At 47.6% G+C, this 57,671-nt stretch carries 57 protein-coding genes, 1 other RNA gene and 2 other annotated features (2 of these 60 only partly in view); of the genes, 42 read left to right on the top strand and 16 right to left on the bottom strand.

Translation table 11 applies throughout. The annotated features are described in order from the left end of the window. The 6 genes from recJ to aspS form a co-directional block, all read left to right on the top strand. Positions 1-1,716, top strand: partial view of a single-stranded-DNA-specific exonuclease RecJ gene (gene recJ / locus ACTRXI_RS06900; protein ID WP_474261726.1) — the 3' portion only. Its footprint begins 648 nt before the window's first position; only the last 1,716 of its 2,364 coding nucleotides appear in the window; the start codon falls outside the window, past its left edge; its stop codon occupies positions 1,714-1,716. Continuing rightward, positions 1,706-2,227 carry an adenine phosphoribosyltransferase gene (locus tag ACTRXI_RS06905; protein WP_474261727.1) on the top strand — a complete coding sequence of 174 codons (522 nt, stop codon included), beginning with the start codon at positions 1,706-1,708 and terminating at the stop codon, positions 2,225-2,227. Before recJ ends, ACTRXI_RS06905 begins: the two co-directional genes overlap by 11 nt. A gap of 200 nt (positions 2,228-2,427) precedes the next feature. Next, positions 2,428-4,608, top strand: coding sequence for a RelA/SpoT family protein (locus ACTRXI_RS06910; RefSeq protein WP_322525709.1), 2,181 nt, complete (start codon positions 2,428-2,430; stop codon positions 4,606-4,608). A gap of 30 nt (positions 4,609-4,638) precedes the next feature. Further along, positions 4,639-5,097, top strand: a complete 459-nt coding sequence (dtd, locus tag ACTRXI_RS06915; protein ID WP_474261729.1) for a D-aminoacyl-tRNA deacylase — start codon at positions 4,639-4,641, stop codon at positions 5,095-5,097. Positions 5,098-5,140: 43 nt separating this feature from the next. Beyond that, positions 5,141-5,366: a binding site (T-box leader), on the top strand. Positions 5,367-5,426: 60 nt separating this feature from the next. Next, positions 5,427-6,710, top strand: coding sequence for a histidine--tRNA ligase (gene hisS / locus ACTRXI_RS06920; protein ID WP_474261730.1), 1,284 nt, complete (start codon positions 5,427-5,429; stop codon positions 6,708-6,710). Further along, a complete protein-coding gene (aspS, locus tag ACTRXI_RS06925; RefSeq protein WP_474261731.1) occupies positions 6,707-8,494 on the top strand; it encodes an aspartate--tRNA ligase in 1,788 nt (595 codons plus the stop codon). Before hisS ends, aspS begins: the two co-directional genes overlap by 4 nt. Before the next feature lie 4 nt (positions 8,495-8,498). Here the strand turns inward: aspS and ACTRXI_RS06930 are convergent, their stop codons facing one another. Next, positions 8,499-8,795, bottom strand: coding sequence for a hypothetical protein (locus ACTRXI_RS06930; RefSeq protein WP_474261732.1), 297 nt, complete (start codon positions 8,793-8,795; stop codon positions 8,499-8,501). A 97-nt stretch (positions 8,796-8,892) separates the two neighbouring features. On the opposite strand from ACTRXI_RS06930, the gene ssrS reads away from it, so the two are divergent. Further along, a non-coding RNA gene (ssrS, locus tag ACTRXI_RS06935) (6S RNA) lies at positions 8,893-9,075 on the top strand. 123 nt (positions 9,076-9,198) lie between these two features. Then, a complete protein-coding gene (locus tag ACTRXI_RS06940; RefSeq protein WP_474261733.1) occupies positions 9,199-11,382 on the top strand; it encodes an ATP-binding protein in 2,184 nt (727 codons plus the stop codon). A 66-nt stretch (positions 11,383-11,448) separates the two neighbouring features. Here ACTRXI_RS06940 and ACTRXI_RS06945 read toward each other — a convergent pair whose 3' ends face one another. Beyond that, positions 11,449-12,732 carry a replication-associated recombination protein A gene (locus ACTRXI_RS06945; protein WP_474261734.1) on the bottom strand — a complete coding sequence of 428 codons (1,284 nt, stop codon included), beginning with the start codon at positions 12,730-12,732 and terminating at the stop codon, positions 11,449-11,451. Positions 12,733-12,953: 221 nt separating this feature from the next. On the opposite strand from ACTRXI_RS06945, the gene cymR reads away from it, so the two are divergent. Next, complete coding sequence (gene cymR / locus ACTRXI_RS06950; protein WP_027847299.1) at positions 12,954-13,373, top strand: cysteine metabolism transcriptional regulator CymR; 420 nt, start codon at positions 12,954-12,956, stop codon at positions 13,371-13,373. Positions 13,374-13,465: 92 nt separating this feature from the next. Further along, complete coding sequence (locus ACTRXI_RS06955; RefSeq protein WP_474261735.1) at positions 13,466-14,188, top strand: hypothetical protein; 723 nt, start codon at positions 13,466-13,468, stop codon at positions 14,186-14,188. A 34-nt stretch (positions 14,189-14,222) separates the two neighbouring features. On the opposite strand, the gene ACTRXI_RS06960 is transcribed toward ACTRXI_RS06955, so the two are convergent. Then, positions 14,223-14,822: a hypothetical protein gene (locus ACTRXI_RS06960; protein ID WP_474261736.1), complete on the bottom strand. Its 600-nt coding sequence runs from the start codon at positions 14,820-14,822 to the stop codon at positions 14,223-14,225. Positions 14,823-14,984: 162 nt separating this feature from the next. Between ACTRXI_RS06960 and ACTRXI_RS06965 the strand changes: the two genes are divergently transcribed. The 12 genes from ACTRXI_RS06965 (at position 14,985) to ACTRXI_RS07020 (ending at position 27,830) form a co-directional block, all read left to right on the top strand. Continuing rightward, positions 14,985-16,139 carry a cysteine desulfurase family protein gene (locus ACTRXI_RS06965; protein ID WP_474261737.1) on the top strand — a complete coding sequence of 385 codons (1,155 nt, stop codon included), beginning with the start codon at positions 14,985-14,987 and terminating at the stop codon, positions 16,137-16,139. Beyond that, positions 16,136-17,233, top strand: coding sequence for a tRNA 2-thiouridine(34) synthase MnmA (mnmA, locus tag ACTRXI_RS06970; RefSeq protein WP_474261738.1), 1,098 nt, complete (start codon positions 16,136-16,138; stop codon positions 17,231-17,233). Before ACTRXI_RS06965 ends, mnmA begins: the two co-directional genes overlap by 4 nt. Positions 17,234-17,333: 100 nt before the next feature. Then, positions 17,334-17,996 carry a tetratricopeptide repeat protein gene (locus ACTRXI_RS06975; RefSeq protein ID WP_474261739.1) on the top strand — a complete coding sequence of 221 codons (663 nt, stop codon included), beginning with the start codon at positions 17,334-17,336 and terminating at the stop codon, positions 17,994-17,996. Positions 17,997-18,005: 9 nt separating this feature from the next. Beyond that, a complete protein-coding gene (gene recD2, locus ACTRXI_RS06980; RefSeq protein WP_474261740.1) occupies positions 18,006-20,300 on the top strand; it encodes an SF1B family DNA helicase RecD2 in 2,295 nt (764 codons plus the stop codon). Between the two features lie 37 nt (positions 20,301-20,337). Then, positions 20,338-20,542, top strand: a binding site (T-box leader). A gap of 64 nt (positions 20,543-20,606) precedes the next feature. Next, positions 20,607-23,249 (top strand): alanine--tRNA ligase, encoded by a 2,643-nt coding sequence (gene alaS, locus ACTRXI_RS06985; RefSeq protein WP_474261741.1) that lies wholly within the window; start codon positions 20,607-20,609, stop codon positions 23,247-23,249. 138 nt (positions 23,250-23,387) lie between these two features. Then, positions 23,388-23,657, top strand: a complete 270-nt coding sequence (locus ACTRXI_RS06990) for an IreB family regulatory phosphoprotein (RefSeq protein ID WP_322525937.1) — start codon at positions 23,388-23,390, stop codon at positions 23,655-23,657. Beyond that, positions 23,654-24,079, top strand: a complete 426-nt coding sequence (ruvX, locus tag ACTRXI_RS06995; RefSeq protein WP_474261743.1) for a Holliday junction resolvase RuvX — start codon at positions 23,654-23,656, stop codon at positions 24,077-24,079. Before ACTRXI_RS06990 ends, ruvX begins: the two co-directional genes overlap by 4 nt. 17 nt (positions 24,080-24,096) lie before the next feature. Beyond that, a complete protein-coding gene (locus tag ACTRXI_RS07000; RefSeq protein ID WP_091611995.1) occupies positions 24,097-24,387 on the top strand; it encodes a DUF1292 domain-containing protein in 291 nt (96 codons plus the stop codon). 110 nt (positions 24,388-24,497) lie between these two features. Beyond that, positions 24,498-25,598, top strand: coding sequence for an endolytic transglycosylase MltG (gene mltG, locus ACTRXI_RS07005; protein WP_474261744.1), 1,101 nt, complete (start codon positions 24,498-24,500; stop codon positions 25,596-25,598). Positions 25,599-25,618: 20 nt separating this feature from the next. After that, complete coding sequence (locus ACTRXI_RS07010) at positions 25,619-26,290, top strand: O-methyltransferase (RefSeq protein WP_474261745.1); 672 nt, start codon at positions 25,619-25,621, stop codon at positions 26,288-26,290. A gap of 60 nt (positions 26,291-26,350) precedes the next feature. Next, positions 26,351-26,827, top strand: a complete 477-nt coding sequence (gene greA / locus ACTRXI_RS07015) for a transcription elongation factor GreA (RefSeq protein ID WP_474261746.1) — start codon at positions 26,351-26,353, stop codon at positions 26,825-26,827. A gap of 184 nt (positions 26,828-27,011) precedes the next feature. Continuing rightward, positions 27,012-27,830 carry a YrrS family protein gene (locus ACTRXI_RS07020; protein ID WP_474261747.1) on the top strand — a complete coding sequence of 273 codons (819 nt, stop codon included), beginning with the start codon at positions 27,012-27,014 and terminating at the stop codon, positions 27,828-27,830. A 56-nt stretch (positions 27,831-27,886) separates the two neighbouring features. On the opposite strand, the gene ACTRXI_RS07025 is transcribed toward ACTRXI_RS07020, so the two are convergent. After that, positions 27,887-28,102 (bottom strand): DUF2536 family protein, encoded by a 216-nt coding sequence (locus tag ACTRXI_RS07025; RefSeq protein WP_322525725.1) that lies wholly within the window; start codon positions 28,100-28,102, stop codon positions 27,887-27,889. Between the two features lie 80 nt (positions 28,103-28,182). Here ACTRXI_RS07025 and mtnN point away from each other — a divergent pair, with 80 nt between their 5' ends. Further along, positions 28,183-28,872: a 5'-methylthioadenosine/S-adenosylhomocysteine nucleosidase gene (mtnN, locus tag ACTRXI_RS07030; RefSeq protein ID WP_474261748.1), complete on the top strand. Its 690-nt coding sequence runs from the start codon at positions 28,183-28,185 to the stop codon at positions 28,870-28,872. Between the two features lie 17 nt (positions 28,873-28,889). Here mtnN and ACTRXI_RS07035 read toward each other — a convergent pair whose 3' ends face one another. Continuing rightward, complete coding sequence (locus ACTRXI_RS07035; RefSeq protein WP_474261749.1) at positions 28,890-29,531, bottom strand: NUDIX hydrolase; 642 nt, start codon at positions 29,529-29,531, stop codon at positions 28,890-28,892. A gap of 64 nt (positions 29,532-29,595) precedes the next feature. On the opposite strand from ACTRXI_RS07035, the gene ACTRXI_RS07040 reads away from it, so the two are divergent. Further along, the gene (locus ACTRXI_RS07040; protein WP_462869288.1) at positions 29,596-29,793 is read left to right on the top strand and encodes a hypothetical protein; all 198 of its coding nucleotides are present in this window, start codon (positions 29,596-29,598) and stop codon (positions 29,791-29,793) included. Positions 29,794-29,873: 80 nt separating this feature from the next. Here the strand turns inward: ACTRXI_RS07040 and ACTRXI_RS07045 are convergent, their stop codons facing one another. The 10 genes from ACTRXI_RS07045 to ACTRXI_RS07090 form a co-directional block, all read right to left on the bottom strand. Beyond that, entirely contained in the window at positions 29,874-31,856 is a 1,983-nt protein-coding gene (locus ACTRXI_RS07045; RefSeq protein WP_474261873.1) for a S9 family peptidase, read from the bottom strand. 448 nt (positions 31,857-32,304) lie between these two features. Then, positions 32,305-32,610: a HesB/YadR/YfhF family protein gene (locus ACTRXI_RS07050; RefSeq protein WP_474261750.1), complete on the bottom strand. Its 306-nt coding sequence runs from the start codon at positions 32,608-32,610 to the stop codon at positions 32,305-32,307. Positions 32,611-32,731: 121 nt separating this feature from the next. After that, positions 32,732-33,004, bottom strand: a complete 273-nt coding sequence (locus tag ACTRXI_RS07055) for an HU family DNA-binding protein (RefSeq protein ID WP_022793829.1) — start codon at positions 33,002-33,004, stop codon at positions 32,732-32,734. 268 nt (positions 33,005-33,272) lie between these two features. Next, positions 33,273-33,656 carry a monovalent cation/H(+) antiporter subunit G gene (gene mnhG / locus ACTRXI_RS07060; RefSeq protein WP_474261751.1) on the bottom strand — a complete coding sequence of 128 codons (384 nt, stop codon included), beginning with the start codon at positions 33,654-33,656 and terminating at the stop codon, positions 33,273-33,275. Continuing rightward, positions 33,640-33,864 (bottom strand): Na(+)/H(+) antiporter subunit F1, encoded by a 225-nt coding sequence (locus tag ACTRXI_RS07065; RefSeq protein WP_474261874.1) that lies wholly within the window; start codon positions 33,862-33,864, stop codon positions 33,640-33,642. The genes mnhG and ACTRXI_RS07065 overlap by 17 nt, the downstream gene beginning before the upstream one ends. 62 nt (positions 33,865-33,926) lie before the next feature. Beyond that, on the bottom strand, positions 33,927-34,403 hold the full coding sequence (locus ACTRXI_RS07070) for a Na+/H+ antiporter subunit E (protein WP_474261752.1): 477 nt from the start codon (positions 34,401-34,403) through the stop codon (positions 33,927-33,929). After that, positions 34,403-35,890, bottom strand: coding sequence for a Na+/H+ antiporter subunit D (locus ACTRXI_RS07075; RefSeq protein ID WP_474261753.1), 1,488 nt, complete (start codon positions 35,888-35,890; stop codon positions 34,403-34,405). The genes ACTRXI_RS07070 and ACTRXI_RS07075 overlap by 1 nt, the downstream gene beginning before the upstream one ends. Beyond that, positions 35,883-36,224, bottom strand: a complete 342-nt coding sequence (locus ACTRXI_RS07080) for a Na(+)/H(+) antiporter subunit C (protein ID WP_022793834.1) — start codon at positions 36,222-36,224, stop codon at positions 35,883-35,885. Before ACTRXI_RS07080 ends, ACTRXI_RS07075 begins: the two co-directional genes overlap by 8 nt. Next, positions 36,224-36,646, bottom strand: coding sequence for a Na(+)/H(+) antiporter subunit B (locus ACTRXI_RS07085; protein WP_474261754.1), 423 nt, complete (start codon positions 36,644-36,646; stop codon positions 36,224-36,226). Before ACTRXI_RS07085 ends, ACTRXI_RS07080 begins: the two co-directional genes overlap by 1 nt. After that, complete coding sequence (locus tag ACTRXI_RS07090) at positions 36,643-39,048, bottom strand: Na+/H+ antiporter subunit A (protein ID WP_474261755.1); 2,406 nt, start codon at positions 39,046-39,048, stop codon at positions 36,643-36,645. The genes ACTRXI_RS07085 and ACTRXI_RS07090 overlap by 4 nt, the downstream gene beginning before the upstream one ends. A gap of 366 nt (positions 39,049-39,414) precedes the next feature. Between ACTRXI_RS07090 and ACTRXI_RS07095 the strand changes: the two genes are divergently transcribed. The 12 genes from ACTRXI_RS07095 to holA all read left to right on the top strand — a co-directional run bounded on the left by ACTRXI_RS07095 (position 39,415) and on the right by holA (position 50,134). Next, on the top strand, positions 39,415-39,933 hold the full coding sequence (locus tag ACTRXI_RS07095) for a YqeG family HAD IIIA-type phosphatase (RefSeq protein ID WP_474261875.1): 519 nt from the start codon (positions 39,415-39,417) through the stop codon (positions 39,931-39,933). Continuing rightward, entirely contained in the window at positions 39,930-41,033 is a 1,104-nt protein-coding gene (gene yqeH, locus ACTRXI_RS07100) for a ribosome biogenesis GTPase YqeH (protein WP_474261756.1), read from the top strand. Before ACTRXI_RS07095 ends, yqeH begins: the two co-directional genes overlap by 4 nt. Continuing rightward, a complete protein-coding gene (gene aroE, locus ACTRXI_RS07105; protein WP_474261757.1) occupies positions 41,034-41,885 on the top strand; it encodes a shikimate dehydrogenase in 852 nt (283 codons plus the stop codon). It begins immediately after the preceding gene. Continuing rightward, positions 41,878-42,171, top strand: coding sequence for a ribosome assembly RNA-binding protein YhbY (gene yhbY / locus ACTRXI_RS07110; protein ID WP_322525738.1), 294 nt, complete (start codon positions 41,878-41,880; stop codon positions 42,169-42,171). The genes aroE and yhbY overlap by 8 nt, the downstream gene beginning before the upstream one ends. A gap of 16 nt (positions 42,172-42,187) precedes the next feature. Then, entirely contained in the window at positions 42,188-42,763 is a 576-nt protein-coding gene (locus ACTRXI_RS07115) for a nicotinate-nucleotide adenylyltransferase (protein WP_474261758.1), read from the top strand. After that, entirely contained in the window at positions 42,750-43,313 is a 564-nt protein-coding gene (yqeK, locus tag ACTRXI_RS07120) for a bis(5'-nucleosyl)-tetraphosphatase (symmetrical) YqeK (RefSeq protein WP_474261759.1), read from the top strand. The genes ACTRXI_RS07115 and yqeK overlap by 14 nt, the downstream gene beginning before the upstream one ends. A 13-nt stretch (positions 43,314-43,326) precedes the next feature. Then, on the top strand, positions 43,327-43,683 hold the full coding sequence (gene rsfS, locus ACTRXI_RS07125; protein WP_474261760.1) for a ribosome silencing factor: 357 nt from the start codon (positions 43,327-43,329) through the stop codon (positions 43,681-43,683). 67 nt (positions 43,684-43,750) lie between these two features. Next, positions 43,751-44,500: a class I SAM-dependent DNA methyltransferase gene (locus tag ACTRXI_RS07130; protein ID WP_474261761.1), complete on the top strand. Its 750-nt coding sequence runs from the start codon at positions 43,751-43,753 to the stop codon at positions 44,498-44,500. A 126-nt stretch (positions 44,501-44,626) separates the two neighbouring features. Further along, complete coding sequence (locus tag ACTRXI_RS07135) at positions 44,627-45,250, top strand: helix-hairpin-helix domain-containing protein (RefSeq protein WP_474261762.1); 624 nt, start codon at positions 44,627-44,629, stop codon at positions 45,248-45,250. 72 nt (positions 45,251-45,322) lie between these two features. Next, positions 45,323-46,612 carry a homocysteine synthase gene (locus tag ACTRXI_RS07140; protein WP_474261763.1) on the top strand — a complete coding sequence of 430 codons (1,290 nt, stop codon included), beginning with the start codon at positions 45,323-45,325 and terminating at the stop codon, positions 46,610-46,612. Between the two features lie 114 nt (positions 46,613-46,726). Continuing rightward, positions 46,727-49,024 (top strand): DNA internalization-related competence protein ComEC/Rec2, encoded by a 2,298-nt coding sequence (locus ACTRXI_RS07145; protein ID WP_474261764.1) that lies wholly within the window; start codon positions 46,727-46,729, stop codon positions 49,022-49,024. A gap of 90 nt (positions 49,025-49,114) precedes the next feature. Next, positions 49,115-50,134 (top strand): DNA polymerase III subunit delta, encoded by a 1,020-nt coding sequence (gene holA, locus ACTRXI_RS07150; RefSeq protein WP_474261765.1) that lies wholly within the window; start codon positions 49,115-49,117, stop codon positions 50,132-50,134. Positions 50,135-50,165: 31 nt separating this feature from the next. Here holA and rpsT read toward each other — a convergent pair whose 3' ends face one another. Then, positions 50,166-50,432, bottom strand: a complete 267-nt coding sequence (gene rpsT / locus ACTRXI_RS07155) for a 30S ribosomal protein S20 (protein WP_091611924.1) — start codon at positions 50,430-50,432, stop codon at positions 50,166-50,168. A 233-nt stretch (positions 50,433-50,665) separates the two neighbouring features. On the opposite strand from rpsT, the gene lepA reads away from it, so the two are divergent. The 6 genes from lepA to dnaJ form a co-directional block, all read left to right on the top strand. Further along, positions 50,666-52,489, top strand: a complete 1,824-nt coding sequence (gene lepA / locus ACTRXI_RS07160) for a translation elongation factor 4 (RefSeq protein ID WP_474261766.1) — start codon at positions 50,666-50,668, stop codon at positions 52,487-52,489. 59 nt (positions 52,490-52,548) lie between these two features. After that, complete coding sequence (gene hemW, locus ACTRXI_RS07165) at positions 52,549-53,691, top strand: radical SAM family heme chaperone HemW (protein ID WP_474261767.1); 1,143 nt, start codon at positions 52,549-52,551, stop codon at positions 53,689-53,691. Between the two features lie 79 nt (positions 53,692-53,770). Next, positions 53,771-54,805: a heat-inducible transcriptional repressor HrcA gene (hrcA, locus tag ACTRXI_RS07170; RefSeq protein ID WP_474261768.1), complete on the top strand. Its 1,035-nt coding sequence runs from the start codon at positions 53,771-53,773 to the stop codon at positions 54,803-54,805. A 93-nt stretch (positions 54,806-54,898) separates the two neighbouring features. Then, a complete protein-coding gene (gene grpE / locus ACTRXI_RS07175) occupies positions 54,899-55,483 on the top strand; it encodes a nucleotide exchange factor GrpE (protein WP_474261769.1) in 585 nt (194 codons plus the stop codon). A gap of 37 nt (positions 55,484-55,520) precedes the next feature. Further along, positions 55,521-57,368, top strand: coding sequence for a molecular chaperone DnaK (gene dnaK, locus ACTRXI_RS07180; protein WP_474261770.1), 1,848 nt, complete (start codon positions 55,521-55,523; stop codon positions 57,366-57,368). A 171-nt stretch (positions 57,369-57,539) separates the two neighbouring features. Further along, on the top strand, positions 57,540-57,671 hold the start of the coding sequence (gene dnaJ / locus ACTRXI_RS07185) for a molecular chaperone DnaJ (protein ID WP_322525752.1). It continues 993 nt past the right edge of the window; 132 of the gene's 1,125 nt are visible here — the first part of the coding sequence; the start codon lies at positions 57,540-57,542; its stop codon lies off the right edge, out of view.

The following is a 57,671-nucleotide window of genomic DNA, read 5'->3' on the forward strand; positions in this document are numbered from 1 at the left end:
CACTGGCTCGATATTGTCACGCTTGGCACGATCAGTGATCTTGTACCGCTCGTGGAGGAAAACCGGCTGTTCGTGCAGTGGGGACTCGACCTGTTAACGAACAGCAAACTCCCCGGCATTCAGGCGTTAAAACGAATATGCAGCATTGAAGGGGAGCAGCTTGAAGAAGACCATGTCGGCTTTGCAATGGGTCCGCGCTTGAATGCAGCGGGCCGTATGGAAGAAGCAGATCCCGCTGTGCATCTTCTGACTGCAGCTACGCTTGACGAAGCAGAATCGTGGGCGGAAATGATCGATGACCTGAATAATGAACGCAAATCGCTTGTTGAAAGTATGACCAAAGAAGCGGTGGAAGAGGTGGAAACGAACTTTCCCGTGGAAGACAATCCATTCATTATTGTGGCAGGAGAAGGATGGAACGCCGGTGTAATTGGCATTGTGGCAAGTCGTCTGGTGGAGAGGTATTACCGCCCGGTAATCGTTATGAGTATTGACGCTGCAAGTGGGGAGGCCAAAGGCTCGGCAAGAAGCATTGAAGGCTTCGATATGTTCCAGGAGCTTTCGAAAAACCGCGACGTGCTCCAAAAGTTCGGAGGGCACCCAATGGCGGCGGGCATGTCTTTGGACCCTGCCGATATCGACACCCTGAGAACCCGCATGGTCAGCCAGGCAAAAGAAACGCTGAGCAGCGAACTGCTTGTTCCGGCGACGCACATTGACGTGCATGTTTCGGTAAGTGACATTACCATTGACGCGGTCGAAGACCTGCGGAACCTTGCGCCGTTTGGCGTTGGTAATCCAAAGCCGGTTTTCCGGATTGAAAAAACGGTTCTCGAATCAGTGAAAACGATAGGCGCATCGAAAAATCACTTGAAGATGGCGCTGGCTGCTGGCGGGAAAAAACTTGATTGTGTCGGATTTCATCTCGGGTATTTATCGGAAAGCCTGACAGAAAATGAAGAGGTCTCCGTGGTGGGGGAGCTGAGTATTAATGAATGGAACGGCTTCCGCAAGCCTCAGCTATTTTTAAAGGATGCGAAGGTGGAGCAGATACAAATATTTGACCGCAGAAAAGAAAAGCGGGTGACGTTTGCGGACAATACAGATACGGCAGTTCTGGCTTTCACAGAAGAACAGCGGAAAGAGCTGGCGGCATCTGCGGGACATGCTGCCGTTCTTAACGGTACCGATATGGAAGGAAGGACTCATCACGCTGCGAATGTAGTGATAGCGGATATGCCGGCCTCTCTTGAAACACTGAAGCAGGCACTTGCGGTGTTCCCGCAGGCGGCGAACATTTATGTATACTTTCAGGGAAGAGAAAAAGCGTATTTTCATTCGATGCCTTCAAGAGAGCAGTTTAAATGGTATTATGCTTTCCTGAAAAAGCGCGGTTCGTTTGATCTGAACAGTCAGGGCAGGAAACTGGCCGAACATAAACAGTGGAAGACGGAAGATTTGTTTTTTATGAGCCAAGTGTTTTTTGAATTAGGTTTTGTTAAAATGAAAGATGCGGTTGTCTCGGCAGAGGAAAAGCCTGCGAAAAAAGATTTAACTGACTCCTCCTCCTACCAGGAAAAAATGGAGGCGAGAAATGTCGAGCAGGAATTGATGTTTACTCCGTTTCCGCAATTAAAAAAACGGCTCCTTTCCTGGCTGCCGGAAAAGGAAGAAACTATATTAGATATTAGGAAGAAGGTAAACCATGGACTTTAAAGATTACATAACAGTGATCGAAGATTTTCCTGAACAGGGAATCCGGTTTAAAGATATTACAACTCTTATGCAGAACGGCCCGGTGTACCGGCAGGCGATCGACAACATGATCGAATTTGCCGGAAAGCACGATGTTGATGTAATTGTTGGACCGGAGGCAAGAGGGTTTGTAGTCGGGTGCCCGGTTGCTTATGCAATGGAAAAAGCATTTGTACCGATCCGCAAAGAAGGCAAGCTGCCACGGGAAACCATTACGGAAGATTACGGCCTGGAATACGGGGAAGCGAGCCTCTCGATTCATACAGACGCCATTAAGCCCGGCCAGCGTGTGCTTATCACCGATGACCTGCTTGCTACTGGAGGCACCGTAAGAGCTACTGTGCAGCTGGTGGAAAAGCTGGGGGGAGTTGTGGCCGGCCTCGCATTCTTTATTGAGCTTTCCTATCTGGATGCAAGAAACAACAAAGAATTGAATGACTACAATATCTATTCTCTAGTCACGTTTGATTAATAAGGATATTTGTCTTAAGCCCCCTGCCAACCAGTGGTTCGGGGGTTATTATTATACCTGGAAGAGTCTGCGGCGGAAAAAAGGCCTGAGGCTTGAAATTAGAGTCAATTAGCGTTATATTTCTTCATATTCAGATATTTATATCCGGTAGGTGTACCGTGTATCTATTATAAGGTGGAAAGGCGAATAAGGGTGATTCCATGACGATTGATGAAGTAATGGAAAAAGCGGGCGTTTATTTATCCGAAGCGAATGTCGCTTTTTTGGATAAAGCTTATCATTATGCAGAAAAAGCCCATCAGGAACAATACCGGAAGTCAGGCGAGCCTTATATCCTGCACCCTATTCAGGTAGCCGGTATTCTAATAGAACTGCAGTTGGATCCTGATACGATCGCAGCTGCTTTTATGCATGATGTGGTTGAAGACACAGAAGTGACCGTTGAAGATCTCGAACGGGAATTCAACAGCGAAGTTGCCATGCTTGTGGACGGCGTCACGAAGCTGAAAAAAATTAAATACAAATCGAAGGAACAGCAGCAGGCGGAAAACCACCGCAAGATGGTGGTCGCAATGGCCAAGGATATCCGGGTGATCCTGATTAAGCTTGCGGACCGCCTGCACAACATGCGGACCCTGAAGCATCTTCCACCGGAAAAACAGCGCCGCATTTCTAATGAAACATTGGAAATTTTTGCCCCGCTTGCTCATCGATTAGGTATTTCCACAATCAAATGGGAGCTTGAGGACACGGCGCTCCGTTACCTCGAGCCCCAGCAGTATTATCGCATTGTGAATTTGATGAAACAAAAGCGTGCCGAACGGGAAGAATACATTGACCAGGTGATTGATAACATTCAGGAAAACGTGAATGATTTAAAAATCAATGCCGAAATGTACGGGCGGCCTAAGCATATTTACAGCATTTACCGAAAAATGGTGAAGGATAAAAAGCAGTTTAATGAAATTTATGACCTGCTGGCTGTACGTATTATTGTTGACAGCATTAAAGACTGTTACGCCGTGCTTGGAATCATTCACACCTGTTGGAAGCCGATGCCGGGCCGGTTCAAGGACTATATCGCCATGCCGAAGGCTAATATGTACCAGTCTCTTCATACGACCGTCATCGGGCCGAACGGTGAGCCCCTTGAAGTACAGATACGCTCCAGGGAAATGCACCGTATCGCCGAATTTGGTGTAGCAGCCCACTGGGCGTATAAGGAAGGCAAAGACGCGCAGAACAAACAGTCCCTTGAAGACAAGCTCACCTGGTTCCGTGAAATTCTGGAATGGCAGGATGATACGCCGGACGCCCAGGAGTTTATGGAATCACTCAAGATCGACTTGTTTTCCGACATGGTATTTGTGTTCACGCCAAAGGGCGATGTCATTGAGCTTCCGAGAGGCTCAGTCCCGATTGATTTCGCCTACCGGATTCATACGGAGATCGGCAACCGGTCGATTGGGGCAAAGGTGAATGGCAAAATGGTGCCGCTCGATCATGAGCTGACTACCGGCGATATTGTGGAAATGCTTACGTCCAAGCATTCCTACGGCCCCAGCCAGGATTGGCTGAAGCTGACGAAGAGCTCTCATGCCAAAAACAAAATTAAGCAGTTTTTCAAAAAAGAACGGCGTGAAGAAAATATTCAAAAAGGCCGTGAAATGGTGGAGCGCGAGCTGCGGGCGCAAAACTACGAGCCAAAAGAGATATTAAACGAAGAGAACCGGCAGGAAACAGCTGACAAATTCAGCTTTTCCAACGATGAAGATATGTTTGCGGCAGTAGGATATAACGGGGTCAGTCCGAAGCAGATCGTTACAAGGCTGACTGACCGGGCCCGCCAGGAGCAGGAGCAGGCCGCTGAACAAAAGTCTGTAGCTGAAGCCGTTAAAGACGTACAGCCTGCAACGCCGACGAGAAAGACTGGTGCCGGAGTTAGAGTGAAAGGCGTCGATAATCTGCTCGTGCGCCTATCGCGGTGCTGTAACCCGGTTCCCGGCGATGAAATTGTAGGCTTTATTACAAAAGGCCGGGGTGTTTCCGTGCACCGTAGCGACTGTCCAAATATTAAAAACGAAGATTCAGAACCACGTCTGTTGTCTGTGGAATGGGAAGGCGCAGCTGAGAAATCGAAAAACTATAATGTAGATATTGAAGTGACTGGCTATGACCGGCGCGGGCTTTTAAACGCTGTACTGCAGGCGGTGACTGAAACGAAAACCAACATGAGTGCTGTCAGCGGCAAAGCAGATAAAAACAAAATGGCTATTATTCACGTAACAGTAAATATCAGCAATACCGATCATCTGCGCCGGGTCGTGGATAAAATTAAGGGACTTCCTGACATTTATTCCGTACGGCGGGTGATGCATTAACGATTTGCAGGAAAGAAAGGGTCGTTCAGCGTGAAAGTGGTACTGCAGAGAAGCAAAGAGGCGGCGTGCCGCGTCGGGGATGAAATAACAGGAGAAATATCTTCAGGACTGGTGCTTTTTGTAGGCATTCACGGAGAAGATACGGAAAAGGACCTGGCGTGGATGGCCGAGAAGGTGAGTAATCTCCGCGTATTTGAAGACGAAGCGGGGAAAATGAACCGGTCTGTGCTCGACGCGGGAGGCCGCGTGTTATCTATTCCTCAGTTTACGCTCTATGGTAATACGCAGAAAGGACGCCGGCCGAACTTTATGGAGGCGGCCCCGCCGGAGCAGGCCAAAGCGTACTACCTCCAGTTTAACGACCTTCTCGCAGAACAAAGTGTTCATGTGGAAACAGGAGTGTTCGGCGCGGATATGGATATATCTTTTACGAATGACGGCCCGGTGACACTCATACTGGATTCCCCGAAAAGCCAGGGAAATGGTTGACAATCCCCGGGAAGATTCGTAAGATTGTTTTACAGAAGAACAGCTAAAGCCGATGATAAAGAAAGTAAACAGCGCGGCAGACTGCCAGAGAGGAAGGACCTGAGGCTGGAAGTCCTTCTCTTTCTCCCCTGTTGAAAGACACTTTGTAGGTTTTATTTCGAACGCTGCCAAGCAGCCGGTAGGAATAAACGTACGCCTTCGTTACAGGCATAAAGTGGAAACGAGTGTCGTTTCAATTAGGGTGGCAACGCGGATCAACCGTCCCTCATGATTCATGAGGGACGGTTTTTTTATGTGGAAAGAGTGAACATATTAAGGGAGGAAAGAGCATGGCTTATCGAATTCCAAGAGGGACCCAGGATATACTGCCGGGCGAGTCGGAAAAATGGCAGTTTATTGAACAAAAAATAGACGATATCTGCAGCCGGTTCAACTACAGTGAAATAAGAACCCCTGTTTTTGAACAAACCGAGCTGTTTGCACGGGGAGTGGGGGACTCCACGGATATTGTACAAAAAGAAATGTACACGTTCGAAGACAAAGGCGGAAGACAGCTCACACTCCGCCCGGAAAATACGGCTTCTATCGTGCGTTCCTACGTAGAAAACAAAATGTACGGATGGGCCGGACAACCGGTGAAACTGTATTACACCGGGCCGATGTTTCGCTATGAGCGTCCACAGTCCGGACGCATGAGGCAGTTTGTGCAATTCGGCGTGGAAGCGATCGGAAGTGCGGATCCTGCGATTGATGCAGAAGTTATCGGACTTGCCATGCAGTTTTATGAAGAAATGAATCTCAAGGGCCTTAAGCTGGTTGTCAACAGCCTTGGGGACAAGGAGAGCCGCACGGCTCACCGTGAGGCGCTTGTTTCTCATTTTGAGCCCCGTATCGGAGAATTCTGCAGTGACTGCCAGGAGCGCCTGCATACCAATCCGCTCCGGATTCTGGACTGCAAAAAGGATAAAGACCACCCGCTGATGGCAGATGCGCCTTCTATTCTTGATCACTTAAATGAAGAGTCAAGCAGCTATTTCAACCAGGTGAAAACAATGCTTGATGAAATGGGCATTCCTTACGAGGTGGATGCGAACCTTGTACGCGGTCTTGATTATTACACCCACACGGCCTTCGAAATTATGATTGAAGGAGAAGGCTTTGGCGCGATTACAACGCTTATGGGCGGTGGCCGCTACAATGGGCTGATTGAGGATATTGGCGGACCGGACACGCCTGGTATCGGCTTTGCGCTTAGCATTGAGCGGCTGCTGATGGCACTCAATACCCAGAACGTTGAATTGCCGGCAGAAAAAAACCTGGACTGCTACATTGTAGCAATGGGAGAAGAAGCCAAAAAACGCTCCGTTTCCCTGGTGCATGAGCTCCGGAGAGCAGGCGTCAAAGCCGATAAGGATTACATGGACCGTAAAACAAAAGCCCAGTTTAAAGCCGCGGACCGTACAAACAGTACCTTTACCGTGGTCATTGGCGACGATGAGCTGGAAGCAGAAGCAGTTAACATTAAAAATATGGAAACAGGCACGCAGGAAGAAGTGGCGCTGTCGGCATTTATTACTACTATGCAGGAACGTACAGGGAGGAAAGCACAATGATAGGACGGACGCATCATTGCGGAGACATTCAGGAAGCGCTGATAGGCGAAAAGGTAAGATTGAAGGGCTGGGCCCAGACCCGCCGGGACCTGGGCCAGGTGGTATTTATTGATCTCAGGGACCGTTCGGGGATCGTGCAGATAGTAGCGACTCCGGAACAGTCCCAGGAGGCACTGAACGCAGCGGAAAGGGTCCGCAGTGAATATGTGCTCGACGTAGAAGGAATTGTCGTACAGCGCGATGAAGAAACGTACAATGAAAAAATCCCGACCGGAAAGGTGGAAGTCCGGGTTGATAAGCTTTCAATTATGAATGCCTCAAAACCACTTCCGTTTCAGATTGAAGCAGATACTAACGTTTCTGAAGATGTCCGGCTCCGCTATCGCTACCTTGATCTTCGGCGTCCGGACATGCAGGAGACGTTCAAACTCCGTCATCAGACAACCAGGTTTATCCGCCGTTTTCTCGATGACCGTGATTTTTTCGATATGGAAACACCGATGCTCACCAAAAGCACCCCTGAAGGCGCAAGAGACTATCTGGTGCCAAGCCGGGTCCACCCCGGGGAATTTTATGCTCTGCCACAGTCCCCGCAGCTGTTTAAACAGCTTTTAATGGTCTCGGGATTTGAGCGTTATTACCAGATTGTACGTTGTTTCCGGGATGAGGACCTGCGGGCTGACCGGCAGCCAGAATTTACCCAGGTGGACATTGAGACGGCCTTTCTGGACACAGAGGACCTGTTCTCCATGATGGAAACAATGATGGCCGGGCTGTTAAAGGAAACGCGCGGTGTCGACATTGAAACACCATTCCCCCGTATGACGTATTATGAAGCGATGAACCGCTACGGATCCGACAAGCCGGAAACAAGATTTGGCATGGAGCTTGTAGAGCTGACCGATGTTTTAAAGAACAGTGATTTTAAAGTATTCAAAAATGCTGCGGCTTCGGGAGGCATCATTAAAGGACTGAACGTCAAAGGCGTGGCTAACCAGATGTCGCGCAAGGAAATTGACGATCTGGCAGAATTTGTGGCTGCCTACGGGGCGAAAGGGCTTGCCTGGCTGAAGGTAGAGGAAGAGGAACTGAAAGGCCCGGTTGCGAAGTTCTTAAGCGATGAGGAAACAGCATCGCTCCGGGAAGCGATGGGAGCAGAAGCAGAAGATCTACTGTTCTTTGGAGCAGACAGCCACCAGGTGGTTTGGGATTCTCTTGGTGCCCTGCGCCTGAAATTCGGAAAAGAGCTCGACATGATTGACCGCAGCACCTTTAATTTCCTATGGGTCACAGAATTTCCGTTGATGGAATATAACAAAGACGAAGACCGCTATGTAGCGATGCACCATCCATTTACACGGCCGGTGGAGGACGATGCCCACCTGCTTGAAACAAAGCCGGAAGATATCAGAGCCGAGGCTTACGACCTCGTGTTGAATGGTTATGAAATTGGCGGGGGATCGCAGCGTATTTATGAAAAAGATCTGCAGGAGAGAATGTTTACGGCTCTTGGATTTAATAAAGAAGAGGCGAAAGAACAGTTCGATTTTCTTATGGAAGCCTTTGATTACGGTGCACCGCCACACGGTGGCATAGCGTTTGGCCTTGACCGGATTGTCATGATCCTCGCAGGCAGAAATAATCTGAGAGATACGATCGCCTTCCCGAAAACGGCGAGCGCAACCGATCCATTAACTCAGGCGCCTGGGAAAGTCAGCAGCAGACAGCTTGATGAACTTCATCTTAAGCTCGATGTGTTTGAAAAAGACGAGGAAGACGAATAAAAAGCTATAAATGGTCAAGCTGATGAAACTTTTCAACAAAAACACCGGGGTCTGAATTGATCTGAAAAGTGCGGATGCCCTGAATCGTGTGAATGTAAAGAAAACCTATTTTTCCAGGTTCATAGCGGTATGATACGTCGAGCACTTCCTTGAGAGGGTAAGAAATCTCCTGATCGTGGCCGTAGGCGATATGATCTTCTTTCAAGCAAAGAGGGATTTCCACAGGGACCCGTTTTTTCTGAAAATCCTCAATTACGTGTTCTGTATACGTTGCATTAAGCCTGGCTAGTGTTTCTGTCATCATCTGCTCCTTTTAAGGCTCTGGCCACCTTGGAATGTTGTAGTAACGTTCTTGACCGAATTATACGAAAGTGCTAATATATAATCAAACAATGTGAAGAGTCCTGAGGTGTTCGTGAAGCACTGATCGTTTTGAGCCAACACATTCACATTGGGAGCCTGTCGTCTTGTTCTGGAGTACAAGCCTCAATGTTTGGGGAAGTATGAACGAACAAGCAAGGCACCCACCTGCCATGAGCAGGTTCAAAAACAAGTTCGTTTGACGGCACATTGGGACTCTTCCTGTTTTATTTAAATTGTTATGCATCCTCCGGCGCGTGAACAGTGCACCGGAGGTTTTTTACATAAATCCGGCGAAACTGGTGAATTGTTACGGCAGTAAGAGAAACGCAGGTGAACATACATTGAGAAAACTCCGCTCTAAGCTTCTGGTAATCACCTTAATCATAACAGCGCTTCCGCTGTTAATCTTTGGGGTGGTTTTGTTCGAATCCCAGCGTTCAGAAATGGAATCCCAGCTTGAGGGTTCTTTATTTTCGTTGTCCAATAATCTGTCGTTAACGATGGAAAGTGTTCTGTCGGAACGAATGAATGATCTGGATATGATGACGATGAATCCCGTTTTGCAGGATGAGAATGCAGAGCCTTCCGATATACGAAACGAGCTTGAACAAATGGTGGAAGCGGAAAATTTATATATGGGCATTGTTTACATAGATACGAATGGAGATATTGTTACGTCCACCCGGGATGAAGTGATAGGCAAAAACGTCTCCGACCGCGTATGGTACCAGAAGGCACGCGAGGGAAATCCAACACTTGAAGAAGCGTTTATAGATCCAATTTTAAAGCAGCCAATTATTCCTCTCGCAGGACCGGTGGAAAATGATGCAGGAAATGTGATGGCTGTCATCTCCCCCTCAATTAATGAAAATGCGCTGTGGGAAGTGCTCTGGCAGCGCCTGAATAAAATGGGCGAGCATGAACGTTTTTCCGGTCAGGCCTTTGTCGTTAATAATGAAGGGGAATACATTGCTTACCCGAACTCGGGCTACGTGCTTGAGGAAAGCTTTCTTGAAGAGCAGGGAATGGAAGAAAATTCTATCGAAGAGCTGATCGCGGGGCAGGAGGATCAGCTGATTGAGCACGGAAATGATGTTTCCGTAGTTACCCCGGTGGAAAACGTAGGAAGTCTGGCAAATGAATGGTACGTCGGCTATACGGTACCAAAAAGCGGATTTTACGCGAATCTCCGGCAGCTTGTCTACAGCTACTTGTTTGTTTTCAGCATTGTTTTGATTATTACGGTGTTTGCCGTTTTTAAGCTGTCCAAATACATTGTGCATCCTGTCGAGCGCCTTGCAGAAGCGACAAGCCGTTTTGCAATAGGTAAAAAGGTGTTTCCGCTGCAGACCAATGCCTACGAAGAAGTGGACGTGCTGACTAATACATTTAATCATATGTCAGAACAGCTTGAAGAAAGAGAGCGGGGGCACCGCCAGTCCACGATGATTCTGGAAACGACAGATAACGGGGTAATAGCTGTTTCCAGAGATTTTACGAATATCACCACGTTTAATGCTATGTGTGAAAAGCTGTTTGGACTCGACCGGAAAGAGGCACTCGGACACTCCGTGCAGCAGGTAATGCAAAAATCTGAAGACTTCCGCATGTTCGCACAGGAAATAGAAGCACACCGCCTGAATGACATGCAGCTGGAAATGAAAGAAATCGAAGCCCCAATCAATGGAAAAAACCGTACTTTCTTAGTGAATATGACAGTTCTCCCTCCCGTGGATTCCCGGGAGTCCTCTGAGGGCATTGTACTTATATTTAACGATATTACAGAAAAGAAGGACATGGAAAATGAGCTTGTCCGAAGCGAAAAGCTGAAAATGGTAGGGCAGCTGTCTGCAGGTTTTGCACATGAAATCAGGAACCCACTCACCACTATCAAAGGATTCGTTCAGCTGTTCCGCCAGGCGGCGAAAAAAGAAAAGGATATTCAGCATTACGATTTAGTACTGAACGAAATTGACCGGATGAACAGCATTGTGGAAGATCTGCTTGGTCTTGCCAGACCTACCAGCTCCGGCGATGAACACAGTATTCAGGTGAACAGCCTGCTTGAAGAACTGCTCGAGCTTTACAGCCAGCAGGCTGTAAAAAACAAAACGTTCATTTATACGAATTTTGATGATCTTCCGGAAATCATAGGGGACCGCAAGAAATTATCCCAGGTGTTTGTGAATCTGATCAAAAACGGTCTGGAAGCGATGCCGGACGGAGGCGTGCTGCGGGTGGAAACATCCATGCACTGGACCGGAGAGCCATATTATGAAGTGAAAATAAAGGATACTGGAAGCGGTATGAGTGAAGAGCAGCTGCAGAAAATCGGAAATCCTTTTTATACGACCAAATCAAACGGAACCGGTCTCGGGCTGATGACCGTGTTTCAAATTGTGGAGGATTTTAAAGGAACGCTGGAGGTCGATTCCGCTCCTGGAAGCGGAACCGAATTTAACGTGCGGCTCCCGGCGCAGCTGGCCGGGGAAACGACGAGCAGTGAGAGCCAAAATGTAAATTAAAGACGCCTGTACTTAAGGCGTCTTTTTGGTGTAAACCCCGATTCGACAGGCGGCACAGCAGGCCGCTTATGTTTTCTTCTTTGCTGGTTTGATCTGGTAGTACACGTCCGCCAGGGCTTTTTCAAATTTGCTGTTGTTTTTCGGTTCGTAATACTGCTCGTTTTTAAGCTTGTCTGGCAGGTACTGCTGCGGCACCCATCCCCGCTCGTCATTATGCGGGTACTCGTACTCGCTGCCGCGGCCAAGAGCACCGGCCCCTTTGTAATGGGAGTCCCGGAGATGGGAGGGAATACCTGGCGTGCCTGCTTTCAGCATCGCCTCCCGCGCTGCATCAAGCGCTTTATAAGCGCTGTTTGATTTAGGGGAAAGGCAGAGCTCTATGACGGCATCCGCAAGCGGTATTCTTCCTTCCGGGAAGCCCAGCCGCTCGGCAGCTTCAACAGCAGCAAGGGCCCTCGGACCCGCCTGGGGGTTTGCCAGCCCGATGTCCTCATAGGCAGTGACGATAAGCCGTCGGCCGATGCTGATTAAGTCCCCGGCTTCAATTAAACGGGCGAGGTAATGAAGCGCGGCGTCAGGGTCACTGCCCCGAATGGATTTTTGGAAGGCGGAAAGCACATCGTAATGGTGGTCGCCGTCTTTATCGTGAGTGAAACGCTTCTGTTGAATGCATTCCTCCGCCACCCTTTGAGTAATGCGGATGATTCCGTCATCGTCCGGCTTCGTGCTGAGCACGGCAAGCTCAAGCGCGTTAAGCGCAGCACGCACATCGCCGCCGCCCGCTTCGGCCAGATGCGTGTGTGCCTCCGTGGTTATTTCTGTCTGGTACGCGCCCATCCCATTCTTTGGATCACGGAGACTGCGTTCGATCAGCTGCTTCATTTCTGGTATGGAAAGCGGCAGCACCTCAAATATATGTGTGCGGCTGCGTATTGCCGGGTTAATAGCGTGGTAGGGATTGGCAGTAGTAGCTCCAATCATGATAATCAATCCGCTCTCAAGGTAGGGAAGCAGAAAGTCCTGTTTCGTTTTATCGAGCCGGTGCACTTCGTCCATAATGACAATCAGCTGGTCTGACATTTTGGCTTCCTGCACGGCGAGTTCCATATCCTTTTTATTGTTCATAACGGCGTTCATTTTTTTATAGGCAATATCTGTACTTCCTGCGATGGCAGAGGCGATCGATGTTTTTCCTGTGCCCGGCGGGCCGTATAAAATCATGGAGGAAAGTTTCTTTGTTTCCACCATACGCGCAATCATTTTGCCTTCCCCGAGAATATGCTCCTGGCCGGAAACTTCTTCGATAGAGACAGGACGCATCCGGTAGGCAAGAGGCTGTTTGGATGACATGTAGTTTCTCCTTTCGTAAACAGTTCACGTTGAAATTGTATCATGTTTTCTCTTATAGGAGGATGAACAGCACACCGCAGGTATGATATACTAACATTAATTCCAACTGTTTTTATCAGCATTAGAAGCTGGGCAGCTAAATGACAAAGCAACTAACCAATCAGCAGAATCATTGAAGATGTAACAGGTACTCACAGGCCTGACAGGAAGGGATGACGGCATTGAAAATTTCAACTAAAGGCAGATACGGACTGACGATTATGATGGCGCTTGCGAGAAAGCATGGGAGCGGCCCTACATCCCTGAAATCCATCGCACGGGATCATAATCTTTCCGAGCATTATTTGGAGCAGCTGATTGCTCCGCTTCGAAACGCCAGCCTCGTGAAAAGTGTGAGGGGGGCCTACGGTGGCTATATGCTTTCTAAAGAACCGGCTGACATAACGGCGGGCGATATTATCCGTGTCCTTGAAGGCCCAATCAGCCCGGTCGAGGTCCTCGATGACGAAGAGCCGGCTAAACGGGACCTATGGCTGAAAATCCGGGATGCTGTGAAGGATGTCCTCGATAGTACTACGCTTGATTATCTGGCGGAGTATCAGGGCGACGAAGAACAGGAAAATTATATGTTTTATATCTAACTCTTGAAGGTATGAAAAGTATACATGCGAAATCTCCACGCCGCATCCGGCATGGAGATTTTTTTATGATAAATTTTTCAGGGGGAATGGCCGTGGCCGTAGAAAATATTATCGTTGTTGTAATCTTTTTACTTATCCAGCTATTCGCAGATAAATTAATATCATCCGAAAAGATCGGTCGTTTCAGCTGGCTGTCATTTTCCGGAGGGGTGGCCGTCGCGTTTATTTTTGTGTACATACTTCCGTATCTGCATGATGAACAAAGCAAATATGGTGAAAGTTCTTTTCGGGGTTTGACGTTTGAGTCGGAATTTTATCTGCTCAGCCTGGTGGGACTTATCATTTACTTTGTTATTCACAATATTGCGGTGCGGGCCTATCATTCTACGAGCAGAGGGGAGGGGCAGTTTTTCTGGATTCAAATTGCCTTTTTTGCCCTGTATAATAGTATGGTCGCCTACACAGTGTTCGGATCCGACGTTCAGGGACTGCAGACAGTTTTTTACGGGGTGGCAATTGGGCTTCATTTTATGGCTATCTCGCATGATCTGCACCGGGAAGATGCGGGCAGGTATAAGCGGGGAAGGTATTATCTGGCAGGAGGTATTTTATTTGGCTGGATATTTGCCATTGTGTTTACGCTGCCGGAAATTGTACTGGCTATTACGTTTGCGGTCATTGCAGGCGCGATGATATTTAATGTGCTGAAAAAAGAAATGCCGACAGAAGAATCCGCTCATCTGCCGACCTTTTTATGGGCAGCATTCATCTATACTGTCGTAACAGAAATATTGAAGCTGCTGTTTAATTGGTAAGCGCGGCTGCATATAAAAAAGCAAACATTTCTAATTAAAGATCGTATTTAAGCGCAAGCTCGGCCGCCCGTAGCCGGGTATCGACCGTTTGATGCTCTTCAAGCATCTCCCTGACCGTTTCAATCGCTTTGCCCTTCAGCACACCGCCGCTGATAAACGCTACATCAAAAATGATTTCATTCAGCACATCGAGGTGGTGGGTTAAGTCTGTGATGGTTTTTGGCGAGCGGAGGGAGGCCTGCAGCTCTTTACTGAAATCATTGCGGTTAAGCGGCTCTTTGTTGAAAAACCAGCTGACGGTCTTCTGATGGGGATAGCCGAGGCCCTTTTTCTGGTTATCAACGTTTGGGACATAAATGTACTGCGAGGTGACCGTGCAGAAATATACGTCACGGTTGTTGTCGTCCGGCACAATCACGAGGTCGTCCAGTTTCATCTGGGAAATAAAATTGTACACATTCGTGGCTCCCTCATCCATATCAAAGCGGGCCAGTTCCTTTTTGATTTTTTCATAGCTGAGGCCATTCAGGGATTTTCCGATGGAATATCCAATAGCGATAAAATCATACTCTAAAAAATTATGCAGCTGGTTGGTGCCGTTAGGTAAAGGCCGGAGCATCCAAACATTTTTCACTCACACATCCCGCACTTTCATAAAATAATAGGAAACAAAATACATATTACACGGGAAACGAAAGCGCAGGCAAGGAAATAGACAAAAAAACTCCTATTTGTTAATGTAAAAAATAATGTTATTCCGATTATATGAAATAACTCCATTAGGAGGAGAAGAAATATGCCCGCTATATATGCAGATCATGCGGCCACTACGCCGCTTCATCCAGAAGTGGCTGAAGCTATGATCGATTCTATGAAAAAGCCGGCAGGAAACCCTTCGAGTGTCCACGAGTACGGCCGCGGGGCCAGGAAAAGACTCGACGGGGCCCGCCGTACGGTAGCGTCATCTATAAATGCAAGTCCGAAAGAGATTGTATGGACGAGCGGAGGCACAGAAAGTAACAACCTGGCGCTCCGCGGTTTTATGCATGCCAACCAGGAAAAAGGAAACCACCTGGTGACAAGTGCCATTGAGCACCATGCTGTATTGCATACGGCTCAGGCGCTTGAGAAAGAAGGATTTCAGGTCACATACGTACACCCCGACGAGCAGGGCATCGTTTCGGTGGAAAAAATTATGGCAGCAGTGACTGAGAAGACGGTACTGGTTTCATTAATGTATGTGAACAATGAAACAGGAGTGGTCCAGCCTGTCCATGAAGCTGCTGAAAAGCTTTCGGAAAAAGGTGTTGCCTTCCATACTGATATGGTGCAGGCCTATGGACAGCTGCCGTTTGACGTAAAAGAAACACCGGTAACGATGGCAACCATGACGGCTCATAAAATTAACGGTCCTGCAGGAGCAGGAGGTTTATTCGTTCGTCAGGGCACCAAAATTCGTCCGGAATTGACGGGCGGGGAACAGGAAAGAAAACGCCGGGCAGGCACGGAAAACGTAGCCGCCGTCGAAGGCTTTGCCAAAGCCGCTGAGCTGCAGATGAACAGTCTGGAGAAACGCCGGCAGGAGCTGGAATCGCTCAGTGCGGCATTTTTAGCTGAGCTTGACCGCAGCGGGGTCTTTTATCAAATTAACGGCGGGCATGCAGAAAAAAGTCCGCATATTTTAAATGTGTATTTCCCAGGAATTCAGCTCGAATCATTTCTTGTGCAGATGGATATGGAAGGCGTAGCCGTTTCAAGCGGTTCGGCATGCACTGCCGGGACTGTAGAACCGTCTCACGTCCTTGAAGCAATGTACGGCAAAGACGCACGTATCTATGAATCCGTCCGGTTCAGCTTTGGGTACGGAAACACCGTGGCAGATATGAAAACCACGGCGCAGGCAGCTGCGAAAATAAGCCGGAAAATGAAGGAAAAGGAGGCTTTGAAATGACCAATGAAGAGACACGGATTGTGGTAGGAATGTCCGGGGGAGTGGACTCCTCCGTTACGGCCGCTCTATTAAAAGAGCAGGGCTATGAAGTGATAGGTATTTTCATGAAAAACTGGGATGATACAGATGAGTCGGGAATGTGTACGGCAACGGAAGACTATGAAGACGTAATTGCGGTATGCAACCAATTAGACATCCCCTATTACGCTGTGAATTTTGAAAAAGAATACTGGGACCGGGTCTTTACGTACTTTCTGGAAGAATACAAAGCCGGCCGTACCCCGAATCCTGACGTGATGTGCAACAAAGAAATTAAGTTCCGTGCGTTTATCGACCACGCGTTTAATCTCGGGGCAGACTACGTCGCGACCGGGCACTATGCACGCGTGGACCATACCGGGAGCGGAACGTATCTTCTGCGCGGCGTGGACAGCAACAAGGACCAGACGTATTTTTTGAATCAGTTAAGCGAAGAGCAGCTGAGCCGTGTGCTGTTTCCACTCGGAGAGTATGACAAATCCGAAGTCCGGAAAATGGCGGAAGAGCGGGACCTTGAAACGGCTGGAAAGAAAGACAGCACCGGGATCTGCTTCATTGGAGAGCGGAATTTCAAGGATTTCCTGCAGGAGTATCTTCCAGCCCAGCCGGGCGACATGGAGAGCCCTGAAGGAGAAGTGAAGGGCCGCCACGACGGGCTGATGTACTACACGCTCGGCCAGCGCCAGGGGCTTGGTATCGGCGGCTCCGGGGAACCATGGTTTGTCGTGGATAAAGACATGGAACGTAACGTTCTGATTGTCGGACAGGGCGGCAATCATAAGCGATTGTATTCCGAGCAGCTGACTGCCTCTGAGCCTAACTGGATTCATGAGCCGGAAGCCTTTCCATTTTCCTGCACTGCGAAATTCCGGTACCGCCAGAAAGACCAGGGCGTTACCGTCCATCAAAAAACAAATGGAGAACTGCTCGTAGAGTTTGATGAACCGCAGCGCGCAGTGACTCCGGGACAGGCTGTAGTCTTTTATGACGGGGATGTGTGTCTTGGAGGTGCAACAATAGAAGAAGCGATGATGAAGGAAAGCGTTGCAACGTAACGTTTTCCTTTTTCTTGGTTCCTGCTGTTTGCCGGTAAGGCTTTTCAATCACCCGGGATCGTGAAATAATACAGAAACAAGACATGAAAAGGATGATAGTATGGATAAAAATCAGCAGGCAATGGAGCATTTGCAAAACGGGGATTTTGAAGAAGCAGCAAGGCTTTTGAATGAGCAGATGGAATCGGAACCGAATGACCCTGTCGCGTACATAAACTTCGGTAATCTGCTTGCAGAAGCCGGTGAAGATGATAAAGCCATCCGTTTTTTCACGAAAGCACTGCAGATTGATGAAACAGCAGCCACAGCCTACTACGGGGCTGGGAATGTATTATATAACCGGGAAGAGTACGCTGAGGCCATTACGATGTACAAAGGAGCCCAGCAGCAGGGACTTGAAGACTCTAGTCTGTTTTTCATGCTCGGACTGAGCTACCTGCAGTCCGACCGTCTTCCGTATGCGATTGCTAATTTCAAGCGCTCGGTGGAGCTCGACGAATCGGATGCCGAAGCCAGATATTATTACGCCCTGTCGCTTGCCCAGCAGGAGGAAGTTGATCAGGCGGAAGCAGAATTTAAAAAAGTGGTGGAGCAGGATCCGGATCATGCCGATGCCCACTATAATCTGGGAGTGGCTGCTCTGTTTAATGAACGGGCGGAGGAAGCTCTCAGCTTCTTCGAGAAAGCACTTGAAGCAGAGCCTGAACACGCATTGGCAGAGAACGGCAGACAGCAGGTTCAACAGCTGCTAAGCGAAAAGTGAGGTTGTGCTATGGAGAACGGACACGATGAACAGGAACTGCTCGAGCCCTACGTCCTCGGAACGGTGCAGCACGTTATATTTCGGAATGAAGAAAATGGCTACACAGTAGCGAAAGTGAAAATTAAAGAATCGATACCTGCCTTTGAAGAAAGTACAACGACCATCGTCGGCATTCTTCCAACGGTGGAGGCAAATGAACGGTATCGTTTTAACGGCGAGATTAAACAGCATCCGCGGTTTGGCACCCAGTATCAGGTCATCTCTTATCAAAAGGAAATACCGACCGAACGCTCAGCGTTAATCGACTATTTATCGAGTGACCGCTTCCCGTACATCGGGCCAAAGACAGCGGAAAAATTGGTCGACCGCTTTGGGGCCAAAGTAATTGATGAGGTTCTCGAGCGCCCGGAAGCCCTCGAAAAAATTCCCGGACTGAATGAAGAGAAACGCAGACAAATCCGCACCGCCATGCTCGAAAATCAGGGCATGGAGCATGCGATGACGCTTCTTGTACGATACGGATTCGGTACGGATCTTGGCGTGAAAATATACAATCAGTACCGCGAACGGACCCTTGATATTATTCAGCATGATCCCTACCAGCTCGTCTGGGATGTGGAAGGGGTCGGCTTTACAAAAGCGGACCGGCTCGGAGAAAACACCGGCATCCAAAAAAATGACCCAAGCCGTCTGAAGGCGGGAGTGCTGTTTGAACTGTATGAACGGACGATGCAGGACGGCCATGTGTATATCCCGAAGCAGCAGCTTCTTGACAGCGCAGAGCAGCTGCTTGCCGACCCTGCCGTTACTATTGATCAGCAGGAGCTGAAGCTCGTCCTGCAGGAGCTTGTAAATGAAGAACGGGTGCGTATTGACGATGATCGTGTTTATATCGCCTCTTTATATTTTGCGGAAAAAGGGTTTGCTGGCAGGGTGCATAAACTGCAGGAAGAAGCGGAAGAAAAAGAATATTCCCAGGCGGACCTGCTGCAGGCTCTCGGAGAAGTAGAAGAAAAGTTTGATATTGAGTATGCCGAACAGCAGAAGGAAGCAATCCAGACGGCTATGGAAGAGCCGGTAATGCTGCTTACAGGCGGACCGGGGACCGGAAAGACCACGATCATCCGGGCTATTGTGGAAGTGTACGCCTCGCTCTATGATGTTTCTCTGGACCCTTCCGAATATTCAGGCAAGAAGCCCTTCCCTGTACTGCTTGCTGCCCCGACCGGCCGGGCGGCGAAGCGGATGAAGGAGTCCACCGGCCTGCGTGCAGTGACAATTCATAAACTGCTCGGGTTTAGCGGGGAAGGAGAAAACGAGCTGTTTGAAAAGGATGAATATGAGCCTCTCGAAGGGGAGCTGCTGATTGTCGATGAAGTATCGATGGTGGACATGTGGCTGGCCAATCAGCTGATCCGTGCGGTCCCGAAAGGAATGAAGGTCGTGTTCGTTGGGGATGAGGATCAGCTTCCTTCGGTAGGGCCGGGCCAGGTGCTTGGAGATTTGCTTGAAGCCGGTACTATACCGACTGTAAGCTTGTCGGTTGTGTACAGGCAGACGAATCAGTCCTCGATTGTAGAGCTGGCCCATGCAATGAAGGAGGGCGGGCTGCCGGACGATTTTGAACAGCCGTTTGAAGACCGGCGGTTTTTCCCATGCACGAAAACTCAGGTTGCCGATGTGGTGGAGAAAACGTGTGCCGGTGCCATTCGCAAGGGCTACGATCCGATGGATATTCAGGTGCTTGCCCCGATGTACCGGGGAGAGGCAGGAATTCACGCCTTGAATGAACGGCTGCAGGAAATGTTTAACCCCCGGACGCCTCAAAAACGAAGTGTAACCTTCGGAGACGCTGTTTACCAGAAGGATGATATCGTTCTTCAGCTTGTAAACAACGGCGAGGAAGGTATATATAACGGGGACAAAGGTGTACTCGAAACGGTCTTTGAAGCAAAAGAAACTGTTGATAAAGAAATGCAGATTGTGTTTTCCTTTGACGAAAAGGAAGTCAGCTACACACGCCAGGATCTTAAACAAATCACTCTTGCCTACTGCACTTCTATTCACAAGGCGCAGGGAAGTGAATTTCCCATCGTAGTCGTACCGATGCTGATGTCCTACCGGCGGATGCTGCGCCGTAATTTATTGTACACAGCGATCACACGGGCAAAGGACTATTTAATTCTCTGCGGGGAAAAAGAAGCATTTATGTATGCCGTAAAGCAGGAGTCAAAAAATGAACGCTATTCGCATCTTCGGGAACGCCTGAAGAACCGGGAGGAAGATCCGGAGGAGCAGGCTTGACAGAAAATACGGTTTCCTATATAACTGAAACAGAATAACAAAAACAGTGATGGAACGAGTACGGTGGATATATTCTCACAGAGACCGGCAGCAGCGGCTGAAACTGCCGGAGAACAACCCGCCCGAACGCTGCTCCGGAGTGCAGGCAAACCCTGCCGGATCATCCACGTTACGGATGCTGAGTTGGCCGTGTTTTTTTATGCGGCAACCAGGGTGGTAACGCGAGTACACTCGTCCCTGTTTTCAGGGGCGGGTTTTTTTATTGAGATTTAAACGAAATGAAAACTCACGGGAGGCTGATCAATAATGCCAGCATTAACATCTACTGAAGTCCGGCGGCGCTTTTTAAACTTTTTTGAGGAAAAAGGACATACAATTGAGCCGAGCGCCTCGCTCGTTCCGCATGAGGATCCGACGCTTTTATGGATCAACAGCGGGGTAGCTACGATGAAAAAATACTTTGATGGACGGGTGATTCCTGAAAATCCGAGACTTGCGAATGCGCAAAAGTCCATCCGGACCAACGATATTGAAAACGTTGGAAGAACGACGCGCCATCACACATTTTTTGAAATGCTCGGAAATTTCTCGATTGGCGACTATTTTAAAAAAGAAGCTATCGAATGGGCATGGGAATTTTTAACGTCAGAGCGCTGGATAGGCTTTGATGAAAATAGGCTGTCGGTTACCGTTCATCCGGAGGATGACGAAGCATACCAGTACTGGAGAGAAATTATCGGCCTTCCAGAAGAACGGGTTATCCGTCTCGAAGAAAACTTTTGGGATATCGGCCAGGGACCGAGCGGGCCAAATACGGAAATCTTTTATGACCGTGGAGACAGCTGGGGAGATGATCCCCGGGATCCTGAGATGTATCCGGGAGGAGAAAATGAGCGTTATTTAGAGGTATGGAATCTCGTATTTTCCCAGTTTAATCATAACGCTGATGATACGTACACCCCTCTTCCAAAGAAAAACATTGATACTGGCATGGGGCTTGAACGGCTAGTCACCCTCGTTCAGGACGTGCCGACCAATTTTGACACCGATCTTTTCCGGCCGATAATCCGAAAGGTAGAAGAAGTATCCGGAAGAACGTACGGGGAAAATGAAGAGCAGGACATTGCTTTTCGTCTGATTGCCGATCACGTCCGGACTGTCAGTTTCTCCATCGGGGATGGGGCCCTCCCGTCCAATGAAGGACGCGGATACATTCTGCGCCGTCTGCTCCGCCGTGCGGTACGCTATGCCGGCTGGCTCGGTCAGGAGGAGCCGTTCATGCACAGACTGATAGGTGTCGTGGGCGAAATTATGGAAGACTATTATCCAGAAGTCCGCGAAAAGCAGTCCTTTATTGAACGTGTGGTAAAAACCGAAGAAGAACGTTTTCATGAAACGCTGACCGACGGGCTGAAAATGCTGAGGCAGGTAACAGAAAAAGCCCGTAATAAAGGTGAAACAGTGATTTCCGGTAAAGATGTTTTCCGCCTGTATGATACGTACGGCTTCCCGCCTGATTTAACGGCAGAATACGTAGTAGACGAAGGATTCGCGGTAGACAATGAAGAATTCGAAGTGGAAATGGAGGCCCAGCGGAGCCGGGCCCGTGCGGCGAGAAAAGACAGCGGTTCGATGCAGACTCAGGAGTCACTTCTGACAGATATCGACACAGAGAGCACATTTGTCGGCTACGAGCATTTTGACGTGGAAACAAGCGTTCAGACGCTGATTCACAATAAAGAACTCGTGGATACGGTCGGCGCCGGAGAACAGGTGCAGTTTATCCTGGAAAAAACCCCGTTTTATGCGGAAAGCGGCGGCCAGGTGGCAGACCGCGGCACGATCGTAAATGAAGCCGCAGGAATGGAAGCGGTAGTGGAAGATGTCCAGAAAGCTCCGAACGGCCAGCATCTTCATACGGCACGAATTGAAAAAGGCTCGCTTCGCAAGGGAATGCATGTAAGAGCGTCCATCGAAGAAAATACGAGAAGAAGTATTATTAAAAACCATACGGCGACCCACCTGCTGCATCAGGCTCTTAAAGATGTGCTGGGTGAGCATGTCAATCAGGCAGGGTCGATTGTGACAGATAACCGCCTCCGTTTTGACTTTTCCCATTTCGGACAGGTCACCGAGGAGGAAATAAAGCGGATCGAGCACCTTGTAAACGAAAAAGTGTGGTCCAACGTGTCGGTGCTGATTGAAGAAAAAGGAATCAATGAAGCGAAGCAGATGGGGGCCACTGCATTATTTGGTGAAAAATACGGGGAAAGAGTTCGCGTAGTACAGATCGGCGACTACAGCGTTGAACTGTGCGGCGGCTGCCATGTCGGCAGCACCTCCGAAGTCGGGGTGTTCAAGATTACAGGAGAATCCGGAATTGGCGCCGGTACCCGCCGCATCGAAGCTGTTACCGGCCAGTATGCGTATGAATACTTTGAAAGCAGAATGCAGCTGCTTGAAGAAACAGGCAGCATCATCCGGGCCCGTGCCATCGAAGATATTCCGCAGCGTGCAGAAGCTTTGCAGGAGCAGATTAGAAGCCTTCAAAAGGAAAATGAATCGCTGTCGCAGAAGCTGAGTAATCTTGAGGCCGGGGATCTTGCAGACGCGGCAGAAGAAATAAACGGTATTCCGGTGATTGCCAAAGAACTTCCAGGAGCAGATAAAGATACACTGCGGCAGACGGTGGATGAACTCAAACAGAAGCTTGGAAGCGGTATTGTCGTGCTTGGAACGTCGGAAGGGGAAAAAGTACAGCTTATTGCCGGAGTAACGAAAGATCTTACTGAACGGTACAAAGCAGGAGATATTGTGAAAAAAGCAGCGGAAGTATGCGGAGGCGGCGGAGGCGGCCGCCCGGATATGGCTCAGGCAGGAGGGAAACAGCCTGAGAAGCTTGGGGAAGCGTTAGAAGAAGCGAAGAACTTTATCTTAACCCTTTCCTAAACACCCCTATCTCATGTACAATATAATCGTCTATACAGTAATCGTATTAATTACCACAGTATAGGAAGGGAGCTTCTCCTCCCTTCTGCTTTTTATGAAATGATCTTTCGTGAAAAGTCATCCGAGGAGGTGGAGGAATTGGATACGAACGACCGGACCGTACGTTTTAACCGAGAAGAAGATTCTTCCGACCCGAAGGCCGAAGAAGTTCTGCTCAGCGTGTATGAAGCGCTTGAGGAAAAAGGGTATAATCCAATCAACCAAATCGTGGGATATTTGCTTTCAGGCGATCCGGCCTATATCCCCCGTCATAAAGAAGCAAGAACGATCATCCGCCAGCTCGAGCGGGATGAATTAATTGAAGAATTAATTCGACACTATTTGAAGGATCACCAATCATCCTCGTGAAAAGAGCGCTTGGTATCGATGTCGGAAAGAAAAGAATCGGGATTGCCATCTCCGACGCGCTGGGCTGGACAGCCCAGGGTGTAGAAACGATTCATTTAAAAACGACAGAGCCGGACGAAGCTTTTCCGCGTATTCTTGAGCTGGTTAAAGAAAATGAAATCGAGCAGCTTGTAGTCGGCCTTCCTAAAAATATGGACGGAACGATTGGGGGCAGGGGGAAGGAATGTCAGGCATTCGCAGAGAATCTTGAAGAATTTTCCTCACTGCCTGTAGCCTTGTATGATGAGCGATTGACAACGAAGGCGGCAGAACGCACACTGTTACAAGCAGATGTCAGCAGAAAAAAGCGCAAAAAAGTCGTAGATAAAATGGCAGCTGTGATGATTTTGCAGAGTTATTTGGACCATCAATCAAACTTATAGCAAAGAGGTGAAATAAAATGGCTGAAGAAGAAGAAAAAGAAAGAATTGTCATACCCGATGAGGATGGCAATGAACATTTATTTGACATCCTGTTTACATTCGACGCAGATGAGAGTGAGCAGTCCTACATTGTAGTGGTTCCATCAAGTGAAGCTGACAATGACGAAGTAGAGGTTTTTGCTTTCCGCTATGAGGAAGAAGGCGAAGGGGACGAGTCGGATATAAACCTTTTCCCAATCGAATCTGACGAAGAATGGGAAATGGTCGAAGAAATGGTGAACACTTACAGTGCTAACGAGATGGAGTAGAACCTGTTCTAACCGTAAAGGAAGCACACCGGATCTTCTTCCGGTGTTTTTCTTTATCATTATATCTGCCCTGCAGCTAAGTGAGGCAGTTAAGAGGAGAACATCCATTCATGAAAACGCTCATATATTCATATGCCGGGCGCCGCACTTCTAAAAAGAAAAAAGGAAAGGCGGCACTTTATTTCCTGGGGGCAATATTTTTGATGAGTGCCGCTTCGGCTCTCATATATGTGCTGTACATGCTTTTTCCGGCAGCGGAAAATGACGGGGAAAAACAAACCGTCGTTATTGAACAGGGCGCCTCCACGGAAGCTGCGGCTGAGTATTTGGAAAAGCAGCAGCTGATCAGAAACTCTGTTGTGTTTCAATACTACAGTTACTTACGGCCGGACAGCCTGAAAGCCGGTACATACCGGCTATCTGCTTCGATGAGTGCCGTAGAAATTGCCCGTACACTTGAAGCCGGGCAGCAGGCACAGGAACCGGTAGTTTCCATCACTATTCCGGAAGGCCGGTCTCTGGAGCAGATAGCACGAATCAGTGCGAAGAATGCTGATTTTTCAGAAGAAAAGTTTATGGAAACCGTCACCGATGAGGCGTTCATTCGTTCCCTAAGTGAATCTTATTCATTTATCAGGGAGTCAAATAATGAAAATGGCGTGCGCTACACACTGGAAGGTTATTTATCCCCACAGACGTATGAATATTATGGTGACTCCCCGGGTACCGAAGCAGTAGTGAAGGATATGATTGAACGAACAAACGAAACTATGGTAGAATTTTCGAATCAAATCACTAACAGCCCATGGACTGCCCGTGAAATATGGACCATTGCTTCTATTATAGAACGGGAGGCGGGACGGGCAGAGGACCGGGCTCCGATTGCCGGAGTGATCGAAAACCGGCTTGGGAAAAATATGCGTCTTGAGATGGATCCTACGGTGGCATATGCGCTCGGTGAACACAGGCTTCGTACTTCCTTCAATGACTTGCAGGTGACTTCGCCGTACAATACCTACCGAAACCGGGGCCTGCCGCCTGGGCCAATTGCAAGCCCGGGTATACAGTCGATCGAGGCAGCTTTGAATCCTGAAAATACGGAGGCGTTATATTTTTATGCCCGCCCGAACGGAGAAGTTATTTACAATGAAACGTACGAGCAGCATACACGCACCCAGAGAAAGTATGAAAGCGAATGGGAGAATCAATAGCTAAGAAAGCGGGCGAAAAAATGCCGGACATAAACAACCACTTTTATGAGTACCGGAAAGAGTTGGGTATCGGGCCGCCGACGTGGTTTGAAGAAATGATTGAAGAAGCGGAACGCGACCGTGTGCCGGTTATGGATGAAGAGGCCCTGCAGTTTATGATCGAACTTCTTCAGTTAAAAAGACCGGCATCGGTTCTCGAGATTGGCACGGCGATTGGTTATTCTGCTTTGCGAATGGCAGCTGCCCTTCCCGAAACGTCCATAGTATCGGTGGAAAAAGACGAAGAACGCTACAGGCGTGCAGCTTATTACCGGGCTAAAAGCCCCTGGCAGGAGCAGACTACGTTTGTTCTTGGTGATGCTTTAAACCTGCAGGAAGAATTTTCAGAAAAAACGACGTTTGATGCGGTATTTATAGACGCTTCCAAAGGCCAGTACCAGCGGTATTTTCAATTGTGCGAGCAGCTGCTGGCTCCAGGAGGGCTTATTATTAGTGATAACGTTTTATTCCGCGGTTTGGTCGCTGACCCGAAAGCAGATATACCTGAACGATTACAGCCGATGGTGCAAAAAATTCGGGCGTACAACCGCTGGCTGGTGGAAAGAAAAGACTTTCACACCAATATTTTCTCTGTCGGTGACGGCGTGGCAGTAAGTGTTCTGCTTCCGGAAGCAGCCGGTAGTATAACGTAAAATACTATAAAAATAAGCCGAAATATGATACATTTTTATACTGAATAGAGGAGTGAAAATATGCCAGAAGAAAAACAGCATTTTATGACAGAAGAAGGCAGAAAGAAGCTTGAAGAGGAACTGGAATATTTAAAAACGGAGCGGCGCCAGGAAGTCGTAGAGCGCATAAAAATTGCAAGAAGCTTTGGCGATTTGTCCGAAAACTCGGAGTATGATGCTGCCAAAGATGAGCAGGCCTTTGTAGAAGGACGCGTAAGCCAGATTGAGCAGATGCTCAAAAATGCTGCTATCATTGAAGAAGACACAGGTAATAACTCCGTAGTGTCGCTCGGAAAATCAGTACGGTTTAAAGAACTGCCAAACGGCGATGAAGAAAGCTATACGATTGTTGGAAGTGCAGAATCTGATCCGCTGGAAGGAAAAATTTCCAACGATTCCCCAATGGCCCAAAGTCTGCTCGGACGCCAGATTGGTGAACAGGTGACGGTTTCGACACCGGGCGGGGACATTGAAGTCGAGATTATTGAAATCGCCTAAAAGCCGTTCGGCAGCAATGAAAATTTAAGCACAGCGCCCTGCTTTGAGGATGTAAATCATAGGTCTATATTCCCTCGTTTTCCGAAAATATTTCCTTTATGATAAGACATGTTACGTTCTCTCTGCAGGGCGTGTTTTTGTACTACAAAAGCAATACATATGATAGGGGCAGGTGACTCATAAGATGTCGAACAACAATTATAACGACGACTCCGGCTCGCGCTTTCAAAAGAAAAGAAAAAAGCGGATGAATAATGTTTTAAATGCTGCTATTGGTATTGTAGCAGTCCTCATTCTGTTCTTTGGGATTCTGTTATTGTTTTTTAACAATAATAATGAACAGGCTGAAGATAACGGGGAAGAGATGGCAGATTCAACTAATACCGAAGAAGAGCAGAATGAAAGCGGACCGGAGGACAACCCGGACACTTCTTCTACAGAAGAAACCCCGGAAAACAATGCAGATGAAGAAGGTACAGAAGAAGAAACTTCAGAAGAAGCAGAAGAAACCTCTGAATCTGATTCTTCCTCTGAGTCCGATTCTTCTACAGAAGAAGATCCGGCTGCTTTTTCAAACGATGAAGCCGAAAATGACTCCTCTGAGGAAAGCACGACCAGTGAAGACTCGTCAGAAGAAGAGAACAGCAGTACTTCCGACTCGGAAGGCAGTGACAGTGCTGATACGGAAACGACTCAGGAAGACGGAGAATACGAACCGGTGGGCACTGAACAGGAAAGCTTTCAGGCTGACTTTACGCAAGGCGGTCAGAACTGGGAAGAAATGGAGAACGCTGTAGAAGCAGCCACTGGGCTTAGATCGACAGAAGGTAACAGCACAGTGCTCTGGAGACTCGAAAACGGAGGATCGCAGGATACGGCAAGAGCGGTTATCAGTGAGGACGCCAGCAGTGAAAACCCATACGAAGTACGCATGGAATGGGTGGACGGCGAAGGCTGGAAACCAACAAGCGTAGAGCGTCTTGACAGTAACCCGTACAACTAAAGAAAAACCGGCTTTCCTTGGGGAGGCCGGTTTTTCTTTATATTATTCTGATGAAATTAAGGGGTGGGGACAGCGCGGAAATGAACGACAGCGGTGTAAATTGAACGCCCGTTCTCTGAACGGGTATGCACATGGTGCTGCACGTGATGAACCCCGAGCATCAGAGCTTCGTTTTGTTCGATCTTTTTTTGAATATCTGCTTCCAGCTGTTCAAGGGACGACGATTCAAAAAATTCGACCTTGTCCCGGATTGTTTGCAGGTTTAAGGACATATGTATTCTCCTTTGCGTTATAATGTACAGGGTAGTTTTACCAGTAATTATAATTGTAAATGATAAAGGTGGGTCCGCCAATGCGTTTAGGCATTATTGGAGCAATGGAAGAAGAAGTTGAATATTTAAAAAGCTTAATGGAAGATATAGAAGAAAAAGAAACCGGCGGCTGCTTTTTTTCTTTTGGGCGCTTAAACGGCCATGAGGTAATTCTTTTGCAGTCGGGTATTGGAAAAGTGAATGCAGCTATCGCCACCTCGCTTTTAATCGGGCTGTACAAGCCCGAAGCTGTAATTAACACAGGCTCAGCCGGAGGATTCAACCCGGACCTTTCTGTTGGCGATGTGGTGATATCCACAGAGGTGCGTTATAACGACGTGGATGCGACAGTGTTCGGATATGAATTCGGGCAGGTGCCAAATATGCCGGCAGCTTATCCTGCAAGCCGTGAATGGATAGAGAAAGCAGAAGCCGCCGCTTTGCAGGTGGACTTGAATACGCGGACGGGGCTGATTTTGTCCGGAGATTCGTTTATGAGTAAGACGGAGCAGGTGGACGCCTTAAAAGCTCACTTTGACGAACCTCAGTGTGCGGAAATGGAAGCAGGGGCAATTGCCCAGGTATGCTATCGGTTTTCCTGCCCATTTGTAGTTATCCGTTCGCTCAGCGATATTGCAGGCAAAGAAGCAAAGCAGTCCTACGATGAATTTTTAAAGCATGCTTCGAAGCAGTCAGCTGATATGGTTATTGCTCTTTTGGCCCAGGCATAAATCCATCGGAAAAGTGGTTAACGAAGAAGAGATACGGTGTGGCGGATAATTTGAGCCGTCAGCCCCCAAATAACAATATCCTGATAATGATACACAAACTGGGGCAGCGTTGTAGTGTTTGTCCGGTACGTTTCTTCATTTGGTATTAATGAAGTAGGAAACGTGTCTGAAAAACGCATGCCCATGTATACATTATGCTTTTCGGGTTCGTTCTTTAAAAAGAAATCAAGCGGCACGGTGAACAGTTCATCCACCTCCGACGTATTAGGGGAAAAATCACCAGCATAGTCAACTTCTCCAATATAAGGATAGACTATGCGCTGAAACGGCTGGACAACAACGTCCAAAGCTCCCCATACATCCATCGCTTGAGAGGGGATGCCGGTTTCTTCTTCGAATTCCCGAAGTCCTGCAGCAAGAGGAGTAGGATCAGAGGCATCGATTTTTCCGCCCGGAAAACATATTTCTCCCGGCTGGGACTGCAGCGACCATGCTCTGCGCTCAAACATTAAATGATATTCATCGTGCAATGAAAGCAGGGGTACTACTACCGCTGCTTTTCGCATATGCTCTTCGCCCATTATAGCGGCAGAACGGGTGCGAATTCTATTTTTCCAATAGCGGGCATTGTCCATAGTATCCTCCTTCTGGGGTATCATTGTTTTTTCTTCTTTCGAATGTGGTATATATATTTACAGGTACTATATTACAGGAGGGATCAAGATGTCAGAATCAGAACGTCTTAAAAATAAAGTAAAAAAAGAAAAAAAGCAGGAACCGGATAAAAAGCCGGGAAATGAAGAGCCGCCAACGAGCAGTGAAGATCCAATTCCGTTGGCAGATATGAAATACGAAGAAGAAGAAAACAGAAAAAAACACCATACTAAGAAGCGCTCCGGCAGTGAAGACAAAGATGGATGACGCTGGCCGGCGCGTAAATGAAATCCCGCTTCTACTGAAGCGGGATCATTTTATGCTGCACGGCGCCAAAAACTGGAATATTATTTTTCGATATAATGGTTAAACCAGTCGATCATATGAACCAGCCGTTCAATCCTCAGAGCGGGAGGGCCGGAGCGGCTCAGTTCATGATTGGCTCCTGGAAAACGGAGAAAGGAGACCGTTTTGTTTAAATATTTCATGTTAATAAACAATTGTTCCGCCTGTTCAATCGGACAGCGGTAATCGTTTTCGCTGTGCATGATCAGCAAAGGCGTATGGATATCTTTGACGTAGCGGAGAGGAGAATGGTGCCAAAGCTTTTCCGGATCCTGGTGGAGCGGTACGCCGATCTCCCAGTCTGTAAAGAAAAAGCCGATATCACTCACCCCGTAAAAGCTGAGCCAGTTTGAAATGGAACGCTGGGTAACGGCTGCTTTAAAGCGGTCGGTATGGCTGATCATCCAGTTTGTCATAAAGCCGCCATAGCTTCCACCGGTCACACCCAGCCGATTACGGTCGACGAACTCATAGCTGTCGACTGCATAGTCCAGAATCGCGAGCAGATCCCCGAAATCCTTCCCGCCATAGTCCCGGCGGCAGGCGTCGGCGAAAGCCTGGCCATAGCCGTGGCTTCCCCGTGGATTGCTGAACAGGACACCGTAGCCCTCCGCGGCAAGCAGCTGAAATTCGTGAAAGAACGTGTGACCGTACATAGCGTGAGGTCCTCCGTGGATTTCCAGAATCAGCGGGAAGGTCTGTCCTTCTTCGTAATCAACAGGATACATAATCCACCCGTGTACATCCCAATGATCGCCTGTACGGACGGAAAGAGTTTCGGGGAGGGAAAGATCTATCTCCTTCAAAAAGCTGGCGTTTACGTCTGTGAGGCGGACACGGCGTTTATCCTCAAGTCGCCGGCTGTAAAAATCACCAGGGTTGGAGGGATCACTGATGCCGAGCACAAACTGCTCGTTTTTAGGATGAAAGGAGAACGAAAAGACGTGGTTGTCCTCATCATGAACAGCGGTGATTTCATTATGCATATCCATTTGATACAAACCAACTTTTCCGTTCTCACTTGCCAAAAAGTAAATATGCTCCTGATCGCTCGACCATACTGGCTTATCAGAGGTATGGCCGGTTCTGATATCGCCGATCATGTAGTCACCTATTTGGACGTCCCACTTTAACGTCATTCCTTTTCGTTCTTTTGTTAATGGATTGACCAGCCAGATTTGATTAATCGTAGCGCTTTTATATTCCAATTCGTGACCAGTGCATGCTATCCAGGAGCCGTCCGGTGACCAGCTGGCATTAGTAAACGTACCGGAAGAATCCGTCAGCCTGGAAATTTCTTTTGTCTCAATATTGAGTGTATACAGGTCCTGTACTGGAGAAATGTCTTCATCGCTGTTTCTGTTTGCTGTAAACACGATAAACTGACTGTCAGGAGACCAGTCAGGAGAGTGGTGATCGTAGCTGCCGTTTGTAAGCAGGGTAGTGTCTTCCCGGTCGAATCGGAACAAACCAATGTGGGCGCGTCTGCCATGGTGAAAGCCCCGGCTGTCTGATTTATAGCGGAGACGGTCGATTTTTACAGCAGAAGAAGGCTTGGCCGAAGAGTCCACCTCCGTGGTGAAGATGTCTTCTTCGGCGGCCTGTTCCGTTTCAAACAGCAGTTTTTGGCTGTCCGGCGACCATACTGGATTGGAGGCGCCGTGTTTAACAAAAGTAATCTGCTTTGGTTCTCCTCCTGAAGTACTCATCATCCAAATTTGGTTAAGGCCGGAGCGGTCAGACACAAAAGCAAGGCTGGAGCCGTCCGGGGACCACCGCGGCGAAAAATTTGTATAAGATCCAAACGTCCACTGAACAGGAACGTCGTCTGTTAAGTACTGCGTGTATATATTTGAATAGTAGCTGCCCGCATCACTCTGAATAGACTTTTGTACAAACGCATACCGCTCGCCGTCTGAAGAAAGGCGGGCGTCATCAACAACGTGAATACGTTCTAAATCTGCTGCAGTTAAAGGTCTTTTCATAGACAAGGTAATGTCCTCCTCGTAGTATACCTGTGAGCCTGTTCGTTATGGAAAGGTTTCACGTATGTAGGGTGCTTTTTTAGTATAGTAAAACGTTTCGCAAAAAACAATCAAACCGCGGAAGGAAAGCTTCGGGAAAAAAGAGTGGAAGAACATCTGACATACATAATGAAAACCCTGCAGTAACTATGTACACTAATAAATAACAGGAGGCAGATGCTTCGTTCCAACATTTACATTGTTACCTTTCGCAGGAACAATCGAAATGGATCAGCCGTTATGGCTTTTCATTTTGGAGCAAATCATTTCCTGTAAGCCGTGAATAACAGGCTCTCCTTTAGGCATCACTCTCTCTCCCTTTGAAGCTGCGGGCATTTATGCCTGCAGCCCTTTTTTTATGACCAGGGCCTTTGGTGGCAGGTAAGGATAAAAAAACGCAGAGTAGAAATTACTCTGCGTCACCGCTTTCATTGTATTCAAATACAATCGTATCGTGTTTTCGGCTGAAACTGACATGCAGGTTATGCGCGCGCAAATACCAGCTGTCTGCATCCTCTACAAAAAAAGTGAGGCCTTCTTCCTCTGTCGATACTGCCGGTTTCTCCGGTTCATCAAGAGCGATACCCATAGAAAAGCCGGGATAGAGCTGGGGAGAACCGCCATAACGAACGTAAAATCTTACAGTATCGCCGCTCTCAATATTGAGTTCTTCCTTCATCCATTTAACCGCGGGACGGGTAATCGTTATATCCATACACAAGCTCCTTCAAAGAATGATATATAATTGTTCCCTTATTCGCATTGGAAGAAACACTAAAGAACTCCAAGAAAAAACAGCCCTTCTAAACCAGAAAGGCTGTTTTTAAATATTTATGTTAGTTTACGGCGTCTTTCAGCTGCTTGCCTGGACGAAATGCAGGGTTTTTCGTGGAAGGAATCTTAATTTCTGCACCCGTTTGTGGATTACGTCCTTTACGAGCGGCACGCTCGCGTACTTCAAAGCTTCCAAATCCAACTAACTGGATTTTGTCGCCTTTTTTCAAAGTTTCTGTGATGCTGTCGAATACAGCGTCTACAGCTTTGGAAGCGTCTTTTTTCGAAAGCTCAGCCTGGTCTGAAACTGCGTTGATTAAATCCGTCTTGTTCATGAAAATACTCCCTTTCATTCCATAAATTTAGAGTCTTTCATACCAAATTAACTCATGAAAAGCCTGGTATGTCAACCCTTCCATTTATTTTTGTAGGTTTCTAAGAAGAAAAGCCAGAAAAAATGCAAATATATTTTAAAAATACTTCCATTATTCTGGTTTTTTTCTTAAACCCTATCATAACAAGGGTTTGATAAGAATTCCAGTATTTATGAGAAAAAGATTGAATATCAAAAAAACTGGACCAGATAAAAGGTCCAGTTTTTTCTTAATGGTCATTATCGGTTTTTTCTTCGTGGTAGGATCGGTTCTTTTCCCTGGAGCGGCTGAGAGCATCCTGCGAGCTCCCCTCCGCCAGCGGAACGCCGGAATTATACGCTGCTCTTGCGATCAAGTGGCCACCCACAGGTGCCGTCACAAATACAAATACAAGGGTCAGCACGAAGCGGAGACTGAAGGTTTGTGTGTGTACCATGAAAAACAAAAAGGCACCAAGAACAACGCAAAGCACTCCTAAAGTAGCCGCCTTTGTAGCAGCGTGAGAGCGTGTGAAGATATCCGGCAGGCGAGTCAGACCGACAGCGCTTATGATGCTGAAGGCCGCTCCAAAAAGGGCGAGCAGTGCTACAATCCAGTCAACGATCTCGGTCATGCTCAATGACAACACCCTTTTCGATATATTTGGCGAAGGCTACCGTGCCGATGAAGGCCAGGATTGCAAGCAGCAGCATAACTTCGATGAACGCTGTCGTATTCAAAATAATGCAGAAGAGAGCTGTTAGGCTAATCAACTGAATGCCGATAACGTCGAGAGCAATAACGCGATCCGGCATCGATGGCCCTTTAAACACCCGGTACATTGTGACCAGAATGGATATAGTGACGAGCGTTGCTGCTGTGATATAAATCGCATTTAATATCATTATCTGCTTACCTCCCTAATCGCTTTTTCGAATGAATTGCGGATTTCCTCTTGAGCCGCTTCCACACTCTGCAGGTCCATCGCATGGATAAACAATGAACGGTTATCCGGAGCAACTTCGACTACCAGCGTTCCCGGCGTAAGAGTAATTAAAAGCGACAGCAGTGTTATTTCCCATTCGTGCTCCAGAGTGGTTTCCATTTCAAAGATCCCGGGACTGATGTTTAGTTTAGGACTCAGGATCTGCCGGGCGACAGAGAAGCTGGACAGAATTAATTCTTTAAAAAAGATAAGCATCAGCACGAGGGCCGCATAGACCCGGTGGAAATACAGTCTCTCCCGGAAAAAGCCCCGCATGAAATACAGGACAAGAAGACCAAGAAAAAAGCCGCTGATAAAGGATGCAAACGACCATGCATCATTAATAATCATCCAAAGCAGAGCCATAACAATATTGATCATAATCTGAAACGACATTATGAATTCCCCCCTAACACAGCTTCAACATAAGCACGGGGATTGATCAGCGTTTCTGCGGCACTTTCCACAAAAGGATACATAATTTCGGCACCAAAGCCCATGAATGCAGACAGCGCTACGAGAAAGACGATTGGAGGCATCTGTGCTTTAATACTGCCGTACTGTTCTGCGTGGGTAAGCATTGGTTCTCCCAAAAAGCCCTGAAGGAAAATGCGTATTACAGAATAAAGTACAAGCAGACTTGCAATCATCATAACTGCTACGACAATATAATGACCGGCTTCAGCACCACCGACAACAAGCATCAGCTTGCCGGGAAAGCCCCCAAGAGGAGGAACGCCGGCAAGAGCGAGAGCAGAGATGAAAAACATCCAGGTGAGAAGCGGGTGGTGCTTAATAATTCCCCCCATACCTGAAAGCTTACTGGTGCCGGCTGCAGTAATCAGTGCCCCAATAATCAGAAAGAGTGCTGCTTTAATAACGATATCGTGCAGCAGGTAGTATATGGCCCCTACAAACGCATCGCTGTTTAATGAAGCGACACCGAAGAGGATAAACCCAACAGCTACAATAACATTGTATACTAAAATCAATTTAACATCTCTGTAAGCAATTGCACCGATAACACCAATAATCATCGTTACTGCTGAAAGGACGAGAAGGATGGTATGTGTAATGGCCGTATCTTCAGTAAAGATAACAGAGTAGGTTCTAAAAATGCTGTAGATGCCGACCTTGGTCAAAAGAGCAGCAAATATCGCCCCAATGGCTGTTGGAGGTACTGAATATGATCCTGGCAGCCAGAAGTACAGAGGGAATAACGCTCCTTTTAATCCAAACACGATTAAAAACAAAATGGCAATAACCGTGATAATCGGTTCAGAGCCTGCTTCACTGACCCGCTCGCTGAGCTGGGCCATGTTCAGCGTGCCTGTGACGGCGTAAAGGTACGCCACACCAATAACGAAAAAAGCGGAGGAAACGACGTTTACAATAACGTAGTTAAACGATTCCTTCAGCTGTGTTTTTGTACCGCCGTGGCCGATTAAAGCGTAGGAGGCTAAAAGAAGAACCTCGAAACAGACAAACAGGTTGAAAATATCACCAGTCAGAAAAGCTCCGGACACTCCGGCGATTAAAAACTGGAAAAAGGCGTAGTAATAATATTTTTCCCGCTCCACTCCGATGGTGCTGAAGGAGAAATAAATAATGGGCAGCGCCACAAGTGCCGTAGTCGTCGTTAAAAGTACGGCTAACGAATCTCCTACCAGAACAATGCCAAACGGAGCTTCCCAGCCGCCGAGCTCAAGAGTCATGATTCCGTTGGCCAATATGTACGTAAGCAAAAAGATATTGACGCCAATCAGGATCAGGCTCGTAATAAATGCCCAGGTACGCTGGGCGGTGACATGCTTTGGAAAAAACAATGCCACAATCCCTGCGATGAGAGGGATAAGGACCGGAAGGATCAGCCAATTACTCATCAGTATCAGTTCCTCTCAGTTGGTCAGTCTCAGCCGCCCCGGTCACTTTGTACGTACGGTATCCTAAAACGAGAATAAAAGACGTTACTCCAAAGCTGATAACGATAGCTGTCAGTATAAGAGCCTGGGGAAGCGGATCTACATAAGTATCAGCTTCAAGACCAAGCAGTGGGGGGGCGCCAGTCTTCAGCCCCGCCATGGTCAAAAGCAGCAAATGGGCTCCGTGGCTTAAAACTGAGCTGCCAATAATAATGCGGATTAAGTTTTTCGTCAGTATTAAATACAAACCGACAGTAAATAAGAAGCCGGCAAGGATAGACATAATTATTTCCACTATTTATCCTCTCCGATCGTTTGAATAATAGTCATAGCCGTTCCAATAACGACCAGATAAACACCCAGGTCGAAGGCGAGGGTCGTCGTCAGTTCCAGTTCACCCAGTACGGGAAAATGAAAATAACCGAAGGTTTGTGAAAGAAACGGTACCGAGAAGAAAAACGAGCCTACGCCGGTACCAACAGCAAATACAAGGCCGATGGCGGTCATAAGTTTGTAATCAATCGGCAGGGCCCGGCGGATTGTTTCCATATCGAAGGCGAGAAGCAGAAGAACTAGTGCAGCACTTGTCATCAGTCCTCCGATAAAGCCGCCTCCGGGCTCCTGGTGGCCGTTGAAAAAGATATAGACTGCAAACAGAAAGATGAGAAATGAAATGAATTTCGTTACTGTCTGCAAAATGATGTCGTTGTACTTCATTTATTCTCACCTCCTGCCAGCCGTAATTTAATTAAGGAGTAAACTCCGAGGGAGGCGATAGCTAATACGAGAATCTCAAGCAGGGTATCAAATCCGCGGAAATCCACTAGGATAACGTTTACGACGTTATTGCCGCCTGCTTCTTTGTAGCTGTTTTCCAAAAAGTAATCAGATATTGCCGGAAACAGTCTGGTGCCGCTGGCGGAAAGGCCGATTAATGTAACAGTGAGTCCGACTGCAGCTGAGATAACAAAGTTGACTGCATGAAATTTCGTTTCCTTCAGAGCATCGAAGATTTGAGGGAAATGATAGAAACAAAGTAAAAATAACGTCACCGAAACGGTCTCAATCGTCAGCTGCGTTAATGCCAGATCCGGTGCCCGGAATAATACAAAGAACAATGCCACCGTGTAGCCGAGCACGCCCAGGGAAATGACCGCCTTCAACCGGGACCGGGTAAACATAAGAATAAGGGAAGACCCTACCAGTACCAGAGAGAGAACGGCTTCATAAGGACTAACTGAAACCATATTTTCGAAATCGATAGTAAATGCTCCAGTACCGAAAAGCGAGAAAAGGAGCAGTACTACGGTGAAAGAGAAAATATATATAAAGTAATCTCTCACGAGCCCGGTCATATGCCAGGACATTAAGGCGTGAGAAGAGCGGTCAAGCCCTTCAAGAGAACGGTTGTACGCCTGATTAAACAGACGGTTTTCCGGAAAGATGGCGTGCATTTTATTCCATTTTTGCAGCGCCAGGAATATGGCCGTACCAAGCAGGACAACGCCGATAGTCATAAACAGTTCAAGGGAAAAGCCGTGCCAGAAGTAAATGTCCACCCCAAATGATCCTGTCTGGGCAAGCTCAGGCATAATAGACGCCATTGCCGGTTCGATAATCGTTGGCACGAGTGTGTTCGGGAAAAAGCCGATAAACAACACAAGAGCTACGAGAATGATGGGAGACAAAAGCATGCCAAGCGGAGCTTCATGTGGTTTGGTTGGAAGCTTTTCCTTCTGAAGCTTCCCGGTAAAGGTCCGGAAAATGATCATCATGGAGTAAACAAAAGTGAAAATACTCGCTGCCCAGGCGACGATTGGAAGCAGAATACCAATAGAATCTGCGCTGTACTGCGGGAAGTGAGTAATTTCAACCATGGACATGAAAAACATTTCTTTACTTAAAAATCCGTTGAATGGCGGCAGGCCAGCCATCGAAAATCCACCGATGACGGCAATGGTAAAGGAAATCGGCATTAATGTCATGAGACCGCCAAGCCGGCGGATGTCCCGTGTGCCTGTTTCGTGATCAATGATACCTACCATCATAAACAGGCTTCCTTTGTAGGTGGCATGGTTAATTAAGTGAAAAATGGCAGCTGCCACTGCAAGCGTGTAGGCGTTGTTGTCGATACTGTCATAGTGAAGCGCTGCAGCCCCGGCGCCGAGCATCGACAAAATCATTCCGAGCTGACTGACCGTGGAGTACGCGAGGATGCCTTTTAAATCGGTCTGTCGTATTGCAGAAAGGGATCCCCATATGAGAGTAAGAAGCCCGAAGCCAGTGACAAGCCAGAACCAATAGGCACTGACCGCAAACAGGGGGGTCATGCGGGCAACTAAATAAATGCCCGCTTTAACCATTGTCGCGGAGTGCAGGTAGGCACTAACCGGCGTCGGTGCCTCCATTGCGTCCGGCAGCCAGATGTGAAACGGAAACTGGGCCGACTTTGTAAATGCCCCGAGCAGAATCAAAAGCATGGCCGGCAGAAACAGCGGACTGTCGGCGAGCTGATCCGAAGCTTCCAGGATGCCGCGAATGCTGTAGGTGCCGGTTACAGAAGCGATCAGCACAAAACCAACTAAAAGGGCAAATCCGCCCATAACGGTGATAAGCAGTGATTTCAATGCCCCGTAGCGGGATTTTTCTTTTGTATACCAATAAGAAATCAGCAGAAATGATGAAATGCTCGTAATTTCCCAGAAAGTATATAAAACGATTAAATTATCTGACAACGTAAGGCCCAGCATGGCCCCCATAAAAAGCATCAGATATGTATAAAAATTATTTAACTGCTCCTTATGCTTGTCCAGGTAATAGATGGAGTACAGAACTACGAGAGCCCCGATCCCTGTAATCAGCAGGGCAAATAAAAGGCCGAGACCGTCCACATAGGCAATATAATTAATGCCCAGGGAAGGGATCCATTCGAATGTTTTCATGACGGAGCCCGTGCCGGAAACGTCCGGAAGGTAGCTCAAAAAGTAGCTGAAAAGAATAATAGGAACAATAAGTACGAACCATCCTGTATGTATACGCGGAATAAATTTATACAGAAGAGGCACCAGCACAGCAGCCAGAAACGGTGCAATGATGGCAAGGTGTAAAATAGTAAACATGAAGAACCTCCTTGTTAGTTTCGGTCGCCACTGAATTCTTTTCACATTATAGCGTATATCTAAACGCCTTGCATTAGAAGCGAATCCCGGAAACAGCAATCATTTCAAACACATATATAGGAAGAGACGGGGGCGCTTTTCACAATTTTTTTTTCAATATTGCATGACGTCTCTAAAGAAAATTGAAAAAAAAGCTTCTGACGGTTATACTTGCTGTTTGTACGGCTTATGACGGAAAACAACGCCAGGTTATTGCGATATTTGAATAAGGGTTTGTTAAAATAGAAGAAATAAGTGCGTTTTATATTACAGTGAGCTGCAGGCCGGAAGTTAAAGCGGGCCTGCTTGAAGGGGGACGGGATTTTGATTAAGCGATTTATGCCGAATGAATACTTGCCGAGTGTTTTAGATCTCGATTTAGAACACCTGCGTGAAAACAATATTAAAGGTATTATCACTGATTTGGATAATACTCTGGTAGAATGGGACCGGCCGGATATAACAAACGAGCTTGATGATTGGTTTTTCTTTTTACAGGAGCAGGGTTTTCAGGTAACTATTGTTTCCAACAATTCGGAGCACCGTGTGCGCTCGTTTTCAGAGCCAAACGGCATTCATTTCATTCATTCGGCCAAAAAACCGATGGGCCGGGCGTTTCGAAAAGCGACCAGACGGATGGGACTTAAAAAGCGTGAAGTGGTTGTAATCGGTGACCAGGTTCTGACGGATGTATTCGGAGGAAACCGGGCCGGATTTTACACGGTGTTAGTTGTGCCTGTGGCCCAAAGTGATGGCTTTCTGACAAAAATTAACCGGAAGATAGAACGCCGGTTAATGAAGCGCTTAAAAGACAGAGGATTAATTCAATGGGAGGATACACAATGACCGAAGAGCTGTACTGCGCCGGATGTGGGGCGCCTATTCAAAATGAGGATAAAAATAAAGCCGGGTACGTCCCGACATCAGCGCTAGTAGACAGAGCGACAGTGATCTGCCAGCGTTGTTTTCGTTTGAAGCATTATAATGAAGTTCAGGACGTGGACATGGAAGATCAGGATTTCCGTGATAAGCTGCATGAGCTCGGCAGAAAAAAAGCACTTATTGTAAAAATTGTTGATGTGTTTGATTTTGAAGGCAGCTGGATTCCGGGATTTCAAAGATATGTCGGAGATAACCCGGTGCTTTTAATGGTGAACAAAACGGATCTGCTGCCGCACTCTTTAAATGAAAACAAGCTTCTCCACTGGATTCGCCGTCAGGCAAAGCAGCAGGGATTAAAGCCAAAAGACGTTGTTTTGCTGAGTGCCAAAAATAAACACGGGATTAAAAAAGCTGCTTCAAGCATTGAAGAGCTAAGAAATGGCAGAGACGTGTACGTCACCGGGTGCACTAACGTTGGTAAATCTACATTTATTAATGCACTGATTGCTGAATTCGGCGAAAATGAAGAACAGGACATTACTACTTCTCATTTTCCGGGAACGACGCTTGACATGATTGAAGTCCCTTTAGATGAACAGGCGAGTCTTTACGATACTCCCGGACTTATCAACGATAAGCAGTTCGGGCGCACACGGAGTCTTAAGGAACGGAAAGAGTTTATTCCTGAAAAGGAATTAAAGCCGAAAGTGTACCAGCTTGAAAGCGGACAGACTATATTTATCGGCGGTTACGTGCGCATGGATTTTGTTGAAGGCGATCCTAATTCATTTGTTGTGTTTATGTCTAACCGGCTTCCGGTGCACCGCACCAAGCAGGATAACGCTGACCGCCTCCACCCGGACAGGGTCGGAGACGTATTAAAGCCTCCGTACAGTGTGGAAGATGCGCCGGAATTAACGAAGCACCGAATTGAAATTAAAGAGGAAAAAACAGATATTGTTGTGCAGGGCCTCGGATGGATTACGGTAACAAACGCCCGTGCTTCCGTGGATATTTACGTGCCGGTTGGTACAGGAGTATCAAAACGGGAGGCGGTGATTTAATTGCCAAAAACGCTGCTTGGCTTAATCGGCCATCCGCTCGGTCATTCGCTGTCGCCGCAAATGCATAATGAGCAATTCGGAAAACTAAGCATAGACGGGTACTACCATTTGTTCGATATGCCGGAAGAAGAGCTGCAAAAGGGTGTACAGGCGCTTCGGCAGCTAGGGGCTGCCGGCTTCAACATTACCATTCCCCACAAAGTACGGGTGATGGACTATATCGATAAGCTTGACCCCTCAGCCGAAAGAATCGGCGCGGTGAATACGGTCGTAAGAGAAAATGATGCGCTTGTCGGATATAATACGGACGGGGAAGGCTATCTGGAATCTTTACTGGCTGTACGTTCATTGGATCAAATCAAAAATGCAAACATTCTTGTGATTGGAGCGGGCGGGGCAGCGCGGGCCGTATGCTACGCGTTAAGCCTGCGGGGCCCTGAGAGCATTACTATTGTGAACCGCACGCAGGAAAAAGCAGAACAGCTGAAAAAACATCTGGAAGATATAGCAGCTATCAAAGTAGCGGCTAAAGAGGAAGCGGAAAGCAGGAACCATGAGTACGACATACTAATTAACACTACTTCGATTGGGATGAGCCCTGAGATAAACAATTCCCCCTGGAGCCTCAAAAATGTAAAAGCTTCTGCATTATGCAGTGACCTTATCTATAACCCTTGGGAAACCAGGTGGTTAAAGGATGCCCGGCAGGCAGGGGTCGACACATTGAATGGAAGTGGAATGTTTGTTAATCAGGGAGCGCTTGCGTTCAAGTACTGGACGGGGACGGAACCGGACCGTAAAGCAATGCAGGCACTTGTCGAAGACCATCTAAAAGGAGAAAACAATGCTTAATAATAAACAAAAGCGTACTTTGCGAAGAGAAGCACATTCGTTAAAGCCACTTTTCCAAATTGGAAAAGAAGGTATGAATGAACAAATTATTACACACGTAGATGAAGCGATTGAAAAAAGGGAAATTCTGAAGGTGAATCTTCTGCAGAACTGCATGGAAGACAAGCATGAAGTGGCGTCTGAGCTTGCTGAAGGTACCGGCTCTGAAGTTGTACAGGTAATCGGAAATACGATCGTATTGTACCGGAGATCGAAAGACAATCCTGGGATTGAACTTCCAAAGTAAACAAGGAGAAGCTATTATGAATGAACGTATCGGCCTGTTCGGAGGCACATTTGATCCGCCGCATTTAGCTCATCTGATTATGGCGGAAGAGGCAAAAAATGCATTAAATCTGGATGAAGTTTGGTTTATCCCAGTCCACACACCGCCACATAAGCAGAGGGAGAAAATGATTTCCGGGGAAGAACGTCTAAGGCTTGTAGAAGCAGCGATTGAGGATAATCCCGGATTTCGAACGTCCTCCGTGGAGATCGAACGTGGCGGACCTTCGTATACAATTGATACAGTACGCTATTTTAAGCAGCAGGCGCCCGAAACGGAGTTCTTCTTTTTGATCGGCGGCGATATGGCAGACCAGATGGATAAATGGAAGGATATTGAAAAGCTTCGCAGGCTGGTTGAATTTGTATTTGTAAACCGGCCCGGCTACAACGGCCGCAAGCCTTCATGGCTGACCCAGGTGGAAGCTCCTGTGATGCACGTTTCTTCTTCGATGATACGCCGCCGGCTCAGGGACGGCGAAACCGTCCGCTATATTGTGCCGGGTAATGTATTAAAAGAGATTGAGAGGAAAAAACTGTATGGACAAAAATGAAGCTCTTCAAATCGTTAAAAAACAGTTGACGGAAAACAGATACAAGCACACACTCGGTGTCCGGGAGACCGCTTTATATTTGGCAGAACGGTTTGATATCGATTATAATAAAGTAGAGATAGCAGCTATTTTGCATGACTATGCTAAATACCGTCCTGTCGAAGAAATGCGTGAACTGCTCCGTGGAAAAGAAGAAGCCGGCAGGTTTATCGCCTACGGGGACGAATTGCTTCATGCCCCGGCCGGTGCTTATTTCATTCAGACAGAAGCCGGGATTGCAGACGCGGATATTGTTTCTTCTATTTACTGGCATACGACCGGAAAGCCCAATATGACAGCTTATGAAAAGGTGCTGTTTTTAGCGGATTATATAGAGCCAAACCGCACATTTCCTGGAGTGGAAAAAGTCCGGGAGGCGGCAGAATCAGATATAGACGCTGCCATCATCATGGCTCTTGGAAACACGATTCAATTTTTAATTTCAAAAAATGTTCCTGTATTTCCAGATACGCTTGCCGCTTACAACGATCTGGTGATGGAGCACAAATAATGGAGGCCTGTAGATGAACGAAAAGGAACTGCTTGAATTAGCGGTACAAACTGCTGACAGCAAAAATGCACACGATATCGTAGCACTTGATATGAGAGGGGTTTCACCGATTGCAGATTATTTTGTTATCGGGCACGGCACTTCTGAAAAGCAGGTGCAGGCGATTGCCACAGAATTGAAAAAGGCTGCGCACAAGCAGGGTCTCGACGTACAGAGGCTTGAAGGCTATAACGAAGCCAAATGGGTGCTGATCGATCTCGGGGATGTCGTTGTACACATTTTTCATGAAGACGAAAGAAATTATTACAACCTTGAAAAATTATGGGGAGATGCCGCATACGTGGAACTCGAAACGGTGCTTTCCCAGTAACAATGTAAGCCAGAAAGGCCTGAAAAATCAGGCCTTTTTTCTAATTTAAAATGAAGGGAAGTGCAGCATGGCCCACTCAATGTATAACGGCTTTGCCGAAGTGTATGACCGGCTGATGGCTGAAGCTCCGTATGACGCCTGGAAAGAAACCGTCATAAAAGAAGTCCCGGCCAATAATCCCAAAATGCTTGAACTTGGATGCGGAACCGGAGAGATCATGAAACGTCTCTATAACGAAGGATTTCATGCTGACGGCATGGATCTTTCAGCAGACATGCTTGCAGTGGCAGCGCAGAAATGGAGTGCTTCACGGGAAAGACCTGTATTGTTCCATCAGGATATGAGGTTTTTGGACGCGCCGGATACGTACCAGCTCATTTTTTGTTTTTGTGATTCCCTGAACTATTTAACAAAGCCGGAGGATGTTAAAGCTACCTTTGCCGGTGTGTATAATCATCTTGAAGCTGGTGGTGCCTTTATGTTCGACGTTCATTCCATTCACTACATAGAGGATATTTTGTCTGAGGTTTCCTTTGCGGACAATGATGAAGAGATTTCTTTTATATGGGATGTGTATCCTTCAGAACAAATCTGGGAGGTTGAGCATGAGCTGACTATTTTTTCGAAAAATGCAGATGGCACCTACAGCCGGTTTGATGAAGATCATGTACAGCGTACATTTGCCGTTAATGAATACAAAGAGTGGCTCGAGGAAGCGGGTTTTTCGACTGTCCGTATCACAGCTGACTTCACAGCGGATTTTCCGGATGAAGAAAGCGAGCGCATATTCTTTTTGGCGAAAAAAACAGACAAATAGTGTAAAATATTGTAATATATAGAAGTGAACACTCTCCTCTTTTATACGGGGGCCCTGCTCCCTTCCCCTCCTGAATTTTCCCTTTACTAATTAAACAAATAAAAGAATCTGGAGTTGATGCTTTCTTTGACGAGCCGTTGGAAATTAATTGCAGTCAGCGCCGGCGGAGCCGTGTGCCTTGGAATTATGTTTCTATTATTTTGGAGCGGACTACCCGGGAAACAGGCGGAAAAGCAGGAATCTGTTCCATGGGAAAATCAATCGGACGAAACAGTGCAGGAAGAGGCCTCCGGAAGTGGTTCTGAGCAGGAAGCTGAAGAACCCGGTGGAGTGGTCCAGGTCGATGTGAAAGGGGAAGTGCATGCCCCGGGCGTTTATAAACTTCAGTCAGATGAGAGAGTCGAAGAAGCGATCCAGAAGGCGGGCGGAATTACGGACAAAGCGGATATGCTTCAGGTGAATCTTGCAGAAAGAGTAGAGGATGAGATGGTTATTCATATACCTGGGGAAGGGGAGGAAACAGTTACTGGCCCGCTCGAAGAAAGCAGTGAGGAAGGGTCTGTGGTTAATGTGAATGAGGCGGAGCAGGTGGATTTAGAAACTATACCTGGAATTGGCCCGGCAAAAGCCGCAGCTATTTTAAGCTACCGGGAAGAGAACGGTTCCTTTGAAACGATAGAAGACTTATCCAATGTGAGCGGAATAGGTGAAAAGACAGTGGAGCAGCTCCGGGATTACATTTCTCTCTAATATTTACTTTTCGAAATAGTCTGATAAAGTTAAGAAAGGAATACTATTGTTTTTAGAGAAAGGAGCTTTCCTGTGGAAGAACATAAAGACTGGAAACTTGAAACACTTTCTGTGCATGCGGGCCAAACTCCCGATCCGGCCACTAACGCAAGAGCGGTGCCTATTTACCAGACAACATCCTATGAGTTTAATGATACCGACCATGCCGCTGATTTATTTGGCCTTCAGGAATTTGGGAACATTTACACCCGAATCATGAACCCGACCTCCGATGTTTTTGAAAAACGAATGGCTGCGTTGGATGGAGGTATCGGTGCGCTTGCTACTGCAAGCGGCAGCTCCGCTATTCATATTGCCGTATTGAATATTTGCAGCGCCGGAGATGAAATTGTCGCTTCGAGCGGCTTGTACGGCGGCACGTACAACATGTTTATGCATACGCTTCCGAAAATGGGTATCCAGGTTCATCTGGTGGATGGTACGGACCCGCGGGCGTACGAGGAAAAGATAAATGAAAATACAAAATTAATATTCAGCGAAATTATTGGAAATCCCAATGGCAATGTACTTGATATCGAAAAAATTGCCGGGGTGGCTCACGATAACGGGCTGCCTTTAATAGTGGACGCTACGACAGTTACGCCTATTCTGTGCCGGCCCATTGACCACGGCGCGGATATCGTCGTACATTCGGCAACAAAATTTATCGGCGGACATGGCACGACGATTGGCGGCGTGATTGTGGACAGCGGAAAATTCAACTGGGATAATGGCAAATTCCCAGGGCTTACAGAGCCGGACCCGAGTTATCACGGTGTCGTATTTACCGAAGCGGTTGGAGAAATGGCCTATATTTTAAAGGCACGTGTGCAGCTGCTGCGTGATTTAGGACCAGCTATTTCTCCAATGAACTCATTTTTGCTTCTCCAGGGGCTTGAAACGCTTCATCTGCGAATGGAGCGTCACTGTGAAAACGCCGAAAAGACAGCGTCATTTCTGGAGCAGCATGAGCTGGTGGACTGGGTGAACTACCCCGGACTTTCTTCACATGAGACGCATGCTACAGCGGAAAAGTATCTGCCGAAAGGAAAAGGGGCCATCCTGACCTTTGGCATCAAAGGTGGTCTCGCCGAAGGGAAAAAATTTATCGAAGCCTGCAATCTGCATTCGCACGTAGCGAATGTCGGAGACGCAAAGTCGTTAGTTATTCATCCGGCAAGCACCACGCATCAGCAGCTCTCTGAGGAAGATCAGCGTGCGGCAGGGGTATCGGCAGACCTTATCCGGGTTTCCGTTGGCATCGAACATATAGACGACATTCTTCGCGATTTAGAAGAAGCCCTCCAGGAAAGCCAGAAATAAACCACGAACGACAAAGCCTGCCTCGCTGGGCAGGCCCTTTCTTTTTCTTTTTCCTATCTTAATATTTAACATTTGGGGGTGAACACGATCCCCGTCCTATGGATACTTATATCTATGACAGCCCCAGTCGGAATGCTGCTCCGTGGAGATTTCTGGATGTGGGGGATTATTTGGCTTTGCTTCGGCGCCGGTTTTATCATATTGCGGCGCTTTCGGGTATTTGCTGCCGGTGCAGTATTAACACTGATCTTTGCCGGAAGCTCCTGGTACTGGGTGGAACACAACGATTCATTTTTTAACGGCACCGAATCAGAAATTACTGGTACCGTAGCCTCGCCTCTAACGTATGACGGCGGAAGGGCCCGTTTTGAACTTCGTACGGATACGGGGGAGTTCATACCGGTTACATGGTGGTTTGACACTGAAGAAGAAATACAGCAAAGCAAAAGTCTTCTTCCGGGAGAACAGTGCCGGTGGAACGGGGAAATGAAGGCACCGTCGACCGCTGGTAATCCCGGCGGATTCAGCTACGAGACTTATCTGTACTGGGAAAAAATACATTGGCTGTTTACGGTGGATAATAGTCAGAACGTTGAATGCTTTGCACGCTCAACGGGAGCCGTTGACACCCTCCAGCGGATCCGGGCCCAGCAGATGCAGCGTATTGAAAGGTTCTTTCCGCAACAGGCCGCTGGTCTGGCGGGCTCTCTGCTGTTTGGGGACCGTGCGTCAATGGCCGGCGAGGTGGAGGAAGCATACCGCTCGCTTGGTCTCGTGCACGTGCTCGTCGTTTCCGGCATGCATGTTGCCATTATTAGTGGGGCTGTATTTTTTCTGCTGAAGCGAATCGGGGTGACGAAGGAACGCTCCTATACGGTGATTCTCTGCCTTTTGCCCGTATATGCTGTACTGACCGGTGTAGCTCCCTCGGTGCTTCGTGCGGCCCTTGCTGCAGGATTTTTTATCGGCTGGCAGAAATGGGGGCCCCGCGGGCGGCATATGGATCCGGTAATTATTCTTTTGATGGTGATGGGGGTTATGCTCATTCTCAGTCCGGGCTATCTTTTTCACATCGGTTTTCAGCTCTCCTTTTTATTAAGCGCCCATCTGCTTCTGTGCAGAAAAAGAATGGCAGCCGCCGGGAAATGGATGAATATGGTCTGGGTTGCCGGTTCGTCAATGCTTGTTTCTCTACCTGTAATACTATGGAACTTCTATCAATTTTCTCTATGGAATGTACTGATTAATTTTTTGTTCGCCCCGGTTCTTCTATTCCTCGTTCTCCCCTTTTTGTTTTTGAATTACCTTCTTTCCTTTTTTATTGCTTCTCCTCCCGAAATCTTTTCTTTGGTTTTTTCAGCAATTGATTGGATGCACGAACTTTTTATCTATCTTGCCGGTATGCCGTGGTCCACAGTACTTCTCGGAAAGCCGGGTCCTGTTTTTATCGTTGTATATGCGGCAGGATGCATGGTGTTTATTACAGCGTGGAACAAAAACATGCGAAAGACAGCTATGTTTCTATCAGCAGCAGTCATGCTCGCGGCAGCAGTCTGGCAGTGGACGGCTCCTTATACAGATGGTCGGGGAAGAGTGACCTACCTTGACGTCGGGCAGGGAGACAGCACAGTCATTGAACTGCCTTACAGGCAGGGCGTGATGGTTGTTGATGGGGGCGGACGGGTAAGCTTTAACGACGAAGAGTGGAAGGAACAGGAGTCTCCCTTTGATCCCGGTGAGGCCGTCGTTGCTGAATATTTAAAATACCGGGGAATCCGCAAATTGGACACGGTAGTTGCGACGCACGGGGACGCTGACCACGTGGGCGGCCTGAAATACGTGGTGGAGCATGTGCCCACAGACGAACTATGGTATGGCAGAAGCGCCCAGTATGAGCCCGGGGAACGGGAGCTTTTGGCAGCGTTTGACAAACATACAGATATTAGGATCGTCGAAGGCGGGGAAAGTCACCATATTGGGAATACGCCTTTTTATGTTCTGCATCCCGGGGGTGAATCGGAGGATAAAAACGATCGTTCTGTTGTGTTGTATTTTGAGCTTGGCGGAAAGCGCTGGCTGCTGACCGGGGACGTTTCCACCGAACAGGAAAAACAGATAGTGCAGGCTTATCCTGGGCTGCAGGTGGACGTTTTAAAAACGGGTCATCACGGCAGCAGAACATCCACGGCCAAAGATTTTGTGGCAGCGGTTCAGCCGGAGCATGCGGTTATATCAGCAGGCTACTGCAACCGTTTTGGCCACCCTCATCCGGAACCTCTCGAAATACTTGAAAAAGCGGGCGTAAATATATGGCGTACGGATCTTCAGGGAGCTGTCCAGTTCATCACTTCTTCCCGGGAGACGCCTGGTATACTTACGGCAAGAGAGGAAATGCTTCCGGTGTGCAATTAAGTCAGGGTTTCTCGTAGGAATAAAAAAGAAAATAAGATAAAATAGAAAGAGAATACGTTCGGAAAGTGTGAGCAGATGGATTATATAACGATGGAAAAGCAGATACAGCAGGAGGACGTACAGCCGTTTTACCTTTTGCAGGGTGAAGAAGGCTATATGATTCAGGATATTCAGCAGAAAATTATTGGAAAAGCACTGGCGGAAGAGGAGAGAGAATTCAATCTGTCTACATTCGACATGCGTGAGACACCGGTGGAAATTGCTGTAGAGGAGGCGGAAACTCTCCCTTTTTTCGGAGAGCGGCGGGTGATCGTGCTTAAAAACTGCTACTTTTTAACGGGGGCAAAAGAGAAAGAGAAGGTGGAGCATAAAATCGAAGCGCTTGAAACATATGCCAGGAAGCCGAATCCTACTACTGTGTTAATACTGTCCGCGCCTTATGAAAAGCTCGACGCCCGGAAAAAGGTAGTTAAGGAAATTAAAAAACAGGCTGTGGTACTAGAAGCAGCCGCCGCCGGAGAAGAGACGATGAAAAAATGGATGCAGCAGTTTAATCAGGCCCACCAGCTTACAATGAGCCGCGAAGTCATGGACCGTTTTATTGTTCTTGCCGGGAAAGACCTTCTGATGCTTGCCGAAGAAGCGAAAAAGCTGCAGCTTTATACGGGGAGCGGGGAAGTGATGATGGAAACAGTGGATAAACTGGTGCCGCGCTCGCTTGAGGACAACGTGTTTGAACTGGTGGACGCCGTAGTCAAAGGCCAGGCAAAGACGATGCTGCGCATATATTACGACCTGCTTAAGCAGGGAGAAGAGCCGATCAAGATTCTGGCTCTGCTTGCCCGTCAGATCCGTATTATTTATCATGTAAAAAACCTGAAGCAGCAGGGCTATTCGCGAAAACGCATGGCCGGTTCGATTAAAGTCCATCCGTATGCGGTACAGCTTGCTGAAAAGCCGGCGGCGGCATTTTCGCATTCGTACCTACAGGACGCTCTGAAGCTGCTTAGTACTACGGATTACCAGATGAAAGCCGGGAAAATGGATAAGCAGCTCGCCCTCGAGCTCTGTTTTATGAAGCTTGTCTCGGGCCAGAAAATTGGACAATAAAAAAACGACTCGGGCCCGAGTCGTTTTATCCTTATTGTGCTACTGCGCTTAGGCGCTTGTGCATTCTGGATTTAGCGCGGTTGGCCGCGTTTTTGTGAATCATGTTTTTGCTGGCTGCTTTGTCTACTTTCTTCATCGCGAGCGCGTAGGAATTCTTCGCAGCATCAACGTTGTTTGCATCGATGTTTTTGTCGAATTCTTTAATAGCCGAACGCATGGAAGAACGGAAAGCCTGCTGCTTCACGCGTTGATTTTCGTTAATAATCACGCGCTTTTTTGCGGATTTAATATTTGCCATGGTGGTCACCTCCTTTAGTTACCGGTCGTTTCTTTTATCAGCACAAAAGGATTCTATCAAAAATCACGACTGAGCGCAAGATTCAGCAGGAAAGAGTTAAATGGATGAAATTTTCAGAATTAAAGCGAAGCGAACGCGAACATTGAAGGAAGAGCGGGGCATTGCTATAATAGACGTTAGTCTCTGCGAACGGAACGCACGGCAAAGTAGTAATAACAGGAGTGATCGAATCAATGAAAGAGCAGGAAAAAATTGAGCGCCAGAAGCGCATTCGTAACTTTTCGATCATCGCCCATATTGATCACGGGAAATCGACGCTTGCTGACCGGATTTTAGAATCGACCAGTGCGTTGACCCAGCGTGAAATGAAAGACCAGATGCTGGATGCGATGGATTTAGAAAGAGAACGCGGTATTACGATTAAACTTAATTCTGTACAGCTGAAATATACACATACAGATGGAGTGGAGTACATTTTTCACTTGATTGACACTCCGGGGCACGTCGACTTTTCCTATGAAGTGTCGCGAAGCCTGGCAGCCTGTGAGGGGGCCCTTTTGATTGTAGATGCCGCTCAGGGCATTGAAGCCCAGACGCTCGCCAATGTGTATCTTGCCCTCGATAACGATCTGGAAATTCTGCCTATTATTAATAAGGTGGATCTGCCGAGCGCAGAGCCTGAACGGGTGAAGCAGGAAGTCGAGGATGTTATCGGCCTGGACGCTTCGGAAGCAGTACTTGCTTCCGCGAAGGACGGAATAGGCACAGACGAAATTTTAAGGCAGATTGTTGAAAAGGTGCCGCCACCGCAGGGTGATCCTTCAGCTCCGCTGCAGGGCATGATTTTCGACTCTGTATATGATACGTACCGCGGAGTTATCGCCTATATCCGGATTAAAGAAGGAACGGTCAAGCCGGGGGAGAAAATCCGGATGATGCAGACTGGAAAAGAATTTGAAGTATCGGACGTCGGCGTATTTAATCCGAAGCCGGTCTCCTGCGATGAACTGACAGTGGGGGACGTTGGATTTATAATTGCCGGTATTAAAAACGTTGGCGATTCAAGAGTCGGCGATACAATTACAAACGCCCATAATCCGGCCGCCGAGCCGCTGCCGGGTTACAAACGCATGAATCCAATGGTTTTCTGCGGCCTGTTCCCGACAGATGCAAGCAAGTATAACGCGCTCCGGGACGCACTTGAACGGCTGGAGCTTAACGACAGCTCACTGCAGTTTGAAGCAGAAACCTCCCAGGCACTCGGCTTCGGTTTCCGCTGCGGGTTCCTCGGCCTGCTGCATATGGAAATTATACAGGAGCGCATTGAGCGCGAGTATAATATCGAGCTGATCACCACTGCACCGAGCGTTATTTATCACGTGCAGATGGTGGACGGGGAAATGAAAGAGATCGATAACCCTTCCAACATGCCGGATGCCCAGCAGGTGGAATGGGTGGAGGAGCCGTTCGTAAAAGCGACCGTCATGGTGCCAAATGATTACGTAGGCGCCGTTATGGAGCTATGCCAGGCTAAACGCGGCGAATTTAAAGACATGAAGTATATGGATGATACGCGTGTGAATATCGTCTACGACCTTCCGTTAACCGAAATTGTCTATGACTTTTTCGATCAGCTGAAGTCCCAGACAAAAGGTTATGCTTCATTTGATTATGAGTTTATCGGCTTTAAAGAAAGCAATCTCGTGAAGATGGATATTTTGTTAAACGGGGAAAGTGTGGATGCGCTGTCCGTTATTGTCCACCGGGACGTGGCCTATGAACGCGGGAAAGCTATCGTTGAAAAATTAAAAGATTTAATTCCACGCCAACAGTTTGAAGTGCCGGTTCAGGCGACAATTGGGAAAAGCGTCATCGCCCGTTCGACCATCAAAGCCATGAGGAAAAACGTTTTGTCCAAATGCTACGGCGGCGACATTACGCGGAAGCGTAAGCTGCTTGAAAAGCAGAAGGAAGGTAAAAAACGCATGAAAAGCGTTGGCAAAGTAGATGTTCCGCAGGAAGCATTTATGTCTGTATTAAAGATGGATAAAGACTAAGCAAAGCGGGCTGCCTTCCGGGCGGCCTTTGCTTTTTCCATAAAGAAGGAGAGAAAAGCGTGGCAAAAGGATTGTACGTCCACATCCCTTTTTGCGAATACATTTGTTATTACTGCGATTTTAATAAATTTCTCATTAACAACCAGCCGGTCGATGAGTATTTAGAAGCACTGGACCAGGAACTCGCCTCCTACACGATGGACCAGCTGCAGACGGTTTATATCGGAGGGGGGACACCGACAGCTCTTTCGGCTGTACAGGTGGAGAAGCTGATGCAGATCATGAACCGGCACGTTCCGGTGACCCAGCTCAAGGAATATACGGTAGAGGTGAATCCGGGAGATGTAGGTGAGCAGAAGCTGTCGCTGCTGAAGGCAGGCGGAGTGGACCGGCTGAGTATTGGTGTTCAGACGTTTCACGATTCCCAGTTAAGCAGTATCGGCCGGGGACATTCTGCAGATGAAGCGAAAGAAACAGTCCAGGCAGCCAGACAGGCCGGCTTTGATAACATTTCAATTGATTTAATGTTTGGGCTGCCGGGCCAGACGATGAAGGACTGGGAAGAAACGCTTGATGAAGCAATGGCGCTTGCTCCTCCGCACGTGTCGGCTTATTCATTGAAGATCGAAAAACAGACCCGGTTTTATAATTGGTGGCGTGAAGGAAAAATAGCTCCGCTGCCGGAGGAAGAGGAGGCGGATATGTATGAGCTGCTTGTGGATCGTCTCGAAAGCCACGGGCTTGATGCTTATGAGATCAGCAACTTTGCACGTGCCGGGTACAGCAGCCGTCACAACCGGATATACTGGCAGAATGAAGAATATATTGGTGCCGGTGCGGGCGCTCACGGCTACACCGACGGCGTGCGGTACGCCAACATTAAACCGTTGAACCATTATATCCAGGCAGTTCAGGAAAAAGGCAGCCCAGTACAAACGACGCATCCGGTAACGAGAAAAGAACAGATCGAAGAGGAAATGTTTCTCGGGCTTCGGTTATATGAAGGTGTATCTACGGAGCGTTTTTATCAGAAATACGGCTGTGCCGTGGAAGACATATATCCGGAAAGCATTCAGGAAGCGAAGCGGAAGGAGTGGCTCACAGAAGCAGACGGCCGTTTGTTTTTAACAGAAGAAGGAAAGCTGCTCGGTAATGAAGTGTTTGCTTTATTTTTATTGGACGATGAGCCTGAAAATAATTGACAAAGCAAAAATCCTTTGATAGCTTATAAAATAGATTTAGCACTCGGATAAAACGAGTGCTAACAGAGGAGAATGTGTAATGCTTACCGATCGACAATTACTCATTTTGCAATCGATCATTGAAGATTATATTCAATCGGCCGAACCTGTAGGTTCAAGAAGCATCTCCAAAAAAAACAGCATTACGTTCAGTCCGGCCACCATCCGTAACGATATGGCGGATTTGGAAGAGCTTGGTTTTTTGGAAAAAACCCACAGCTCGTCCGGACGCATTCCTTCCCAAAAAGCTTACCGGCTGTATGTGGACCGCCTGCTGCTGCCGTACCGTTTCAGTGAACCTGAGATGAACAACATTCAATCGCTTTTTGCCGGTAAAATACTCGAAGCTGAAGAAGCAGTAAAGGAAACAGCCGGCATTTTGTCTGAATTGACGAGCTATGCCTCTATTGTGCTTGGCCCGGAAATGTTTGAATCGAGACTCAGGCAGATTCAGATTGTTCCTATTGGAAAAGAAGCAGCTGTTGCTGTCATCGTGACAGATACAGGATATGTGGAAAACCATACGGTAGCTCTTCCCCCAACGCTTGAAGCAGGGGAGCTCGAACAAATTACGAACATTTTAAACGAGCGGCTGCGGGGAATTCCGCTTTATCAGCTGCAGCGGGCGCTGTTTTCTGAAGTGAGAGACGTTTTAAAGAGGTACGTGCTCAACTACGAAGCAGCTCTTTCGTTTACGGAAGAGGCTCTCCGGAAATCGAGGCATGAAAAGATCTTTTACGGAGGCAAAACCAACCTGCTCAACCAGCCGGAATTCAAAGATGTAGACCGTGTGCGGGCTCTGCTCGAATTAATGGAGGAAGAGCATCTGATTCACGAGCTCTTAAAACCAACCATTAACGGTATGACGATTAGAATTGGGCAGGAAAACCCCAATGAAGCGTTTGAGCACTGCAGCATCATCTCTGCCACGTATTCCCTCGCTGGGAAGCCGGTAGGAACCATTGGTATTGTAGGGCCAACGAGAATGGAATATCAAAAAGTTATCAGCCTAATTAATCATCTTTCTTACGGCCTTTCAAATGTGTTGGATGACTTGTACCGGAGAGACTCTTAATGATAGTATTTGTTATTGGTTGATGAACTTAATAAAGAGTCGGATATAGTATGGCTTTGAACGATAGCAACAGCATTTATGGAGGTGGCGCAGGTGAGCGAAAAGAACAAGCAGCAGGAAGAGGAAAAAAAAGATCAGGAAGCACCAAATGAAGAAGAAGTAACCGAAGAAGACGTCGAAATCCTCGAGCCGGAAGATGTTGAAGAGGATGAACTTGAAGAGGAATCCGGTTCGCGTGAAGCAGAGCTCGAAAAAGAAATAAACGAATGGAAAGACCGTGCTCTTCGTGCTCAGGCAGATTTAGAGAATGTGCGCCGCAGAGCAAAAGCGGAAAAAGAGGAAGACGCCAAATACCGGGTCCAGCCTCTGGCAGAGGAGCTTCTGCCGGTAATGGACAATTTTGAAAGAGCGATGCAGACCAAGCCCGATAACGAAAGTGCCCAGTCATTTATTGACGGCATGGCCATGGTCTACAATCAATTCAGATCTGCACTCGAACAGCAGGGTGTGGAAGAAATCCCGGCACAGGGCGAATACTTTGACCCAACCATTCACCAGGCTGTCATGCAGGCTGATGAAGAAGGGTTTGAGTCTAATCAGATTGTGGAAGAAATGCAAAAGGGATACAGACTGAAAGATCGTGTGCTGCGCCCTTCAATGGTAAAAGTGAACAACTAATAATTCAGATATAGAGTACTGTATAGGAGGAAGAAAAATGAGTAGAACAATTGGCATTGACTTAGGTACAACAAACTCTTGTGTAGCCGTTATGGAAGGCGGGGAAGCGCAGGTTATTCCGAACCCGGAAGGCAACCGCACAACTCCTTCCGTTGTAGCATTCAAGGACGGCGAACGTCAGGTAGGGGAAGTGGCTAAGCGCCAGTCCATCACAAATCCTAACACGATCAGTTCCATCAAGCGTCACATGGGTACAGATTACAAGGTGGAAATCGAAGGCAAAGAATACAATCCGCAGGAAGTTTCTGCGATTATTCTCCAAAAATTAAAGTCGGACGCTGAAAGCTATCTTGGCGAGACTGTTACAAACGCAGTTATCACAGTACCTGCGTACTTTAACGACTCCCAGCGTCAGGCAACAAAAGACGCCGGCCGTGTTGCAGGTCTTGAAGTAGACCGTATCGTAAACGAGCCGACAGCTGCAGCACTTGCCTACGGCCTGGAAAAAGAAGAGGACCAGACTATCCTCGTATTTGACCTCGGCGGCGGTACATTTGACGTATCCATTCTTGAGCTTGGCGAAGGCTTTTTCGAAGTTCGTTCCACGTCCGGCGACAATAAGCTTGGCGGTGACGACTTTGACCAGGTGATTATCGACCATTTAGTGGATGAGTTCCGCAAAGAAAACGGTATTGACCTTTCCCAGGATAAAATGGCTGTGCAGCGCTTGAAGGATGCAGCAGAAAAAGCGAAAAAAGATCTTTCCGGCGTTACGCAGACACAGATTTCCCTGCCGTTTATCACAGCAGATCAGAGCGGACCGAAACACCTTGAGCTTACACTGACACGTGCTAAGTTTGATGAGCTTTCCTCGAAGCTGGTTGAACGCACAATGGGACCTACAAGACAAGCAATGAAAGACGCTGGTCTCAGTGCTTCCGAAGTGGATAAAGTCATCCTTGTTGGTGGTTCCACACGTATTCCTGCTGTACAGGAAGGCATTAAAAACTTAACTGGTAAAGAACCACACAAAGGTGTTAACCCGGATGAAGTGGTAGCCGTAGGTGCTGCTGTTCAGGCAGGCGTACTAACCGGTGATGTAAAAGACGTTGTACTGCTCGACGTTACACCACTCTCCCTCGGTATCGAAACGATGGGCGGAGTAACAACGAAATTAATCGACCGGAATACTACAATTCCGACAAGCAAATCCCAGACGTTCTCAACAGCAGCTGACAATCAGCCTTCTGTGGATATTCATGTGCTTCAGGGTGAGCGTGAAATGGCCGCAGACAACAAAACGCTTGGCCGTTTTCAGCTGACCGATATCCCGCCAGCTCCGCGCGGCGTACCTCAAATCGAAGTTACCTTCGATATTGATGCTAACGGTATTGTGAACGTACGTGCGAAGGATCTTGGCACAAACAAAGAGCAGTCTATTACCATCACTTCTTCCTCCGGTCTTTCCGAAGAAGAGATTGAACAAATGGTAAAAGATGCTGAAGAAAATGCAGAAGAGGACAAAAAGCGTAAAGAAGAAGTAGAAGTGCGCAACGAAGCGGACCAGCTCGTCTTCACGACAGAAAAAACATTGAACGACCTCGGCGAAAACGTAACAGAAGACGAAAAACAGCAGGCTGAGGACGCAAAAGAAAAAGTGAAAACTGCGCTTGAAGGCGAAGATATTGAAGCCATCCGCACAGCGAAGGACGAGCTTCAGGAAATCGTTCAGCAGCTGACAACGAAAATGTATGAACAGGCAGCGCAGCAGGCTCAGCAGGAGCAGGGCGAAGCCGGCGGCGAAAGCAGTGACGACACTGTAGACGCTGACTACGAAGACGTTAAAGATGACAATGATAACAGTGATAACAACAAAAACAGCTAACGATCTGTAGCGCTGATGAATGGGGCTGTCCCGAATAGTGGTCACTTGACTGCTTCTATTCAAGGGGATGGCCCCTTCTTTCTGTAATGAATATGTTTTTCAGATTGAAGCGTCTTCTTGTAGAATGATAAGATAACACGTATGGACAAGAGCGAGGAGTGAAGATGAACGATGAGTAAACGCGATTATTACGACGTGCTTGGCGTCAGCAAAGACGCAGACGAGCAGGAGATAAAAAAAGCATATAGAAAACTGGCACGCCAGTATCACCCGGACGTCAACAAGGAAGACGACGCCGAAGAA

It is taken from the genome of Marinococcus sp. LNHM4E3-1, from assembly GCF_056034405.1.

Bases quoted from the DNA above. Each gene is read 5' to 3' on its own strand.
- ACTRXI_RS07000 (WP_091611995.1), top strand. From the start codon at position 24,097: ATGGCTGAAGAAGAAGAAAAAGAAAGAATTGTCATACCCGATGAGGAT.
- alaS (WP_474261741.1), top strand. From the start codon at position 20,607: ATGCCAGCATTAACATCTACTGAAGTCCGGCGGCGCTTTTTAAACTTT.
- mtnN (WP_474261748.1), top strand. From the start codon at position 28,183: ATGCGTTTAGGCATTATTGGAGCAATGGAAGAAGAAGTTGAATATTTA.
- ACTRXI_RS07115 (WP_474261758.1), top strand. From the start codon at position 42,188: ATGAATGAACGTATCGGCCTGTTCGGAGGCACATTTGATCCGCCGCAT.
- ACTRXI_RS07090 (WP_474261755.1), bottom strand. From the start codon at position 39,048: ATGTTTACTATTTTACACCTTGCCATCATTGCACCGTTTCTGGCTGCT.
- ACTRXI_RS07025 (WP_322525725.1), bottom strand. From the start codon at position 28,102: ATGTCCTTAAACCTGCAAACAATCCGGGACAAGGTCGAATTTTTTGAA.
- ACTRXI_RS06975 (WP_474261739.1), top strand. From the start codon at position 17,334: ATGGATAAAAATCAGCAGGCAATGGAGCATTTGCAAAACGGGGATTTT.
- ACTRXI_RS07075 (WP_474261753.1), bottom strand. From the start codon at position 35,890: ATGAGTAATTGGCTGATCCTTCCGGTCCTTATCCCTCTCATCGCAGGG.
- dnaK (WP_474261770.1), top strand. From the start codon at position 55,521: ATGAGTAGAACAATTGGCATTGACTTAGGTACAACAAACTCTTGTGTA.
- ACTRXI_RS07130 (WP_474261761.1), top strand. From the start codon at position 43,751: ATGGCCCACTCAATGTATAACGGCTTTGCCGAAGTGTATGACCGGCTG.
- ACTRXI_RS07035 (WP_474261749.1), bottom strand. From the start codon at position 29,531: ATGATACCCCAGAAGGAGGATACTATGGACAATGCCCGCTATTGGAAA.
- aspS (WP_474261731.1), top strand. From the start codon at position 6,707: ATGATAGGACGGACGCATCATTGCGGAGACATTCAGGAAGCGCTGATA.
- ACTRXI_RS07085 (WP_474261754.1), bottom strand. From the start codon at position 36,646: ATGAAGTACAACGACATCATTTTGCAGACAGTAACGAAATTCATTTCA.
- yqeH (WP_474261756.1), top strand. From the start codon at position 39,930: ATGACCGAAGAGCTGTACTGCGCCGGATGTGGGGCGCCTATTCAAAAT.
- ACTRXI_RS07070 (WP_474261752.1), bottom strand. From the start codon at position 34,403: ATGTCGTTTCAGATTATGATCAATATTGTTATGGCTCTGCTTTGGATG.
- lepA (WP_474261766.1), top strand. From the start codon at position 50,666: ATGAAAGAGCAGGAAAAAATTGAGCGCCAGAAGCGCATTCGTAACTTT.
- holA (WP_474261765.1), top strand. From the start codon at position 49,115: ATGGAAAAGCAGATACAGCAGGAGGACGTACAGCCGTTTTACCTTTTG.
- ACTRXI_RS06965 (WP_474261737.1), top strand. From the start codon at position 14,985: ATGCCCGCTATATATGCAGATCATGCGGCCACTACGCCGCTTCATCCA.
- yqeK (WP_474261759.1), top strand. From the start codon at position 42,750: ATGGACAAAAATGAAGCTCTTCAAATCGTTAAAAAACAGTTGACGGAA.
- ACTRXI_RS06905 (WP_474261727.1), top strand. From the start codon at position 1,706: ATGGACTTTAAAGATTACATAACAGTGATCGAAGATTTTCCTGAACAG.
- greA (WP_474261746.1), top strand. From the start codon at position 26,351: ATGCCAGAAGAAAAACAGCATTTTATGACAGAAGAAGGCAGAAAGAAG.
- ACTRXI_RS07055 (WP_022793829.1), bottom strand. From the start codon at position 33,004: ATGAACAAGACGGATTTAATCAACGCAGTTTCAGACCAGGCTGAGCTT.
- mnhG (WP_474261751.1), bottom strand. From the start codon at position 33,656: ATGACCGAGATCGTTGACTGGATTGTAGCACTGCTCGCCCTTTTTGGA.
- mltG (WP_474261744.1), top strand. From the start codon at position 24,498: ATGAAAACGCTCATATATTCATATGCCGGGCGCCGCACTTCTAAAAAG.
- ACTRXI_RS06930 (WP_474261732.1), bottom strand. From the start codon at position 8,795: ATGACAGAAACACTAGCCAGGCTTAATGCAACGTATACAGAACACGTA.
- mnmA (WP_474261738.1), top strand. From the start codon at position 16,136: ATGACCAATGAAGAGACACGGATTGTGGTAGGAATGTCCGGGGGAGTG.
- ACTRXI_RS06910 (WP_322525709.1), top strand. From the start codon at position 2,428: ATGACGATTGATGAAGTAATGGAAAAAGCGGGCGTTTATTTATCCGAA.
- ACTRXI_RS07050 (WP_474261750.1), bottom strand. From the start codon at position 32,610: ATGGATATAACGATTACCCGTCCCGCGGTTAAATGGATGAAGGAAGAA.
- hisS (WP_474261730.1), top strand. From the start codon at position 5,427: ATGGCTTATCGAATTCCAAGAGGGACCCAGGATATACTGCCGGGCGAG.
- ACTRXI_RS07010 (WP_474261745.1), top strand. From the start codon at position 25,619: ATGCCGGACATAAACAACCACTTTTATGAGTACCGGAAAGAGTTGGGT.
- recD2 (WP_474261740.1), top strand. From the start codon at position 18,006: ATGGAGAACGGACACGATGAACAGGAACTGCTCGAGCCCTACGTCCTC.
- ACTRXI_RS07065 (WP_474261874.1), bottom strand. From the start codon at position 33,864: ATGTACCGGGTGTTTAAAGGGCCATCGATGCCGGATCGCGTTATTGCT.
- ACTRXI_RS07145 (WP_474261764.1), top strand. From the start codon at position 46,727: ATGACAGCCCCAGTCGGAATGCTGCTCCGTGGAGATTTCTGGATGTGG.
- yhbY (WP_322525738.1), top strand. From the start codon at position 41,878: ATGCTTAATAATAAACAAAAGCGTACTTTGCGAAGAGAAGCACATTCG.
- ACTRXI_RS06945 (WP_474261734.1), bottom strand. From the start codon at position 12,732: ATGTCATCCAAACAGCCTCTTGCCTACCGGATGCGTCCTGTCTCTATC.
- hrcA (WP_474261768.1), top strand. From the start codon at position 53,771: ATGCTTACCGATCGACAATTACTCATTTTGCAATCGATCATTGAAGAT.
- rpsT (WP_091611924.1), bottom strand. From the start codon at position 50,432: ATGGCAAATATTAAATCCGCAAAAAAGCGCGTGATTATTAACGAAAAT.
- ACTRXI_RS07040 (WP_462869288.1), top strand. From the start codon at position 29,596: ATGTCAGAATCAGAACGTCTTAAAAATAAAGTAAAAAAAGAAAAAAAG.
- ACTRXI_RS07045 (WP_474261873.1), bottom strand. From the start codon at position 31,856: ATGAAAAGACCTTTAACTGCAGCAGATTTAGAACGTATTCACGTTGTT.
- ACTRXI_RS07020 (WP_474261747.1), top strand. From the start codon at position 27,012: ATGTCGAACAACAATTATAACGACGACTCCGGCTCGCGCTTTCAAAAG.
- rsfS (WP_474261760.1), top strand. From the start codon at position 43,327: ATGAACGAAAAGGAACTGCTTGAATTAGCGGTACAAACTGCTGACAGC.